Genomic DNA, 57,671 nt, shown 5'->3' with positions numbered 1-57,671 from the left:
GGCGTCATTGATTTCAGCGGGTACTGCGGTCAATGCGGCCACTTTACCGGCGATCAGTGCTGCCGCTGCCGTGGTCAGGAACCATGAACCCATGATGAAGCCCATCAAACGCTGAGGCACTAACTGCGCAACCATCGCCAGACCCAAGCCGGAAATCATCAACTCACCGACACTTTGCAGCGCGTAGCTCAGGATCAACCAATTGACTGACATAATACCGTGTTCATTCGCCATGCTGGCACCCCATGGCAGTACCAGGAAGGCGGCGGAGCAGAGCACCATACCGAACGCAAACTTATGTGGCATGGGCAGACGGTCACCCATCTTGTTATAGACTGCCGCCAAAATGGGGCTAGCAACCATGATCCAGAATGGGTTCAGTGCCTGATACTGCTCCGGCTCGAAAGCAATACCGAAGATGGCGTGCTCAACGTTATGGATAGCAAAGAAGTTCAGTGATGTTGGCATTTGGCTGTAGAGCACGAAGAACACCACCGCTTCCAGCATCAACAGAAACGCCACAATCATTCTACGACGAGCGGTGCCGTGCAGTGAGAATGTCTCTTTGGCAAAGATACAAACAATCCCTACAGAGATCAGTGCTAATGCCCAGCGTGCAATAATTTGGTTGTGCAGCAACCAGTTAGACAGGGTGATCAGTGCGATAATCCCCACCAATACCAGCAGCAATTTTTTAAACTGCAGGGGTGCGAAGTCAGGTTTAGAACCCTGGTTTTTGACCCACTTACGGCAGAACCAGAAGTTCACCAAGGTGATCAACATACCCACAACACTCAGTGAAAACGCCACACTCCAACCATATCTAGCCGCTAACCATGGGGTTGCCAACATAGAGAAGAACGAACCGATATTGATGGACATATAGTACATGGTAAATGCACCGTCCAAACGTGGGTCGTCTTTGTTATAGCAGGTTGAGAGTAGAGAGGAGGGGTTAGCTTTAAACAAACCATTACCGACCGCAATGGTTGCCATGCCCAGATAAACCCAGAAAATATCATGTCCGGAGTAGGCAATCATGGCATAACCCACCGCCAGAATCAGTGCGCCGAGCACAATGACCCGTTTTGCCCCGAGAACTTTATCACCTAACCAGCCGCCAATGGCCACGAAGCCATAGACCAGTGCACTGAAGGAGGAGAATAAGGTGATGGAGTCGGCTTCGCTCATCCCGAGCATTTTTACCAGATAGACGGCCATGATCCCTTGCAGGCCGTAATAACCAAAGCGCTCCCAAAGCTCAATGGAGAAGATCAGGTAAAATGCTTTCGGCTGCTTGAAAGCATTCATGCTGATCTTTTCAGGTTGTTCGCTACTTGGTGGTTGTTGACTGTTGTTTGCTGTTGACACTGGGACCTCTGTGTTTTACTCCCTGCCATAAATGACAGAAGAGACAAAAGTGAATGCGTGAACCGGCATCCTTTTGCGTTGTTATAAGATGTTTAGCGGCGGTTAATGTTCACTATCTTTGTCAACGAGACAAGGCTTTTGTCATATTCTGTTACATATCTCTCTCGCAGTGCAATATCGCCATGTTACAAATGTTATGCAGTATTAACGTTTATGTTTTGGTGATTTGGCGATTTTTTGTTTTGATTAAAAGCTGAGCTTAATTTATTTAGTGATATATTCTGCTATTAATGTGATTTATGGTGAAAATGGTTATCGTAATGTGAATGACCAAATCAATATTATGCATACTGGGAGTTATCTGAAATTATCCAAATGGCGCTTAAATGTTAATCAGCCAAACACCTTGGTTATTAGATCAACTGAGAAAGGATCGGCGGGTGGTGTAAGTTTTTTTGCTTGAAAAAGGAGGGGGCTGGCATAACAGGGGCTGATTGATGGGCGATAGAGCGTCGACGCGGGATATCAATACCTTCAGGTACAGATATCCCGAAATAGTCTGCCAACAGATGATTTGCCCGCTTATTTGTTCTCCAGCGCGACTCATTGGCAGTGGCCCTTAAACTGTCTGCCCCAAAGCTTGGCGTAAACGGTTGGTCCAGCCAGCGCTGGCGGTGGTGATGATAATCCCCAGTAATTGGTGATAATTGACCCCCAGAGCGAGTAGCGGATGAATAGATTGATGGCTAAAACATTCCGGTGACCGGGTTAATTGAGCGGAGAGATCAATCAGCGAGTGGGTCATCTGCTCAGTTGGCTCAATTGCCAGTGCGCTATCCACCCCAGTGATTAATGCGCTGATTATCAATGAGTCATTGATTGATGCATAGATGGCTAACTGCTGCTTATGCTGAGCCTGGCAGTAAATGCTGCCATTGATGCGCGCTGAAACCAGCGCCACCAGTGCGAGCCAATCTGCGGGTATCTGCGGCGGCGCTGACTGCTGAGTTATCTCTCGGTAGGCGGGCAAACTTTGGGAGTTGCGTTCCAGCAGATCATGTAAGGTGATCGGCGTTTCATCTGACGATGACTCAGTGGCGCTGTCATCATTTGCGGTCAACGACGGCAGCCAGCCTTGCCATTGCGGTACTGTTGCCGGAATTAAATCTGCACTGGCATCTTCCATCCGTGGGAAACCAGGAAGCATAACGGTGGGATAACCGGCTAAGGCAGAAAGTCCGGCCACCACTCGGGCTTGATAGCCAACAAAACCAATAATCTGTGATAAAACAATGATATCGGCTGTGGTTAACCCAACCTCAGACAGTTGCTGTAGTGCATGTTGGTCGATCAACGTCGGCTGACTGGCGAGCTGGCGAGCATATTGGGTTATCTGGGTCAGCCGCATATTGCTTTCCCGCGAGGCATCCGGGCTGGAGAGTGGGGTAAGCCGCTCGGCATAGTGGCTGCATAGCCGCTGAACCCCCGTCACCTGTGCGACAGTTAATGCGCTACTTAAGCGGTCATACAGTGAAAGGCGATTTTCGTGGTTTAGCTCGACAATTGGCGGGAAGAGCAGCTGATAGAGGGCATCTGAGGCAGATAAAACGCCGGCATGGCGCTGTAAGCTCTCCGCGAGTGCGGCGGGAATTCCGTCGTCTACCCCGAGCAGGAAAATACCTGGTTCAGCATGGTGTTCGCTGTTGTGCGAGTGACTCATATCAGCTTTTGTGACGCCGTCACTTCTATCACTCACTTGCGTCACAACCCTCTCCAGAGTGCCGCTACGTTGAGTTTCGTGATACCAATGAGCATTATCCGGTTGGCGAGTGTGCACCATAATGACCTCCGTTAGAGACAGCAACGTGCCAGCATTAAGGATGAGTGGGGGTTAAACAGCGCCGGTTGAGCTAGCGGGATCAAATAAATGGCGGCAAGGGCGGTAGCGGATCGGCAGCAGAGCAAAGGGGTAGGTATCCACATCGGCAAAATATCCTGTTGTTTTATGGCATGAGCACAGTGGATATCATTGCTGATTGAGTTGGCGAGATAAAATAATGTTAAGCCATAATCCATAACTAAAAGTAATAACATATTATTATATATAACAAAAATGATATTACGTTAGTCAATAATTGGCTAAAGAGATAAGGCGGCTAGCAATAGCAGGCGGCTGGATGCCGATATCCAGCCGCCTGGGGGTATTAAAACTGGGGGATACTAAAACTGGCAATATTAAAAATGACCCACATCCCGCCGCCAGGCATCCGCGGTTAATGCCTCACCAAAATGGCTAGAGATCAGGCGCTTAGTCAGATCATGCAGCGGGGACGCCAGCACTTCAGCCGTACTACCGCGCTCCACCACTTCGCCCTCATGCATCACAATCACCTGATCACTGATATGTTTCATCATGCCTAAGTGCTGGGTAACATAGATATAAGCTATGCCGTGCTTGTCCTGAAGTTCCAGCATCAGATTAATAATCTGTGAGCGCATGGACATATCCAGTGCGGCCAGTGCTTCATCGGCAACAATCACTTTCGGCTGCAAAATAAGCGCGCGCGCCAGGGCAATACGCTGCTTCTGACCAGAGGCCAACATATGAGGGTAGTAGTTCGCGTGATCAGGCAGTAGCCCCACCTGCCGCAGAGTCTGATAGATGCGCTGCTCGCGGGCGACGGCATCCAAATCGGTGTTCAGTTTTAGCGGCGCATCCAGCAGTTGCCCGACGCGCTGACGCGGGTTCAGTGAGGTGCTCGGGTCCTGGAAAATCATGCGGATACGTTGACTGCGGTAACCATAGTCACCATAGACCAAACGGTGGTCGTCAATCAGCAGCTCACCCTCCGTAGGCTCAATCATGCCCGATAGCATTTTCGCTAAGGTGGATTTACCTGAGCCATTTTCACCAATGACCGCCAGTGTCTGACCTTCACGTAAGGTAAAGCTGACTGACTTCACCGCCTCGACATGCTGACGGCGAAATAGCCCGGTACGATAGCGGAAGGTCTTGCTCAGGTTACGGACTTCGAGCAGTGTCTCGGCCATTATTGCTCCTCCAGATTTAAGGGGAAGTGGCAGGCAAAGGCGTGGTTTTTGACCAAGCGCAGGCGCGGAGTTTCAATGCAGGTTTTCTGCGCATAAGGGCAGCGCGGCCCGAGGCGGCAGCCGATGGGCAAATGTTCCAGCGACGGAATGGCTCCCGGTAATGTATTCAGGCGGCTTTTGTGTGGCAGCGAACGACCAAAGTCGGGCATCGAGCGAATGAGCGCCTGAGTATAAGGGTGGTGGGGGGTCGCCAGCAGATCCTCACAAACGGCACTCTCCACGGTTTGACCGCAATAGAGCACGTTAACCCGATTGGCCCACTTACTCATCATTTGTAAATCATGGCTGATCAGCAAAATTGTGGTGTTGTTATTCTGATTCAACCGCGCCAGTAGGCGGAAAATCTGCGCCTGAGTGGTAGGCTCCATCGCATTGGTCGGCTCATCGGCAATCAGCAGCCGTGGCTGATTCGCCAGAGCGATAGCAATCATCACCTTCTGGCATTCGCCCTCTGTCAGCTCATAGGGGTAGCTGCGCATAATGTCTTTGTGGTCTTTGATCCCCACGCGGTGCAGTAGCTCTATCGCCCGCCGTTTGCGCCAATGAAAACGCTGCCACCAGCGGCCTTTGTAAGTCCAGCCGGGAATGGCCTGGATCAGCTGTTGGCCAATGCTTTCTGAGGGGTCGAGACAAGATTGCGGCTCCTGGAAAATCATCGAAATATTATGGCCGATCACCTTACGTCGCTGACGTGGCGTCAGTTGCAGTAGATCGATATCATCGAAGCGAAAACGGTCAGCGGTGATCCGCCAGTTATCTTTACTGACGCCGCAGATAGCCTTGGCAATCAAACTCTTGCCCGAGCCAGACTCTCCCACCAGACCCCGCACTTCACCTTCGGTCAGGGTAATACTGATGCGGTCAACCGCTTTCACCATCCCCTCGGAGGTCATAAACTCGATGGTGAGGTTACGAATATCAAGTAACGGCATTACTCCACCCCTGCATTAATTGCACGACGCATACCATCACCTAATAGATTCACCAGCAGCACGCTAATGAGAATGGCCGCACCCGGTAGCATCACAGTCCAGGGGGCGACATAGACCAGATCCAGCGAGTCCCCCAGCATAGCTCCCCACTCTGGCGAGGGCAGTTGCGCCCCCAAATCCAGAAAACCTAATGCCGCAATATCCAAAATTGCCATCGACAGGGCGCGGGTAAACTCCGTGACTAACACCGCCGCAATATTGGGGAGGATGGCATAAGCCAGAATATGGGGGGTGGATGCGCCATCCAGACGGGCGGCAATCACATACTCTTTATCCAACTCATCATGCACGGCGCTATAAATGGTGCGAACCATTCGGGGCAACAGGGCCAGCCAGACCGCGAACATTGCATGTTCTAAACTGGGGCCAACAAAGGCGACCACAATAATCGCCAACAGCAGTGATGGAATAGAGAGCAAGGTATCCAGCACATGATTAAGAATGGCTGAGCGAAAACCATGGGTGATACCCGCAAAGACCCCGAGAACCACACCACACAGTGCTGCCGCCAGTGTCACCAACAACGCGGAGCCATAGGTGGAGGCAGCACCGGCCAATAAGCGGCTTAAAATATCGCGGCCCAGATCGTCGGTGCCGAGGAAGAATGAGACGTTGCCGTAGCGTGACCAGGAGGGCGGGAGCAATTGGTAGCCGAGAAACTGTTGGTCAAGGGCATAGGGGGCGAGGGTGCTGCCCAGCAGGCAGAGTAGCAGTAAGGCCAGCACACCGTAGAAACCGACCATTGCCAAGGCATCCCCATAGAAAAGCCGCCAGGTATACAGCAACGGGCTGGGCATTTTCTTTTCGCGGTAGACATTATCGAAGGGCATACCACTCCTTATGCTTTAACGGCGTCATCATCGCGCCGACAATATCGGACAGCACGTTAATGACGATGACCAGCGAACCGACGACCATTACACCTGCGGATATTGCGGCGTAATCTTGCTGACGAATGGCATTAATCAGCCAACGACCCAATCCCGGCCAGTTAAACACCACCTCGGTGATCATCGCCAGCGTCAGCATGGTTGAGAACTGCAACCCCAGTTTTGGAATGATCGGCGGCAAGGCATTATGCAGCACATGGCGACGAATAATAGTGAAACGGGATAAGCCACGGGTCGCCGCCGCCTTAATGTAGTTTTGCCCGATCACATCATCGGTACTGGTGCGCATCAGGCGAATAACCTCGGTGGTCGGGGCAACCGCCAGCGCGGTGATGGGCAAGATCATATGCTGAATTGCACTGAGCATCATCTCTTCACGATATGGCGAGGGCGAGAGCCAGGCATCGACCAAGGCCAGCCCGGTGACCGGTTTCACCTGATACAATAGATCATAACGGCCGGAAACCGGCAGCCAGCCTAAATGCAGCGAAAAGAACAGCATAAGCAGCAGCGCCAGCCAGAACACCGGGATTGAAAAACCCACCAAGGCGACGGAGCTGATGGCGATATCGGCCCATTTACCGCGCATCACGCCAGCAATTATCCCCAGCGGAATGCCGATAAATAGCGCCAGTGAAAAGGCCAGAACACATAGCTCCATGGTGGCGGGGAAGGCCTCGCGTAACTGCTCGCTAATCGGTTGACCGTTAATGCTGGAGACGCCGAAATCCCACTGAATCAGGCTGCTGAAGTAGAAACGATAGGCATCCAGCAGTGCCACACCATTTAACGGCGCATGAGGGGTGAAATAGCTCAGGCTAAAACTGACCAGTGATAACATAAACAGGGTTATCACTAGCAGTAATAGTCGCCGTAAGGTGAAGATAATCATGGTTTTTTGCCCTCTTCGCTCTCACGGAACACGCCAGCAAAAGATGAATTGCCAAACGGGCTTAATACCAACCCTTTGATATCATGACGGTAAGCCTGTAGCCGCAGCGATGAAGCTAACGGCAGCAGCGGCAGTTGCTGCTCCAGAATACGCTGAGCCTGCTGATAATATTCAATACGCGACGACAGTTGCTGAGAGCGTAGTGCTTTTTGCAGTAATTCATCAAACTGTGGGTCACACCAGTGAGCATAGTTTGTTTGCGAACGAATTGCTGCACAGCTCAACAGTGGGCGGAAGAAACTGTCCGGGTCGTTACTGTCGGTTGACCAGCCGGAGAGGGTCAGATCGTGGTTCATCTCCATTAGGCGGGCTTCCTGAAAGCGGCCTTCAACCGGCACGATATTGACCGTGATGCCCACTTGCGCCAGATCCGCCTGAATCAGCTCTGCGGTCTTCAACGGGCTGGGATTATAGGATTGCGATGCCGTCGGCACCCACAAATTGAGCTGCAATTTGCTTAACCCTAACTCTTTTAGGATCGTTTTGGCTTTTTCCGGATTATATTCGGTCACCTGCGCCTGATTATCATAAGCCCATGATGCACGAGGCAAAATAGAGGCGGCAGTTTCTGCGGTGCCGTAATAAATTGATTGCATCAATCGTTGGTTGTTAATCGATAAAGCAATCGCCTGCCGCACCCGCTGATCATTGAGCGGCGGTTTACGGGTATTGAACGCCAAATAGGCCACATTCATCCCTGGGCGCAGGGTCAGGCGCAGGCGAGGGTCATCGCGCAGAATGGACAGTTGACTGGCGGCGGGATAGGCCAACACATCACACTCACCGGTCAGCAACTTGGATAAGCGGCCAGTGCCACCGGCCCCCAGATCGATAACCACCTGCGGCATACGCGGTAAGCCTTTCCAGTAGTCACTGTTACGGAACAGGCGGATATATTGCCCAGACCGATATTCGTTTAACAAGAAGGGGCCTGTTCCCACGGGTTCGCGGTCGATCTGCTCCTGGCGACCTTTTTGGGTCAGCACATCGGCATACTCGGCAGAGAGCACCGGTGCATAGTGGGTCGCCAAATGCCAGAGGAATGAGGCATCCGGGGCTTTTAGCTTAAATTCAACGGTGTAGTCATCCAGCTTTTTGACACTCTGCACCGCGTCAGCAAATTGCAGGCTATCGAAATAGGGATATTCGCCGCCATTAACGCCATGGTAGGGGTGCTGGGAGTCAAGTACCCGCTGGAAACTGAATATCACGTCATCGGCGTTCATCATCCGAGTGGGGGTAAACCAATCAGTGGTCTGGAACGGCACATCTTTACGTAAATGAAAGCGGTAAGTTGCTCCGTTATCCAGCACTTGCCAGCTTTCGGCTAACTCAGGGATCAGCCGATAGGTGTAGGGGTCGACATCCAACAGGCGGTCATAGAGTTGTGCCGCCAGTGTATCGATGGTTAATCCGCTACTGGCCATCTGCGGATTAAAGGTATTTAGTATCCCACTGACGCAATAGACAAATCCACGCTGGCGGATATCTGGCAGCGGTTGATCAGCTAAGGCCGCCGGAGCAGACTGCGCCAGCGCTGGGGTCGCAAGGCAGGCCAGCGACAACATCCAAATGAGTAAAGCACGCATAAACGCTTCGCAGTAAGTAAGCAATACTCTCAGTGTACCGTAATCTGGCACCGCTCCCAATCCATTGAGCAAAACAACTGCGCCGTCTGCTGGTTGTTGCAGCAATTGATGATAATTCCATCATAATCAGTGTGGTAATGAGAAAAATTCTCAATAAACCATTTGCAACTGCTATTGATAACTATTATCATTCGTTTGCTCTTCGGGATAAAGCCAATAGTTTTAGGCTTTTGACAGGAAAGCACGACATTGCTCACATTGCTTCCAGTGTTTTTAAGCCAGCTCGGGTGCTGGCTTTTTTTTTACCCTGCGTTCTTGGCGCGGCAGCGGTGTTAGCGGCACTCGCGCCCACAAGTCACTCCCCAACTCACTCTCCAGTTAAGATCGCGTGTTTTTTCAACATGCCGCGTAACTGATGATAAGTTAGCCCCAGTAAACTCGCCGCCTTGCGCTGATTAAATCGCGCCTGCTCTAATGCGTGCTTTAACATCTGCTGCTCACGGTTATGCAGCCACTGCTTAAGGTCGATGGGGAGTGCCGGGAGGGGGCTTGAGGTTTCGCTATCAGGAGCCACGGCAATACCACTATCAGCACTCTGCCGGGCGGCGAAGGGGTTGATAATAATATTATCCAGCGGCTGAATGCTGTCGCCATGGCGATACACCGAGCGCTCCACCACATTCTTCAGTTCACGCACATTGCCCGGCCAGTGATAGGCCAGCAATTGCGCTTGCGCCAGCGGCGTAAAACCGGGAAAAAGCGGTAAACCCAGCTCTCGGCACATCTGGATAGCAAAATGCTCAGCCAATAGCATAATATCTTGCTGGCGCTCACGTAACGGCGGCAGTTGCACCACATCAAAAGCCAGACGATCCAGCAAGTCGGCGCGAAATTTACCGGCCGCGGCTAACGCGGGTAAATTGTCATTGGTGGCACACACCAGCCGCACATCCACCTGCAACGGCTGGCTCCCGCCAACCCGCTCCAGATGCCCATACTCAATGACCCGCAATAATTTCTCCTGCACCAGCATGGGCGCGGTTGCCAGTTCGTCCAAAAACAGTGTCCCGCCGTCAGCCCGCTCAAAGCGGCCCAGATGGCGTTTTTGCGCACCGGTAAAGGCACCAGCCTCATGGCCAAATAGTTCCGAATCAAGTAGATTTTCATTCAGCGCCGCGCAGTTCAGGGAGATGAACGGCCCTTGCCAGCGCTCAGATAGATAGTGGAGGCGATGGGCAATCAGCTCTTTGCCGGTTCCGCGCTCACCAATCACCAATACGGGCTTATTCAGTTTTGCCAGCCCAGAAACTTGCTCCAGCACTTCAACAAAAGAGTTGGCTTCGCCCAACAGGTTATCTAATTGCTCACTCATGATGAAATTCGCCAATAGTTGGTTAATATAATCACTCTACATTTTATGTCAAAATAGGCAAAAATTTTTTTTGTTATTTTTCAGTAGATTAACTTTTACAAAAAGTTGGCACGACTCTTGATATTGTCTTGGTGAATGAATATTTCTCTGAGGGTCGCATTGAGCACCATTAAGTCAGAGAGCTAACAAGTGAAAGAGGAGTTCTATTATGGGTATTTTTTCGCGCTTTGCCGATATCGTAAACGCAAACATCAATACATTGCTGGATAAAGCGGAAGACCCGCAAAAATTAGTCCGCCTGATGATTCAGGAGATGGAAGATACGCTGGTTGAAATTCGCTCAACATCTGCCCGTGCTTTAGCGGAGAAAAAGCAGTTGCTGCGCCGTATTGATCACAGCGAAAGCCAGCAGCAGGAGTGGCAGGATAAAGCTGAGCTGGCGCTGCGCAAAGATAAGGAAGATTTGGCCCGGGCGGCACTGATTGAAAAGCAAAAAGTCGCGGCGCTCATTGAGACGCTGACACGGGAAGTGGCCACAGTGGACGAAACACTGAGCCGCATGAAACATGAGATCACGGAGCTGGAAAGTAAGCTGACCGAAACCCGAGCCAGACAGCAAGCATTGACTCTGCGCCATCAGGCGGCAGCATCATCCCGTGATGTGCGTCGTCAACTGGACAGCGGGAAACTGGATGAGGCGATGGCGCGTTTTGAGCAGTTTGAACGCCGCATTGACCACATGGAAGCGGAAGCTGAAACCGTGGGCGTTGGCAAACAGAAGTCGCTGGATCAGCAATTTGCTGAACTGAAAGTCGATGATGAAATCAATAACCAGTTGGCTGCGTTGAAAGCGAAAATGAATTCAGCCGAGTAATGTGTCGTGCGACTCTACTACGCTAAACGGGCCATCAGAACTCAGATGGCCTGTCATAATGAAAATGCGGCTATCCGCGCAGATGATTAAGGGGAACCAATGAGTATCCTGTTTCTTGCCATACCACTGACCATCTTTGTGCTATTTGTGGCACCGATCTGGTTATGGCTGCACTACAGCAATCGCCAGCAAAGTGGCGCTCAACTCAGCCAGCAGGATATGCAGCGCCTGTCACAGTTGACCGACGATGCTCGCCGGATGCGTGAGCGGATCCAGACACTGGAAGAGATCCTTGATGCACAACATCCAAACTGGAGGCAGTCATAATGGGCGACACTTTTAAAAACAGTGGCTTAGGCAGCAAAAAACTCTATCGGGTGCCCGAAGAGGGCATGATCAAAGGGGTGTGTGCCGGATTGGCGCACTATTTTGATATTCCGGTGCGATTGATTCGGGTGATGGTGGTGTTATCCCTGTTTTTTGGCCTGTTCGTCTTCACTATCGCGGCCTATATCGTGCTGACATTTATGCTGGAACCGGCACCTGCCGCCAGTTTTAGTGAAGGTCGTGCAGCGACACCCCGGCAACTACTGGATCAGCTCGAGTATGAACTGGGTGCAGGAGAGCAGCGCTTACGGCAGGTGGAGCGCTATGTGACCTCGGAAACCTTCGTGGTCGAGAGCCGTTTCCGCCAGTTGTAATACTGGCCTGCTGTGCAATATCCATCCCTGCCGGAGGGCAATAGATGAACAATAATTCCGCCCGTAGACGTGCAGGTGTAGTATTAACCAGATTGATTAAGATTGTTTTTACTGTCGCATTGACCTATGGTCCGGCCGGTGCCGCTGGCTTGATAGTCAAAAATGTCAGCCGTAAGCCGCTGCGCTGGTTGCTGCTACTGCTGCTGGAACCGATGTTAAAACGTGCCATGACGGCAACTGCGGGCCAATTTGCCAAGGAGAAGCATGAAACGACTGCAAAATGAGATCAGCTCATTGGTTAACCGTGGGATGGATCGCCATCTCCGATTAGCAGTAACCGGCCTAAGCCGCAGCGGTAAAACCGCCTTTATCACCTCTTTGGTGAATCAATTACTTCATATTCACAGTGGTGCGCGTTTGCCGCTGTTTTCTGCGGTGCGTGAAGAGCGGCTACTGGGTGTAAAGCGCGTGCCACAGCGTGATCTGGGGATCCAGCGCTTTACCTATGATGAAGGGCTGGCTTCGTTGTACGGCACCCCACCGAACTGGCCGACGCCGACACGCGGTGTCAGTGAGATCCGTTTAGCACTGCGTTTTCGTTCCGGCGATTCGCTGTTGCGCCATTTTAAAGAGACCTCGACGCTGTATTTGGAAATTGTCGATTATCCGGGTGAATGGTTGCTTGATTTACCTATGCTGGAGCAGGATTACCTCAGCTGGTCGCGCCAAATGGCGGGCTTATTACAGGGGGATCGTGCCGAGTGGGCCAAGCCCTGGCTGACACTGTGCCAACAGTGTGATCCGCTGGCACCCGCTGATGAAAATCAGCTGGCGGCGATTGCGCAGGCGTATACCGATTATCTGATTCGCTGTAAGAGTGAGGGGCTGCACTTTATTCAGCCGGGGCGCTTTGTATTGCCCGGTGACATGGCGGGTGCGCCCGCATTGCAGTTTTTCCCGTGGCCAGATGTCAATGGAGCTGGCGAGTCGCGGCTGGCTCAGGCGGATAAGCACTCCAATCTTGGCATGTTGCGCACCCGTTTTAACTACTACTGCAACTCGGTGGTCAAAGGTTTTTACAAAGAGCACTTTGTTCGTTTTGATCGGCAAATCGTGTTGGTCGATTGTCTGCAACCGTTGAACAGCGGGCCACAGGCGTTTAACGATATGCGTTTGGCGCTGACACAATTAATGCAGAGTTTCCATTACGGAAAGCGCACGCTATTTCGTCGCCTATTCTCGCCGTGTATTGATAAGCTGATGTTTGCGGCCACCAAAGCAGACCATGTCACGGCAGATCAGCACGCAAATCTGGTCTCGTTGCTACAGCAACTGGTGCAGGAGGCGTGGCAAAATGCCGCTTTTGAAGGGATCAGCATGGATTGTGTCGGCCTGGCCTCGGTACAGGCAACCGAAAGCGGGATTGTCGATCATCATGGGCAAAAAATACCGGCATTGCGCGGTCATCGCCTGATTGATGGTACACCACTGACGGTCTTTCCCGGCGATGTACCTGCCCGTTTGCCGGGGCCTGCATTCTGGCAGCAGCAGGGGTTCCATTTTGATGAGTTCCGCCCGCAAGCGGTGAATGTCGATAGCCCACTACCCCATATTCGGCTGGATGCTGTGATGGAGTTCTTATTGGGAGATAAATTGCGATGAGCGAGCCTTTAAAGCCACGGATCGATTTTGAACAGCCCTTGCAGCCACTGGATGAGCCAGTATTAAAAGCGGCGCAGGCTTTTGATCCGCAAACCGCTGAGAACTTCTATCCTGCGGCACCGGAATTGGATGCTGAAGATGAAGAGGGGCGAGTGGAGGGGTTGGTCAATGCGGCGCTGAAACCAAGACGCAGCCTGTGGCGAAAAATGGTGACCGCCGGTTTGGCGCTGTTTGGTGTCAGTGTGATTGCCCAGTCAGTGCAGTGGGTCAATCAGGCATGGCAACAGCAAGATTGGATAGCACTGGGGGCCACCACTGCCGGTGGGCTGATTGTGCTGGCGGGGGTCGGTTCGGTGCTGAGCGAGTGGCGGCGCTTATATCGCCTACGCCAACGGGCGGAAGAGCGCGATATTGCGCGCGAACTGTTGCTCAGTCACGGTATCGGTCAGGGACGGGCTTTTTGTGAAAAACTGGCACGTCAGGCGGGGCTGGATCAAGGGCATCCGGCACTCCAGCGCTGGCAAGCTTCGCTACATGAAACCCATAACGATCGGGAAGTGGTTGAGTTATATGCAAAATTAGTACAACCGGCGCTGGATAATCAGGCGCGGGCGGAGATCAGCCGCTATGCTGCCGAATCGGCGCTTATGATCGCCGTCAGCCCATTGGCGCTGGTGGATATGGCGTTTATCGCCTGGCGTAATATTCGACTGATCAATCGTATTGCCGCTCTGTATGGCATTGAGTTGGGCTATTTCAGCCGCATCCGCTTGTTCCGGTTAGTGCTGCTGAACATCGCCTTTGCCGGTGCCTCTGAGCTGGTGCGGGAAGTTGGCATGGATTGGTTATCGCAGGATCTGGCAGCGCGGTTATCAGCCCGTGCGGCGCAAGGGATTGGCGCCGGTTTACTGACTGCGCGGCTGGGTATCAAAGCTATGGAGCTGTGCCGCCCCTTGCCGTGGATGGCGGGGGATAAACCTAAGTTAGGTGATTTCCGCCGTCAGTTGATTAGTCAGCTGAAAAATACGCTGCCGAAAAAAGATAAATCTAACCAATAGTGGTGCGCCATTGATTCGCAGCAGTGACTATTTTAACCGTGGATCAAAGGAGAACGACAGGGGTTTGACGCTGTTCAAGCAGAGTGGGAACTCTTTGTGGCGCGGATTGACTAACATGTTGTTTTCCGACGGCACTAATGTGGATGGAACCAGTAATCCAACTGAGGATGCTGATTCCAGCCACTCAGTGCCAAGATCCATGGTGGTGGCCGGTGCGGGGTCGCTACGCCAGTCAGTGGGCCAATCTGGGCGCTGCAACAGCATGATATGGCTGTCATCAATCTCGATTTGAAATAGTTCAAATTCGCTGAGGGTTGAGCTGTCCTGAATATGCACCAGTGTTTCCAGCATGGCTAACGACACACTGCTGGCCAGATAGAGAGCCGCGTGGCCTTTATGATTCCAGCGCCCACCATAGATTTCAGCGCCATAGCCGGTCCAGGTTGATGCAAGATAACGGCGCATCACAATGCGATAGAGCATCATAAATATCGGCCCATGGGGTTGAACTTCATTGCGTCACTATCCCTCAATTAAACTTATCCCTGTCCCGCTGGCCGTGAGCTTAGGAAAATACGCCGTGCTCCAACCGCCCAATGAGGTCACAAACTTCCAATGCGCCGGTTTCTGTCTCGAGTAAAGAGTCTGGGCTGTGATGCCCCAACCCCTTAATTGGCGTTGACATCCAGGTGATGGCCTTGCCCTTATCGCCGCCAAAAAGATCGACTGCCGCATCCATCACGCGGACGAAACGTGCAATTCGCTCACTCTCTTCCGGCGTAAAACGGCCATCATGGGTACGTCTACGCGTCAAACTACGGCTGGGGATCCCCGTTGCTCGTAATATTTCAGCTTTAGGCATGGAGGCCCAAAGGTGAATACTGTCGATGACATCAACAGAAAACCCCAACTTAATGCTGTCAACCAAAACGGTGCCACGGCTGGCGGGCAAACCAATCTCACGCCATAGTGCGCCAGTTTTGCTCGCAGGTGTTGGGTGATATGCTCTCATATAACCTCCTCGGTCATGTGGCTACATCTACTATAGCCAACTGGCCGAGATAAAGCAAAGTGTCACTTGACCTTGACGAGGGAAGTTGACACATCCAGCCATTATATTATTCTGAATTATTCATATAAATAATAATATGACGTTATATATGGCGGCGTTAAGGGTTGATGATCTTTCCTTAGTGTGCTGAGGGCGTAAAAAAAAACAGCAAAAAGCCGATTTCTGTCAACTTTTGCTGACAGACTGCTTCATCAGCAAGGGGGGACAGGGTATTATCATAGCCAGAATTCCGCACCTGCCATATATAAGGTCGATACTGATGCGCTTGGAAGTTTTTTGCGAAGACCGAATCGGTCTTACCAGAGAGTTACTTGATCTCTTGGTTTTACGCAGCATTGATTTACGGGGGATCGAAATTGATCCAATTGGTCGCATCTACCTGAACTTCTCTCAACTAGATTTCAGCGTATTTAGCGCATTAATGATGGATATTCGCCGCATTGATGGTGTAACTGATGTCCGCACCGTCTCCTTTATGCCATCAGAGCGAGAGCACCGCTCACTGCGCGCACTGCTCGAGTCGATGCCTGAGCCGGTCTTCTCTATCGATTTAAAGGGCAATCTTGAGCTAGCCAACCCGGCGGCCCGTGATCTGTTCTCCCTCAATGAGGAGAAAATCCGCCACAAAACTGCGGGCAGCCTCCTGGGTGGCTATAACTTTGCCCGCTGGTTTGAGGGGGGAGAAACAGCACCTCATACCGAACGTGTGTTGATCAATAATCAGGATTATCTGATGGAGATCACCCCCATCCAGCTCGAAGACGAGAATCAGAAAAATCAGACTGTTGGCGCGGTAGTGATGCTAAAATCTACCGCCCGCATGGGGCAGCAACTGCAAATCCTATCGGTTAACGACGATACTGAATTTAAGCAGATAGTCGCGACCAGCACTAAAATGCGTCAGGTGCTTGATCAAGCTCGCAAGTTAGCCATGTTGGATGCGCCACTGTTGTTGGTGGGGGATACCGGCACCGGGAAGGATCTCTTGGCGCGCGCCTGTCATCTGCGCAGTCCACGCGGAAAAATGCCTTTTCTCGGGCTTAACTGCGCTTCATTGCCAGACGACGTGGTGGAAAGCGAACTGTTCGGTTATGCCGCCGGGGCTTACCCCAATGCCATTGAAGGCAAAAAAGGCTTTTTTGAGCAGGCAAATGGTGGCTCGGTGCTGCTGGACGAAATCGGCGAAATGTCGCCTCGCATGCAGATCAAACTGTTGCGCTTCCTCAATGATGGCACTTTCCGCCGGGTTGGTGAGGAGCATGAGGTGCATGTCGATGTGCGGGTGATTTGCGCCACGCAAAAGAATTTAGTGGAGTTGGTACAGCGCGGTGAGTTCCGTGAGGATCTCTATTATCGCCTCAATGTGCTGACTATCACTTTGCCGCCATTACGTGAGCGTCAGGCCGATATCATGCCGCTGACGGCGCTATTTGTTGCTCGTTTCTCCGATGAACAGGGTGTTCCTCGGCCAAAACTGGCCCCGGAGCTCAGCAGTTTCCTGACCAACTATGGCTGGCCGGGTAATGTGCGGCAACTGAAAAATGCCATCTATCGCGCCTTGACCCAGTTAGAGGGTTCAGAGCTGCGACCACAAGATATTACTCTGCCGGAATTTGAAGTTGAAGCCGCGCTGGGGGATGAAGTGCTGGATGGTTCGCTGGATGATATCAGCAAACGGTTCGAACGTTCGGTGCTGACCCGGCTTTATCGCAACTATCCGAGCACGCGGAAACTGGCTAAGCGGCTGGGTGTTTCCCACACCGCGATTGCCAATAAGTTACGCGAATATGGCTTAAGCAGTAAACGGCCGGTGAGTGATGAGAGTGAAGAGGAGTAAGTCACAGATAAGTTGTCTGTGATGAGATTTTCATAAAAAAACGGCTGAACCCCAAAGGGACAGCCGTTTTGAATCCACACTCCGGTTTGATTCAAACCGAGAGTTATCGACTTATTTCAGTGCTGCCAGTGCGGCATCATAGTTTGGTTCAGTGGTGATCTCATTAACCAACTCACTGTAGATAACGTTGTCCTGACCATCCAGAACCACCACAGCACGGGCAGTCAAACCTGCCAATGGGCCTTCAGTAATAGCCACACCGTAAGCTTGTTTGAAGTCAGCGCCACGCAAAGTTGACAGTGTAGTGACGTTGCTCAGACCTTCAGCACCGCAAAAACGTGATTGGGCAAATGGCAAGTCTGAGGAGATGCAAAGAACTACAGTGTTCTCAAGTTCGCCTGCCAGTTGATTGAATTTACGTACCGATGCAGCACAAACACCAGTATCAATGCTTGGGAAGATATTCAGGACTTTACGTTTGCCAACGAAGTTGCTCAGGGCCACGTCAGATAAATCTTTCGCTACCAAAGTAAAGTCTTTCGCTTTATCGCCCACTTGCGGCAATTGACCGGCGACGGTCACTGGATTGCCTTGAAAATGTACGGTTTGTGTCATTATTTGCTCCCTTTTACAGATGTGTAACACGAAGTTCAGTTTAAGGTAACAATGGCAGCTTGGATATGAGAAATTTGCCAAATACCGGAGATTTTGTTTAGGTTAGATTCTAACATCGGTCGCCAAAGTCCGAATATTGCCAAGGAGCCATAATTGAGAACGATGCGTTTCTACCCTGAGGCCTGGCCTCTACACTCTGCGTTTGTTATTTCCCGTGGCAGTCGTACAGAGGCGAAAGTGGTGGTGGTCGAAATTGAAGAGAATGGCATCCTAGCCTTTGGCGAATGTACGCCATATCCCCATTATGGCGAAAGTGAATCTTCGGTGATGGCCCAGCTTGCCTTGGTGGTAAGCGCCATAGAAGAGGGGGCTTCACGAGGCGCGTTACAGCAGCTTTTACCTGCTGGGGCGGCCAGGAACGCGGTGGATTGTGCGCTATGGCAACTGGAGTGTTTGCAGCAGCAACAAAGTTTATGGCACCTAAGCCAGATAGCGCCGGTTGCTCATATTGCGATGGCCCAGACGGTGAGCATTGGTGCGCCAGAAACCATGGCGTACAGTGCCAGCGCATTGGCGCGCCAGGGGGCCAACCTACTGAAAATCAAACTTGATGACCATCTCATTGCCGAGCGGTTGGTGGCGATCCGCAGTGCTGCGCCTGAAGTGACGTTAATCGTCGATGCTAATGAGTCGTGGCAAACAGAAGGGTTGGCGGCCCGTTGCCAGCTACTGGCTGATTTAGGCGTCGCCATGCTTGAGCAGCCATTGCCTGCGGGCCAGGATGACTGTTTGCAGAATTTTATTCATCCGTTACCCATTTGCGCTGATGAGAGCTGCCACACGCGAGCCGATTTAGCCAGTCTGGTTGGCCGCTATGATATGGTCAATATTAAGCTGGATAAAAGTGGTGGGTTAACCGAGGCATTGCTGTTAGCCGAGCAGGCGAAATCACTGGGATTTGCCATTATGCTCGGTTGCATGCTGTGCACTTCCCGCGCCATTCGGGCCGCATTGCCTTTGGCACCGGGCGCCCGCTTTGTTGATTTGGACGGCCCCACGTGGTTGGCGCAGGATGTTGAGGGCGGGCTGCGCTTCTCAACCGGGGCGATTGATCTGTCGGCCTAATCAGCCAGCGTCAATAGATCAATTAATGCCGCCAGATAACACTCACTGGCGGCATCCGCTGAGATTGGCGGTAATTCTGCGGTGATACAAGGCAAGTGGCGATCTGCGCACCAACTGCCAAAAGAGCCGGGTGTGGCGTAACCCACACTGGTAACCAGCGGCAAGTTAAAATTGGCCGCCAGCCGCGCACCCAGCGCAGAGCTATCAGGATCCTCAATGCAGGCCAGCGGTTCATGGAATGAAACGACCCAACGCGGTGCCAACTGGGTAATTAATGCACATAAAGCCTGGGTTTCCGGCTCAGATCCCGCCTGTTCGCCTGCCGATAACAGCACATCTCGCGCATCAGCCACACTGTTCCAGCGATAGACCGTCTCCCCTGTCTGCCAGTTTTCGGCGGGAAAATTACGATTCAGATCAACCCCATTGGCATTCGCCCGGAGTCCCAATTGACAACCATCCGGATTGACTGCCAGCACCACGTGGTGACGCTGCTGTTCCGGCGAGATAGTGCGTAGCGCACAGGAGAGCGCAACAATAGCGGCGCTCTCATCACCATGGGTTCCGGCGATAATCAGCCCAGGCTTTTCGGCTGAGTGGGGGGCGGGGAAGTAGTGCAGCGGTGCGCCCAGCAGAGATTTGCCATAGGGCTGGCCTAAGGTGACCAGATTTCCGCGCGCTGAGCGAGGCCGATGTTGACTCATAATACTTCCTGTTATCGCGAAACATAAATATTGCCGTTAAACATAGCATCTAACATTATTACTTTGAATCAATAAGATAAGTTATTTTCTGCCAGATAAAACAGCGATTAGGTAAAAAGCGGGCGAAATGCAGTTGCTGATAGCGCTGTTGGGGTCAGGTGGTATTCCAGGCCTCTTTGCACGCACTATTTTTTATTTTCCCATGGTTACTCTGGCATCTAATCTGCTAGTTTATGTTTATTCGGCTTTTTTTTTCGCTGGCAAAGAACGAATCGCTGACAAAGAACGAATCGCTGACAAAGAACAACAACTCGCTGACATGGAACAACAACGAAAAGGTTATCAATTATGCGCTATTTCCGTTATGCATTGTGTGCCGCATGGGTTGGCTCAATATTGGGCACGGCAAGTGCCGCTGACCTCCCTGCCGGCACGGTACTGGCCGAGAAACAAGAAATTGTTCGTCACCTTAAAGATGAACCGGCGTCCCTTGACCCAATGAAAGCCGTCGGGTTGATAGAGGCGCAGGTCGATCGGGATCTGTTCGAAGGGTTGGTTAACCAGAATGCGCAGGGTGAAATTATTCCAGGCGTCGCCACCAACTGGCAAACCACCGATAATCAAACTTACATCTTTACGCTCCGTAAAGACGCGAAATGGTCTAATGGCGATCCGGTGACGGCGCAAGACTTTGTCTATAGCTGGCGTCGTTTAGTTGACCCTAAAAGTTTATCTCCTTTTGCCTGGTTTGCTGAACTGGCTGGCGTAGAAAATGCCCAACAAATCATTGCCGGAAAAATGCCACCAAAAAGTTTAGGGGTGAGTGCCGTGAATGATCACACCTTAAAAGTTAAGCTTATCCGGCCGGTACCTTATTTCCCCAGTTTGACGGCTAATTTTAGTCTATTCCCAGTACCGCAAACCATTGTTGAGAAGTACGGCAGTGACTGGACGAAAGTCGGTAATCTGGTTGGAAACGGCGCATTTAAATTACAAGACCGCGTGGTCAATGAGAAATTAGTTTTGGTGCCGAATGAACACTATTGGGACCATGCTCATACTGTCTTGACTAAAGTGACCTTTATTCCAATCAATCAGGAAGCGAATGCCACTAAACGTTATCAGGCGGGGGATATCGATATTACAGAGTCTTTCCCGAAGAATTTATATCAGAAACTGTTAAAAGATATTCCGGGTCAAGTTTATACGCCGGATCAGCTAGGGACTTATTATTACGCCTTTAATACCCAGCGTGCGCCGACCAATGATGTTCGGGTACGCAAAGCATTATCTTACGCCATCGATCGTAAGATTATCGCTGAAAAGGTTCTGGGCACCGGTGAGAAGCCCGCTTATCACTTTACCCCTGATGTCACCGCCAATTACCACCCGGTGGCGAATATATTGCAGCAACAAGATCAGGATGAATTGGATGCGCAAGCCAAGGCGCTGCTCCATGCTGCGGGTTATGGCCCGGATAAACCGCTAAAATTATCATTGCTGTACAATACATCTGACAACAATCAGAAATTAGCCATTGCCATAGCGTCGATGTGGAAGAAAACATTGGGTGTGGATGTGCAGATGATTAACCAGGAGTGGAAGACTTATATTGATAGTCGCAATACCGGTAATTTTGATGTGGTGCGAGCATCATGGGTGGGCGACTACAATGAACCATCAACCTTCCTGTCACTACTGACGTCAATGCACAGTGGGAATATTGCCAAATTTAAGAGTGCGGATTATGACCGCCTGCTAAATGAAGCGGGCCGCGAGACGAATCCCAAATTATTAAATGATGATTATAATAAGGCCGAGCAGATTATTGCGGAGCAGGTGCCGATAGCGCCAATATATCAATTTACCAATGGGCGCTTAATTAAGCCATGGGTGAAAGGTTACCCCATTACCAACCCGGAAGATGTTGCATATAGCCACAGCCTGTACATTATCAAGCACTAAATATCATTTTGTTGATCTGCTGTGATGTGAAAATAAGTCAGCCGCCGGTATCTATCGGCGGTTTAGCATTTTAACTACATTAAATAATTAATAGATGAAATTTATTTCGCAGTTTTATGTTCGGATTGCTTAGGTACAATGGCTGCTATGGAGATCATAAATCCTGTAAGAGACGCGATGATCAAAGGAAAGATAAATGCATCTGAAGATCTCAATGGATTTTGTATATCGAAAAGCATCAAAAAGAAAAATGCGCTGGTCGCAAAAGTCGATGATGCATATAATTCGTTCAGTTTATATTGCAGGTTCTCTAATGCGAATGGTGGTGTCTTTTTTGAAAGACAATCCCAAACAATATGAACTGCCATATAAGAGATACAGATGATGCAGTAGAACCTTGTTAGCTCATCGGTGGTTTGCGGCGAGTACCAGTGAGAAGAGAACTGACCCAAATCAGGTTACCAAGCCATTTTTCAGATAAATCCCTGCAGTTATTGCGCTCCCCAGAGCGGCAAATGTGAGTGCAAAGGATGCTGTAACAGTTAATGCGGGTATGAAGAAAGATAAGCAACCCGTCATAGCAAACCCCGCACCCGCGCCACCAATCAATGCTTTCATTAATGTTATGATACTGATTTCCATAATCAATATTCCTTTAATCTATGACTGTCATCCGTTGGGGCGAATTGTACATCAAAATATCTACTCTCTCGTGATCTTTAACATTACATATTCTTAGTCATTCGTTATCCGAGTACATCACCTTTAAAGATCAGGTAGCTAGCGCTACACTGAGCTAATTGCATGATAAATGCCGAATTGAGGATAGTGTTGTGGATGTAGTCGAAGGGAAAGCACTGCAAATCTCTGATGCAGTTTATGCTTATCAGTTGGACGGTAAGGGGGGTGTGACGTCAATTAGCCCTGATGCGCTCGCTACTGCGGAGCAACCTTGCTGGTTGCATCTGGATTACACTCACCCGGCAAGTGCCGCCTGGCTGCAAAACACCCCACTGCTGCCAGAGGTGGTGCGTGACGGACTGGCCGGTGAGAGTGTGCGCCCCAAGGTTACCCGCTTAGGCGATGGCACTATGGTAACCCTGCGGGGTATCAATTTTAATAATGATGCTCGCCCCGATCAGCTAGTCACTATCCGCGTCTATATGACGGATAAATTGATTGTCTCAACCCGTCATCGCAAAGTTTACTCCATTGATGATGTGTTGAATGATTTGCAAAGTGGCACAGGCCCGACAAACAGTGGCAATTGGCTGGTGGAGATTGTGGATGGTCTGACTGACCATACCAGCGAATTTATTGAAGATTTGCACGATAAAATTATTGATCTTGAAGATGATTTACTGGAACAGAAAATCCCGCAGCGTGGGCAAATGGCCCTGTTGCGTAAGCAGTTGATTGTCTTGCGTCGCTACATGGCACCCCAGCGGGATGTCTTCTCACGGCTCGCCAGTGAGCGGCTGCCGTGGATGAATGATGATGATCGGCGTCGTATGCAGGAGATCTCAGAGCGCTTGGGGCGTGGTCTAGAGGATTTAGACTCTAGCATCGCGAGGACTGCGGTGCTGTCCGATGAAATTAGTTCATTAATGGCGGATGCAATGAATCGGCGAACTTACACTATGTCGCTGCTGGCTATGGTATTTTTACCAACCACTTTCTTAACCGGCTTGTTTGGGGTCAACCTGGGGGGGATCCCCGGTAACACCGACGCTTTTGGTTTTGCGACATTTTGCATGATGTTGGTGCTTTTAGTCTTGGCTGTTGCCTGGTGGTTAAAGCACAGTAAATGGCTCTAAGTAGCAGTGATAGGTGGCGTAAAAGAGTGGCGCAGGCAGGGGTTAATCACTGCAAAATTGAGCCATATCAAGATTTGAGGGTGATGACTCAGGCATTATCACTTTGCAGGTGAATGCAACGTCAAGCGATGGGCGTTGCGCTCCATATTTGTAATACTTTTATTTTTGAATTACTGCATAGCACATAATTGTTACGATGCCGATGTTGTCTCAACATCGGCATTTTTTTTATGTTTTTTTGAGCTAAAACAGTCGACTGACTCAGACAAACAAAACTCGCCTCATCCCAAACACGAAACTGAATAAGGCGATTGTTGCTGGAGTTTATTTGATTTCTACCACGTCGAGGCGTACCAGCGGCTGATTTTCATTTTCTTCATCACTTTCCGGTTGCCAGCCTACCGGTTGCAGTGGTAGCTCCTCGCGATCAAACGCCAGATCACCGCCATCAACCACTTCGCTGTCGTGGGTAATAGCTTTAAAATCAAACAATTTATGGTCATTCAAGTGTGATGGCACCACATTTTGCATGGCGCTAAACATCGTTTCGATCCGACCCGGATACTGCTTATCCCAGTCACGTAACATATCTTTGATCACCTGACGTTGCAGGTTAGGCTGCGAACCACATAAGTTACAAGGAATAATCGGATACTCTCTTGCCACGGCAAACCGCTCAATATCTTTCTCACGGCAGTAGGCCAGTGGGCGAATGACGATATGTTTACCGTCGTCGCTCATCAATTTAGGTGGCATACCTTTCAGCTTCCCGCCATAGAACATATTCAGGAACAGCGTTTGCAGAATATCATCACGATGATGACCCAAAGCTATCTTGGTCGCCCCTAACTCAGTGGCGGTGCGGTACAAAATTCCACGGCGCAGGCGAGAGCAGAGTGAGCAGGTGGTTTTTCCTTCGGGAATAATCTCTTTCACAATCCCGTAGGTATTCTCTTCCACAATCTTATATTCCACCCCCTGTTTATCCAGATAAGCCGGCAGGATATCTTCCGGGAAGCCCGGCTGTTTCTGATCCAGATTAACGGCGATCAAGGTGAAGTTGATTGGTGCGCTTTTTTGCAGGCTTTGCAAAATATCCAGCATGGTATAGCTGTCTTTGCCCCCAGAAAGGCAGACCATCACCCGGTCACCCTCTTCAATCATATTAAAATCAGCAATCGCCTGACCGACATTACGGCGCAAACGTTTTTGTAATTTGTTCAAATCGTATTGAATTTTTTGATTAACCACTTGTTTATCTTGCATTTGTTCGTGACTCATATTCAGTTAGGGGCATGGCAGGGCATTGTTGCTATGGCATAAGTTTATCATTCAACAGGCATATATATTACTGTTTTCATCTAGGGCGCAGTGCTGCGGTTGTTTGCGCCGGTGGCGAGTTCTGCCATATGGGTTGTGAAATGGCTCACAAAAGAGGGACGAATTATTATCGTAACTTGCCACAACTCACTCTTTATGATGTAGTGCATTCAACGGATTGTTACTGTGTCAGAGCAGGCAAAACCTAAAAGAGAATGAACTCTTTTAAGTTTTGCCTTTTTTTTTGGGTGGAATATGCGAATACAAAGAGTTCTGAATAACAATGTTGTTGTCGCGCACGATTTTAGTGGGAAAGAGTGCGTTGTTATTGGCAAAGGTGTCGGATTCAATAAAAAGAGCAGTGACCTTGTCGATGATGCCTGCATTCAAAAGATATTTCGTCTTGATGAAGAAAATAGCTTTGGTAAGGCAAATGATGCTTTTCAGGATGTTCCTGAGGCGTTGTTTGATATCGTGCTGGAAATTGTCAAACAAGCCACGACTCGGTTAGATAGAAAAATTCATAAAAGTGTTTATGCCTCCTTGCTTGATCATATAAGTTTTGCTATTGAACGGACAAAGCAGGGCGTTCATGTCAGAAATATGCTGCTTTGGGATATCAAGCGCCTTTACCGCAATGAGTTTATTATTGGCGTATCTGCATTGGCTAATATTAAGCAGAAACTCAATATCGAGTTGGCAGAGGATGAAGCGGGGTTTATTGCTCTACACCTATTAAACTCGCAAAAAGATGGCACCATGCCTGACATAGAAAATGTGTCAAAAGTTATTCAGGATATTTTAAATATCGTCAAATATCACTTCAATATTGAATATGAAGAAGAGTCAATTAACTTTCAGCGTTTTGTAACTCACTTAAAATTCTTTTCACATCGATTATTAAGCAACACCTATGTTGCCACCAATGATAACTCGCTACATGATATTGTGGCAGAAAAGTATGCTGTCTCTTATGCTTGTGCGAAAAAGATAGATAAATTTATTGAGCATGACTATGGGCGAGCATTAACAGATGACGAAATGATGTTTCTCTCTATCCATATTGAGCATGTGAGAAAATCAATCTAAACAATTTATTAGTAGAAAACTAATTTAAACACTTTATCCATAGAAATAAATGGATTCAATCGGTTATTAATTTAATTGAGGTTATCCCATGAGTGCATATAAGCAGCTGGCTGGGGAAATAATTGAGCATGTAGGTGGGAAAGACAATATTGTTTCTCTAACTCACTGCATTACACGTTTAAGATTTTCACTCAGAGATGCAAAGAAATTCAATAAATCCGTATTGGATAAGCTGGATGGTGTCATTTTAGCGGTTGAAAGTAATGGTCAATACCAGGTTGTTATTGGTAATGATGTGACCAAAGTCTACAATGTGATTATTGATGAGTTTGGCATTAAAGGCGACACCTCCTCTGCCGATGCTCACCCAACTGAAAGAAAAGGCAATATAGTTGGCCGAGTCTTTAATAAGATGTCCTCAATTTTGGTGCCCATCGTGCCGGCATTAGCCGGGGCCGGTATGTTAAAGGCATTGCTGGTTATCTTATCTACCTACCATTTTATTGATCCGACAGGGAGTACATATAAAATTCTGGCGGCGGCCAGTAACAGTGTATTTTATTTCCTGCCACTACTATTGGCCTTCTCATGTGCAAAATCGTTTAATGCTCACCCCTTTGTGTCAGTGGCAATTGTCGGAGCGCTACTCGAACCTACATTTACCGGATTGATGAAAAATCCAGGTGATATTGTTGATTTTATGGGTATTCCGGTGGTTCTGATGAAGTACTCATCAACCCTTATTCCGGCCATACTCGCCGTCTGGGCTTACTCCTATCTCGAACGATTTTTAAAACGCTTCATCCATCAAAGTATTGAAATGATTGCGGTGCCGATGCTGGGCTTATTAATTATGGTGCCGGTGATTGTCATTGCTGTCGGGCCGATTGGGGTCTATCTAGGGGATGGTATTGGTGCCGGCATTGCATATATGAACAATGTCAGCGGTATGCTAACGGGGGCTATTATTGGTGGCGGCTGGACACTGTTGGTTATGTTCGGTTTACACTGGGGCTTAGTGCCGGTAATGCTAAATAATCTGGCACTACATGGTTTCGATACTATTAAGCCCGCTGCGGCCACCGCCACATTTGCTTCGGCTGGTGCGGCATTCGGTGTATTCCTTAAAACCAAAGATAAGAAATTAAAATCCTTTGCTCTGTCCACCATGGTTCCGGCGCTTTTTGCTGGGGTGACTGAGCCGATTGTTTACGGTATTTCGATAAAATATAAACGTCCATTGATTGCGTCTCTTATTGCCGGAACCATTGCTGGTGGATTTGTTGGCGCCATGGGCACCACAGTAATGGCGTATGTTTTCCCGGCACTGACTACGCTGCCTGCATTTATGACGAATACCTTCGCTTATTATGTTATTGGCATTTCAATGGCTTTTGCGCTCTCTACGATATTGACTTATCTCTTGGGTTTTGATGAGCAAATAGATGAAGCCGTCGTAGCGCCTATATCAAACAGTACATCAAACAGCCCGGCCATACATGATAACCCTCCCGCAGGGCTGGCTGGGATTTTATTATCAGCGCCGCTTAATGGAAAAATAGTTCCCTTAACAGATGTTAAAGATGGTGTTTTCGCCAGCGAAATAATGGGTAAGGGTATTGCTATTTACCCCTCGGAAGGGGCGGTATATTCACCGGTGAATGGTGTTGTATCAAAACTATTTCACACCAATCATGCCATTGGTATTGTTTCTGAGGAGGGGGTGGAGATTTTAATTCATGTCGGCATAGATACCGTTAAATTAAATGGTGAGCTTTTCAATAGTCATATTAATGAGGGTGACTTTATCACCAAAGGGCAATTGCTTTTGACATTCGACCTTGATGAGTTAATCACCAGGGATTTTGATATGACCACGCCGATTGTCATTGCTAATACTGACGATTATAGAAATATTCTGGCAACTGAAAATGAGTGTGCTGATCGTAGCAATACATTAATTACTGTGCTTCCTGCTTTAGCTTAAATAGACGTTGGAGAGATAAAATGACAGATTCAGTGATCAAAGGTTTCCCGAAGGGTTTTCTGTGGGGTGGTGCGGTTGCCGCGAATCAGGTTGAGGGGGGCTGGAATGTCGGTGGCAAAGGATTATCTACTGCTGACATGGCAATTCATAAAAAAGATCTTAAACGCGAAGAGTATGAGAAACATTATAAAATCAGTAACCAGCAAATAGAAGAAGCTATTGCCACTCAGGATGCCAGCAACTATCCAAAACGCCGGGGTATCGATTTTTATCATCGTTATAAGCAAGATATTGCTCTGTTTGCCGAGATGAACTTCAAAGTATTGCGAGTCTCCATTGCCTGGACGCGTATTTATCCTAATGGTATTGAAGAGCAGCCCAATGAAGAGGGCTTGCGTTTTTACGATGAACTGTTTGATGAAATGCGCAACAATGGGATTGAACCCTTAGTCACGCTTTCACATTATGAAATGCCTATCTATCTGGTTAATCATTATGGCGGCTGGAGTAATCGGATCACGGTCGATCTATTTGAGAAGTTCGCTATAACAGTTTTAGAGCGCTATCAAGAGAAAGTAAAATATTGGCTAACCTTTAATGAAATCGACAGCTTAATTCGCCATCCATTTACCTCTGGTGGGATTGTCACTGAGCGTTTCCCAGCAGATGAAGTTGAATCAATTATTTATCAAGCGTTGCACCACCAATTCGTTGCCAGCGCATTAGCAGTTAAACACTGTAAGCGAATTTCGCCTGATGCCAAAATAGGTTGTATGCTGACTCGTTTACTGACTTATCCGGAAAGTTGTGCGCCAGAAGATGTATTACTGGCTTATCAGGAAAACCAGCTAAACTATTTCTTCTCTGATGTGCAAATCCGCGGTCGCTATCCACGCCACATGACGCGCCGCTTTGCAGAAAAAGGCATTAATATCGTCATGCAACCGGGTGATGAGGAGATCCTGCAACAACATACTGTTGATTTCCTCTCATTCAGCTACTACATGTCACTGGTCACCAGTGTTAATGCTGACAAGATGGATAAAGTGGGGGGGAATATTGCCGGTGGCGTTAAAAACCCCTACTTGAAAACGACCGACTGGGACTGGCAAATTGACCCCATTGGCTTGCGTATTGCATTAAATGATATGTACGACCGCTATCAGATCCCACTATTTGTGGTGGAGAATGGCATGGGTGCTGTCGATCAGATTGATGAAAACCATCAAATCAATGATGATTATCGTATTGAGTTCTTCCGTTCTCATTTAAAAGAGATGAAAGAGGCGGTTAAGGATGGGGTCGAATTGATGGGCTACACCTCATGGGCTCCTATTGATCTTATTAGCGCATCAACGTCAGAAATGAATAAACGTTACGGTTTCATTTATGTTGATCAGGATAATGACGGCAATGGCACCCTGGAGCGCTACCGCAAAAAAAGCTTCTATTGGTATCAAGATGTTATTAGCACCAATGGCGAAAATTTATAGTCTTTAATTAGTAATAGTTTTCCGTCACTAAAAAGCCAGTCAGTGAAAGCTGACTGGCTGGTTATTTTTGCGGATTAACTTATCACTCGGTTGGCGCTATCTCTGCTTTGCCAGCCAGCAAGCTCAGGAAATCATAGCGTCTTTTTAGGTCTTCCTCGGCGGCGGCATACAGCTGCGCGGCAACCTCTGGCTCTTGGGTATTGAGTCGGCGGAAGCGTTGCTCCTTAAGCAGCGTGGTAGTCAGGTCGCTGCTCGGTGGGCGAGAGTCCAGCGCCAGGGCGGCTTTACCCTCTGCTGTGCGGCGCGGATCGAAACGATATAGCGGCCAGAAACCGGTGGCGGTTAATTGTTTCATCTGATCATGGCTGTAGGCCAGATCGTAGCCGTGCTCCTCACAAGGACTGTAGGCGATAATCAGTGATGGGCCGGGGTAGGCTTCCGCTTCCTGAATGGCTTTCACCGTTTGATTGAGCTGTGCGCCGAGGGAGATCTGTGCCACATAAACATGGCCGTACATCATCATGCTGACGCCTAAATCTTTGCGCGCCTTGCGTTTTCCATGCTCACCAAATTTAGTGACAGCGCCCAGTGGCGTGGCTTTGGATTGCTGACCGCCGGTGTTGGAGTAGCATTGGGTGTCCAGCACCAGCACATTGACGTTTTCTGTCAGGCTCAGCACGTGGTCAAGGCCGCCAAAACCGATGTCATAGGCCCAGCCGTCGCCGCCAATTAGCCAGATAGATTTATCCACCAGATAATCGGCGTCGGTGGCTAATTGCTGCGCATCACTGCCGGGAATATCCACTAACAACTGGCGCAGTTGCATCACCTGCTGGCGGCGAACTTCAGGAGGGGCCTCCTCATGGAGCAATTGCGTGACCAACTCCGGCGGCAGTTGGCGGGCCAGCTCATTGATCAAGCGAGTGACACGTTGGCGATGTTGATCAACCGTCAGGCGGAAGCCCAAACCAAACTCGGCGTTATCTTCAAACAGCGAGTTAGCCCATGCCGGCCCTCGGCCCTCGGCATTGGTGGTATAGGGGGTGGTCGGCAAGTTGCCGCCATAAATGGAGGAGCAACCGGTGGCATTGGCAATCAACAGGCGGTCGCCATATAACTGCGTCAGCAACTTAATGTAGGGGGTTTCACCGCAACCGGAACAGGCGCCGGAGTACTCAAACAGCGGCGAAATCAGCTGTGAGGTGCGGATATCAATGCGCTCCATTTGCGTTTTATCGATCTCCGGCAACTGGAGGAAGAAGTCATAGTGGCCTCTCTCTGCCACCAGATGCTCCAGCCGTGGTTTCATGTTGATGGCTCTGATTTCAGGGTTTTGGCGATCTTTCGCCGGGCAGACTTCGTAGCACAGGTTGCATCCGGTGCAATCCTCTGGCGCGACTTGCAGCACATATTTTTGTCCGCGCATATCGCGCGCTTTAACATCCAATGATTGTAGGCTCTCTGGTGCACCAGCCATTGCATCCGGTGGTATCACTTTGGCGCGGATTGCCGAGTGCGGGCAGGCGGCGACACAATGGTTACATTGGGTACAGAGGTCGGGCTGCCAGATAGGGATATTTTCCGCGATATTACGTTTTTCCCAGGCTGTGGTGCCCAGCGGCCAAGTGCCATCGGGCGGGAAGGCGGAGACCGGCAGCGCATCACCCAGACCTGCCAACATGGTTGCGGTGACGGTTTTGACAAAATCGGGCGCCTGATCGGAGACAATAGGCGGGCGCATCGGGCTGTGCTCATTAATAGGTTGCAGCGGAATTTCCACCAGTGCTGCCAGCGTGGCATCCAGCGCCTGCCAGTTGCGGGTGACAATTTCTGGCCCCTTATTGCTGTAGCTGCGTTCAATGGCGGTGCGTAACTGCTCTTGCGCCATCGCGCTGGGCAGGATTTGTGTCAGATGGAAGAACGCCATCTGCATCACGGTATTGATGCGCGCACCCAGCTTGCATTCACGGGCGATTTTCGCGGCATTAATCACAAACAGACGCGCATTGCGCTGATGCAGCACCGCCTGAACTTCCTGCGGCAGTCGCGGCCACATTTCATCGGCGCTAAAAGGCGTATTAATCAGAAAAATACCGCCGGGCTTCAGTCGTTCAGCCATTTGGTAGATATCGATAAACTGCAATTGGTGGCAGCCGACAAAATCGGCGTGACTGACCAAATATGCGGAGTTGATCGGCGTTTCGCTGACGCGCAAGTGTGAGACCGTCAGGCCGCCGGCCTTTTTCGAGTCGTAAACAAAATAGCCCTGCGCATAGAGCGGGGTGCTGTTGCCGATAATTTTGATACTGTTTTTGGTCGCCGAGACAGAGCCGTCACTGCCGAGGCCATAAAATAGCGCTTCCAGTGTGGCCCGCTGTTCGATTGTCTCATCACTCAGTGGCAGTGACAGACCGGTCACGTCATCAAAAATCCCTACCGTGAAGCGCGGACGCGGTAGATCCAGGCACAGCTCTTGGAAAATGGCGAGTGCACAATCGGGGCCAAACTCTTTGGAGGATAGACCATAGCGGCCACCAATCACCTTCGGCAAGGTGGCGCGTTCACCACGGCTATAAGCCTCCGCCAATGCCGTCATGACATCAAGATAGAGCGGCTCCGCTAAGGCTCCCGGCTCTTTGGTGCGATCCAGCACTGCAATTTTTGTCGCCGATGGCGGCAATACACTCAGCAAATGTTCAGCAGAGAAGGGGCGGAATAAGCGCACCTTCAACACGCCGACTCTCTCGCCACGGGTCAGCAAACTATCAATCACCTCTTCACAGGTGCCGATAGCGGAACCCATCAGAATAATCACACGATCAGCTTGTGGGTGGCCGTAATATTCAAATGGCTGATATTCGCGCCCGGTTGCTTCAGCAAACGCCTGCATGGCATCGGCAACATGCTGATATGTCTGGTTATACCAGGGGTTAGTGGCCTCACGGGATTGGAAATAGGTGTCAGGGTTGGCTGACGTGCCGCGCACCACTGGATGATCCGGCGAAAGCGCGCGGCTGCGGTGAGCGTCGATCCCTTTTTGCGGCAGTAGCTGGCGCAGGGTGTCATCACTGAGAGGGACAATTTTATTGATTTCATGGGAGGTGCGAAAACCATCAAAGAAATGAATAAAAGGAATGCGGCTATTAAGTGTCGCCACTTGAGAAATTAGAGCAAAATCCTGCGCTTCCTGCACGCTGCTGGCACACAGCAGGGCGCAACCGGTCTGGCGCACCGCCATGACATCGGAGTGGTCACCAAAAATTGACAGCGCGTGGGTTGCAATGGTGCGGGCGGCCACATGGAGCACAAAGGGGGTCAGCTCGCCGGCCAATTTGTACAGTGTGGGGATCATCAACAGCAATCCCTGCGAGGAGGTAAAGGAGGTCGACAGTGCGCCGGTTTGCAGTGCGCCATGTACGGTGGCGATGGCCCCACCTTCCGACTGCATCTCCACTACGCGGGGCACATCCCCCCAGATATTCACTTTGCCGTCACCCGACCAGGCATCAGCTTGTTCGGCCATGGTGGAACTTGGCGTAATAGGGTAGATAGCAATCACTTCACTGGCACGATAGGCTACAGAAGCGACGGCACTGTTACCATCAGTTGTAATCATTAATTTGTACCTTCACATTGCTTATTATGCAGAGAACAGGTGTCATGCATAGAAAATGGATATTGGGCGTATCTGACCGTTAACGGATTATTTGAACTAATAGCAAAATTCTAGCAGAGCGCATTTTTGCCAGTTATCGCATTTGTGTGGCGATAAGCTGGCAAGGAATAAGCGGGGGCGGCTGAATGGGGATATTTGTGAAATAATTGTGAAGCAGAGCGGGAGTTAATGACCATTTACACCTGGGTGGGCATAATGTCAGCTCAATAGTGAAATGAGAGAGTAGCCATGAACGGTTTCATGTATTTATTGATGGCAATTGTGGCCGAGGTGGTGGCAACCACGATGTTGAAAGCCTCCGAGGGTTTTACCCGCCTGGTGCCCTCGGTGGTGGTGGTGATTGGCTATGGTATTGCTTTTTGGGGGCTTTCGCAGGTGGTAAAAACTATGCCATTGGGCATTGCTTATGCCATTTGGTCAGGATTGGGGATTGTTTTGGTGTCAGTTGCCGCCACTTTTCTCTATCAGCAAAAACTGGATTGGGCGGCGATTGCGGGTATGACGCTGATTATTGCCGGCGTGCTGGTGATTAATTTATTATCCAAAACACCGATGCATTAATAAGAGAGGGTGGAGACGGGGAGCACATATCCACTTTATATCTCTGCGCTATCGCGGGTTAGCGGTAACGCAGAGATCAATAAACTGGGTTATCGATTAATAGATCAATTATCTGATATCTAATTTATGTATTCCCTCGATAGCCAATAATTTTTCATAAATCTCGTGCAGGTTCTTTTTCGGTGACAGCATCACTTCCATGGTGAGTTCACAGTCAATTTCCCCTTTTTCATGTTTTTGAGTGACTGACAGATTAATGGGTTGTAGCTGTAGTTTTTGCAGAGCCACCAAAATACGCGGGACACTCTCCGACAGCAGCTTAATAGAGACAAAATGGTGCTGACCGATCAGTCGGTTACTTAATTGGCGGAAGATCTCCAGCACCACCAGTGTCACTAGCGTGCCATAAATCCCAATTTCATAAAGTCCGCTACCAATCACCAGACCGATAGCGGCAGTGACCCACATTCCGGCGGCGGTGGTTAGCCCTTTTACCATCTGCTTTTGAATCATGATGGTCCCGGCACCAAGGAACCCCATGCCGCTGACGACTTGTGCTGCTACACGGCTGGGGTCAAAGCTGACGTGTTCCAGTGTCAATAGATCCTCAAAACCATATTTTGACACGATCATAAACATGGCACTGCCAATACCCACCAGAATATGGGTGCGTAACCCGGCCTCTTTAGCCCGCAATTGACGTTCAAAACCAATTAACCCACCTAGCGCTCCCGCCAGGGTAATTCGTAGCAGTAGATCAGTAATCATCATTATTCCCTTTTATTTTGTATCAACTCTAGGTCGCTGATTCTCTATCTGATTAATATCAATTTAATCACTTTCTCAACATTTAGGCGGCAAGATACCCTGATAATTAGGCTATTCGCTTTATGCTAAGCTAAATTAAATGAGGGTATTTATGCTTATTTGTGTTGTGTTTTAATGATAACAGATATTATATAAGCCAATTATAGCGCTATATATCTCTTATGCCGGAGCAAAAGAATGAATTTATTATCTTGGTTTGTCGGTGGCGCCGTGTTTTTTTTAGCCGCTTGCAGCAGCAATGATCCTACCGATACCGTATCAAACAACAATGCTTATGAGCCAGTGCAGCAGGCCACCAGTGCCCACACTAATGTCAGCATGGCTAATCCCGCGTCACTCAATTGTGCCAATGCCGGGGGTGTATTAACCCTGGCTAAGCAACTAAATGGCAGTAGTGTCGGGATGTGTCAGTTGCCCGATGGTAAGCGGTGCGAGGAGTGGGCGTTGATGCGTGGTGCTTGCCCAAGTCGCTAACGGATGCCAGCTCATCGGGATGCCACTATTAGGCCCCTCCATGGGCCGCGCCGCTATAGTTAATCAGGCGGTAATGATATCAAACGGTAATGATATTCGGGCAAGGTTCACCCTTTTTTAACTGAGCAATATTCTGCATGGTGGTGGCAGAAATACTGGTCAGCGCTTCTTCGGTTAAAAATGCCTGATGGCCAGTAAATAACACGTTATGACATGAAGAGAGGCGGCGGAAAACGTCATCCTGAATCACGTCATTGGATTTGTCTTCAAAGAACAGATCGCGTTCATTTTCATACACATCCATACCGAGTGCGCCAATTTTTTGCTGTTTCAGCGCTTCAATGGCGGCCACCGAATCGATCAAACCCCCACGGCTGGTATTGATGATCATCACGCCATCTTTCATTTGGTCAAATGATTGCTTATTCAGCAGATGGTGGTTCTCTGGGGTCATCGGGCAGTGTAGCGAGATAACATCAGATTCGGCATATAAGGTTTTGAGATCCACATACTCCGCGCCCAACTCCAGCGCTTGTGCACTTGGGTAGGGATCGAAGGCCAGCAGACGCATACCAAACCCTTTCAGGATACGCATGGTGGCGACACCAATTTTACCGGTGCCGATAATCCCCGCCGTGCGATTGTGCATATTGAAGCCAATCAAACCCTCCAGCGAGAAGTTAGCATCACGGGTGCGCTGATAGGCGCGGTGAATGCGGCGGTTGAGGCTCAACATCATGCCGACGGTATGTTCAGCAACGGCTTCCGGTGAGTAGGCGGGAACCCGCACCACCTGAATGCCCAGCTCCTTCGCCGCTTCCAGATCGACGTTATTGAAGCCCGCGCAGCGCAGTGCCAGAATCTCGACCCCGACACTCTTCAGCTCTTCCAGGGTAGCGCGACAAGCATCATCATTGACGAAGAGACAGACTGCGTCACAGCCCGCCGCCATCTTTGCGGTTTTCGGCGATAACAGAAAATCGAAAAACTCTAATTCAAAGCCAAAATCTTTGTTGACCAACTCGAGGTATTTGCGGTCATACTGTTTAGTACTGTAAACGGCTAATTTCATCGTGATTTCTCCGCCAAAATAGTGTGATCAATCTAACAGATTTGAATAAATCATACAATTTGCCGCAACAATAAGCTAAGGAGAGCAGTTGTCACTTTTTCATGCCAAAAAAGTCAGGTTTTTATTCCAGTTTTCAATGGCAACAGTGATATTCGAGCTACAAGGGTATCACGCTATATTGTGGTATCTTGCAGCAGCTTAGATTATCGAGATTGCAGTTTAGATTAGTGAGATTAAAGCACACCGTGAGTCAGCGCGGTGATAAAACAGGGCAAGTCATGACTAAATGCGCAAAAATAGTGGGTTGGTTGTTATTGATCAGCGCAATTTCTCTGATCGCGTTATGGAAAACCCTGCCGCAGTGGTTACCGAAAATCGCCCAATACTGGTTGCCGGAAGGGAGCCAACTCACCTTAGCTAGCCCGCCGGTGTGGCAAGATGGCGCATTGCAGCTCCCGCAACTGCGCTATCGGGTACAAGATTGCACACTCGCCAATATCGATGCCCTGAGGCTGGGTTACCACCAAGGCCGCTGGCAAGTGGCGGCCAGTCAGGTGGCGCTGGATACCGCCTGCCTGAGTCAATTACCGAGCAGTGGCGAGCGCGCACCGCAAGATTTAGCCTACTGGCAGCAGCAGCTTTCGGTGCTGGATCTCGATATCGCCAATTTACAGATTACGCCGTGGCAGCAATATGCCGGTAAATTGACCCTCACCTCATCGAGCCAAGATAGCGCTCGCCCACAGCAGAAGTTTAGTCAAGAGTTGCGCTATCAGGGCCAACAATTGAGCTTTGCCGCGATACTGGATGAAAATCAGCAGCTTAGCCTGCATCAATTCTCAATTGCGGTGCCCGGCACTCCGCAGCCGTTTGAACTTAGCGGCAAGATTAAAATTCCACTGTCGCTGGATGATTGGCCTGAGCAGGGGGCGCTTGACGGCGTATTGACCACCGGCTATCTCTCCAAACCGCTGTTACTGAACCTGAGTTGGCAACAGCAGCAAGGGGTGCTAACCCTCACTGAGCGCGGTGACGACGCCCCGCTGGCGCGGTTGCCGTGGCGTGTATCAGCCAATCAAATTCAAATTGCTGGTGGACAGTGGCAGTGGCCCTATGCCCAGCAACCGCTGAGTGGTGGTATTAATCTGACGCTACATGACTGGGATCAGGGGTTGGATCAAACCTCGGTGGATGCGCGCATCAATGTTGTCACCTCCGGCCAAAGTGGTAAGGGCAATGCGGTACTGACCCTCGGGCCAGGCAATTTGAGTCTAACCAACAGCGACTTAATCTTCCAGCTCAGCGGGCAGGCCAATCTGGAGACTATGGTGCTGAATGCCACTATCCCCGGTGTTCTCAGCGGTTCGGTGCTCAATCCAACCTGGGTATTGCACCCCGGCGCTTTGCTGCGCGCCCACGGTAATGTCACACCAGAATTGCGGATAAGGGATGCCCGTTGGCCTCTGGCGGGGGTAAAAGTGACCTCCGCCGGTGTCACGGGGCGTCTACAGGCCATTGTCGATGCACAGGATAGCTACTGGGGCAGTTTCAATTTGCATTTGGATGGTCAGGCGCAGGATTTCTGGCCAGATAAAGGCCAGTGGCAGTGGCGCTATTGGGGCAGTGGTCAACTACCGCCGCTGGCGGCGCGTTGGGATGTCAGCGGCAAAGGGCGCTGGCAGGATACATTGATCACTCTGGATAAACTCTCGACCGGATTTGACCGCTTACAGTATGGATTGGTGAAAGTTGAAGCCCCACGGCTGACCTTGGTCAAACCTCTGAGCTGGCAGCGGGATCATCACCACCCCGCCTTTATTGCCGGTTTTGAGTTGGGGGCGAAAAAAGTTGCATTCAGTGACGGCGGCGGTTATCTGCCCCCGGCGGTATTGTCGCTGCAACTCAATGGTCGTGACCCGGAGAGCTTCTTGTGGCAGGGGAAACTACAGGCGCAGGCGATTGGCCCGATCCCGCTAAGTGGTCGCTGGGATGGCGAGCGCTTACGTGGTGAAGCTTGGTGGCCGAAACAGTCGTTAAAGGTATTCCAGCCGCTGATATCACAAGAGCTAGGCATTAAGCTGCGTGATGGGGAGTTCTATGCTCAAGCGGCTTTCTCGGCAGCCCGTGAGCAAGGTTTTACCGCCGGTGGCCACTGGGTAGTCAAGCGGGGCGGGATGTGGTTAAAAGATGGTGAGCTAAGTGGGCTGGATTTTGTGATGTCCTACCGCTTGCAAGATCACCGCTGGCAGTTGGGGGCCAAACAGCCGGTGATGCTGCGCATTGCCTCGCTCACCAATCTGTTTGACATGCGCAATATTACCGCCGATTTACAGGGTAGTTACCCCTATTCAGAGGAGGCCCCATTGACGCTAAGCAATGTGGGCATGGATATTCTGCAGGGGCATATGAGTTTGTCTGCTTTGCGCTTGCCGCAACATGATGCCGCGGTGCTGAAATTAACCGCCATCGATCTTAGCGAACTCTTTACCGTACTAAAGCCAAAACAGTTTGCGATGTCAGGTAGAGTGAATGGTGAGCTGCCACTGTATCTCAACAATCCACAATGGCTGGTGCGCCATGGCTGGATGGCGAACGACGGCATGGTGACACTGCGTCTGGATCAGGATCTGGCTAACCAAATCGGTGACAGCAATATTGCCGCTGGCGCGGCGATCGACTGGCTACGCTATATGGAGATTTATCAATCGTATGCCAAAGTGGATCTTGATAATCTAGGTCAATTAACGCTAAGTTCGAAAATTCATGGTGTGAATACGCAGAAAAATGCCAAACGTGCGGTCATCTTGAACTATCAACATCAGGAAAATGTCTTCCAACTCTGGCGCAGCTTGCGTTTTGGTGACAATTTACAAGAGTGGTTACAACAAACGCTTTCAATACAACCAACAGCCACACCGGCGAGGACGAAGGAATGAAGATCTTGACAGGGGAACGTATGGCGATGGCTCTGGGTATTTTGCTACTCAGTGGCTGTGTGCGCCTCGAGGTAGCGACTCCGGAAAAACCTATCACTATCAATATGAACGTCAAGATTGAGCATGAAATCCAGATCAGAGTCGATAAAGATGTGGAAAACCTGCTTAAAAATCAATCCAACTTATTCTAAGGAGCCATGATGAACAAGCAAACCTCAGGCTGGATTGGTGGCACTGGCGGGCTGATTCGGCTGATCTTGAGTAGCATGATATTGAGCGGCACTCTACTGTTTAGCTCAATGGCGTTTGCGCTGACATTAGAGCAGGCCAAGCAGCAGGGGCGGGTGGGCGAAACTCTCAGCGGATACCTAGCGCCGGTAAAAAAAGATCCTGAAACACTGGCGCTGGTGGAGCAGATCAATATCGCGCGCACTGAAAAATATGAAGAAGTGGCGCAGAAGAACCACATCTCAACCGAAGATGTAGCTAAGCTGGCGGGGCAGAAACTGGTTAACCGCGCTGCTGCGGGGGAGTATGTGCGCGGCATTAATGGTCAATGGATGAAACGTTGAATATCGCCATCAGCCTATTTCGATCAAACGCCCGGTTTTAATCTGGGCGTTTGATGTTAGCGCTAGCTAATCGTTATTTAATCTTTTCATTCTTTTTCTTATAACGTGATGGCCATATTACCGCAGCATCTATTTCGAGAAAATCCGCTATAATCTTCTCACCTTTTGGCCATTGACGATTAAGGGCATTACTCAGTGTGGATGCGCTTAATCCTGCGCGCCGTGATAACTCTGAAAGAGTCGACCCCTTATTTCGTATCGCTGAGGTGATCTCGGTAGGATTCCAGTCCTTCTTCATAATATATTCACTCCCTTTTTAAAATAACAATCAGATTAATAATGATTGAAATGACAATAAGTCACTCTCATTATTAAATTAGATTTCTGATTGGCTTGGCATGCTAAAGTTATATTGATCTTAAATTAAAGAGTAGCATTATAATATACTTGTTTGAATTGATGTTATTGTGTGTTATAGGACGACGTGTTAATGTTTAATATGTGTTTGGATGGCATTCTTGAGGGTGATAATATTAAGTGGGGGTAATTATGGATGTGAAAAATAATACTATTGAGAAGAGTAGTTCAAATTTAAGACAAGTGTTTTCACATGTGTTTGATTGGAATAAAATGGATGTTAATTACTCGAAAATAGATCTTGGTGGTAAATGTATATTCGCGATGCCAAGTAGTTATGAATGGCATCTAATCTATTTTTATAATGATCTGGATTTGTTAATTAGTGAGCGAGTTGTACCTGGGATTCAATATTGGCATGATTACTCTTCTAAATACTCTGATGTGTTTTTAAAAAACAATAAGATAGGTTTGAAAGTGGATATTTGTACACAGTATAAAAATGTATTCGAACTTCTCTCTATAAATTCTAAGATAAATCTATCACATGCCGATATGATGACTATATTCAAATGGAAACCAATTATTGCCTATTATGCACATCGTATATGGAATCAAGAGCAGGATATTATATTGCCGTTACGGGAAGATATACCTGTTCCTGAGAGTATTCTTGAAAGTTATAATAGCTATTCTGATGAATCATTGGACAGATATCCATATATGCGATTTGGTAATATTTGTTTTACACGCAAAGAAATTATCACCATTCGATTGCTACTTTCTAATCGAAAAGCAAAAGAAATATCTGCAATTCAGCGATGCTCACTTACAACTGAAAATGCGCGTATTCAGCGAATTAAAGAAAAATTAAGTTGTAAACATGATTCATTAATAGAGTTAATTAAGACGCTAAAGGAACATGATATTACTTTATCTTGTTTGGATAGACTTACCGTTTACCCTTGATTTTACATGGCTTTTTTATTTTTTAGATGAAGAGAAAAGGTCGTTTCCTAATAAGGGATCTAATAATTCCAGGAGGTGGTCATGGATGGAAAGAATAATACCATTGAAAAAAACAGTATAAATCTAAGAAGAGTTTTTTCACATAATTTTGACTGGGATAATATGGATATAACTTATGGTGAGGTAGATCTGATTAATAAGCGCATGTTAACAATGCCAAGTAATTATGAGTGGTATTTGATATATTTTGATAATGATTTAGATTTACTCACTAGTGAACGCATCGTACCTGGCATTCAATATTGGCATGATTACTCATCTAAGTTTATGGAGGTGTTATCAAAAAACAGCAAAAGAGAAGCCAAAATTGATATTTGTACGCAATATGACAATGTATTTGAACTTTTATCCATTAATTCCAAGAGTAAACTATCTTTTAATGATGTAATGACTCTCTATAAATGGAAACCAATCATTGCTGATTATGCTCATCGCGTATGGCATCAAGAACGCGATACTATATTACCGTTACGGGAGGAGATACCTACTTATAAAGAGCTTACCAATAAAAAACAGGATTCAACTAACGATCTGCTGGATGTTCACCCTTATATGCGATTTGGCAATGTCCGCTTTACCCGTAAGGAGATGATTACCATTCGATTGCTACTGGCTCATCGTAAAGTCAAAGAGATTGCAGCCATTCAGGGATGCTTAATTACTACTGAACATGCGCGTATTCAGCGAATAAAGAAGAAGTTGAATTGTGAACACCACTCACTAGGTGGCTTATTTAATGCGCTAAAGGAGCATGGCATTACTATCTCCTGCCTGGAGACACTTATTACTTATCCTTAGAAAGGTAATGCATGTCGTCGCTATGGTGATTAAATCAATTAAAGGTAAGGAAAAGCGTGGCCCAGTAAGCAGAGGATATAAGAGCAAAGTACAAATAATAGAAAGGAGATTAAATGAAATGGAAATTTAGATTGGGTGCAGTGGCAGGCAATGCACTGGAATATTATGACATTGCGGTATTTGCTGCCATATCGGTATATTTAACCGCAGAGTTAGAACGTCAGGGGTATTCGCAGGCGACGCAGATGGTGTGGGGGATATTTGCTTTGCGGTTTATTATCCGGCCGGTCGGCGGTTATATTATTGGTCGTTATGCGGATAGAGCAGGGCGAAAATCTGCCCTGATCCTCACCAGTTTTATCAGCGGCAGCGCCACACTGTGTATGGCACTGTTGCCAATTGGTCTGCTAGGCCCTTATACACCATTGGCTATTTTAGTACTGCAGATGGCACTCTCTTTTAGTTATGCCGGCGAGTGGCCAACACTTACTACTTACCTATTTAATGATGCCGCAAATAATGAACGCGCCAGAATATCGGTGCTGATTACGAGTAGTGCGGTGATGGGGGTTATCGCCTCATTACTGCTGGTATTCGTGCTGGAACGATCCCTTGATCCTGTGACAATGCAGACTGTTGGGTGGCGGATCCCATTATTGTTAGGCGTAGTCAATATTGCGGTTAGTTTCTGGTTTCGGGCCAGATTACCGATTCAACCACTAGCTTCCGGGCGTTATCGTCGTGTCAACTGGCGCAAGTCCTTGCAAATATTGCTAATTAATGTTCCAGGTTCCGTGGTGTTTTATGCTCAAAATATGTCAAGTTCCCTTATTCGTGATAATTTGCAACTGGGTGATTTTAAAAGTCTGTATGCCATTCTATCCTCAACACTAATACTCTTTTTTATGCTGATCTGCGGTTGGTTAACCGATAAATATAGCTCATCAGCCAGGGTACTTAATGCTGGGGTGATAGGGCTAATTCTGCTTTCAGTGCCGCTATATTATGTGATATGCAGTAATGTGATTGAGTTAATCTTGTTTGCTCAGCTTATTATCATAATAAATACTGCCATGATATCGAGCACGATGCCGTCGGTATTAGCAGAGGTTGCCGAGGGGCAAACAACCACACTCAGCATGGGTTACAATATCTCATCGACGCTAGCGGGGGGATTAACACCTCTTATTATTAGCTATTTGGTCTCTTATGATCTGGTCTATGCAGGCGGTTATATTGCGTTGTCCGGTTTCTCACTATTACTCTCATATTGGTTATTTAAACCTGATCGCTATCAGAGAAAAACCGAACATGCAGATTAAATAAAACTTATCCTGCTCCCGCCACCGGAGGCAGGATAAAGCTGAGAGGGCGGTTCCGTGTAATTATCGGGTAAACTGAGCAGATAAGAAGCGGGTTTACCTCGCCTCGCAAACAAAAAAATGCCAGTCCGCTATTGAACAGACTGGCATTAGTGATACGACTTCATTTAATAGTACTACTGGGTAAAACGAGGGTAATACAAGGTCACTTCCCCTCGCGCATCAACGGAGACACCCACCGATACGCGAAAGTCATCAATTAAGCGCTAATAACCTGTGCCAGTAACTCTTTCGCATCTGCCTGTGCTTTGGTGGCAACTTCAGGGCCATAAGCAATACCTTCTGCGAACACGAACTCAACATCAGTAATACCGATAAAGCCCAGGAACAGACGCAGGTAAGGGACAACCAGGTCAGTTGGGGTATCTTTATGAATACCGCCACGGCTAGTCAGAATGATGGCACGTTTGCCGGTTATCAGACCTTCAGGGCCTTTTTCGGTGTAACGGAAGGTCACACCTGCACGGGCAATCAGGTCAAAATAGTTTTTCAGTTGAGTTGGAATGCTGAAGTTGTACATAGGTGCAGCCATCACAATCACGTCATTAGCTTGCAACTCTGCAATCAACTCATCAGACAGTGCCAGCGCTTCTTGCTGACGTGGTGTCAATGCCGCATCTGAAGGGCGCAGAGCACCCACCAATTCGCCATCTAACACTGGAATCGGTTGAGCGGCCAGATCACGTACCGTGATTTCGTCACCTGCGTGGGCAGCTTGCCATTGTTCAACAAAAAAGTCAGCCAATTGGTTGGACTGAGAATAAGTTGCCAGAATGCTTGATTTCAGAACCAGAACTTTACTCATCGTAATTCCTTAACAGGTAACAGAGACTTAGGCTATTCACCCTTTCAATGAGATATACTTTATGCATATTCCCATGCAATGGATAGCGCAATATTTTGCGTTCTTTGTTCGATTTTATTGAACAATGATAATCGCCAAGTGATGCTGGCTGGGTTACGGCGTAAACCCTGGCTGTGTTACCATATCAGGTAAAGATTTATAGAGTAAAAGCGCTGGATTGCTAACCGCATCTCGACGGACAAAAGATGGATACCAATTAATAAAAAATATCCGCGAATCAAATTCATAGCATAAAATCATTGGGCTGACGCCGTGGGTAGCAGCCGCATCGTAACAAGGAATACTGAACGTGAAATCTTCGCTCACAGCATTATCCTCCCAACTTGGTGAGTTGATGCTCCGTGACCAACAACGTATGCGGCGTCGGTTACAAGGCGCACGAAAAGTCAATAATCCAGCGGCCGTAGAGGCCATTACTCGCGAAATCGAAGCTGAAATCGCCACTGCTATGCAGCGGGTTACTGGTCGTCGCGCGGCTTGTCCGACTATCACCTATCCTGAAAATCTGCCGGTCAGCCAGAAGAAACAAGACATTTTTAATGCCATTCGCGATCATCAGGTGGTGATTGTTGCGGGTGAAACGGGTTCCGGTAAAACGACCCAGTTGCCAAAAATTTGTCTGGAGCTGGGCCGTGGCGTGAAAGGGGTGATCGGGCATACCCAACCTCGGCGGCTGGCCGCGCGAACCGTGGCTAATCGTATTGCTGATGAGCTGGAGACCTCGCTCGGTGGTTGTGTCGGCTATAAAGTGCGCTTTAACGATCAAGTGGGTGAAAACACGCTAGTTAAGCTCATGACCGACGGCATCTTGCTGGCTGAAATTCAGCAGGATCGTCTGCTGATGCAGTATGACACTTTGATTATTGATGAGGCCCATGAACGCAGCCTAAATATCGATTTTATCCTGGGCTATTTGCGTGAGTTATTGCCAAAACGCCCTGATCTAAAAGTGATTATTACTTCAGCGACTATTGATCCACAGCGCTTCTCTAAGCACTTCAATAATGCGCCTATTATTGAGGTGTCAGGCCGCACCTATCCGGTGGAGGTGCGCTATCGGCCCATTGTGGATGATGCGGATGATGTTGAGCGCGATCAGCTACAGGCGATTTTTGATGCGGTGGATGAGCTGAGCCATGAGAGTCCCGGCGACATTTTGATCTTTATGAGCGGCGAACGTGAGATTCGTGACACCGCTGATGCGCTGATGAAGCAAAATCTGCCCCATACCGAAGTGCTGCCACTCTATGCGCGTTTATCAAATAGCGAGCAGAATAGGGTATTCCAATCCCACCATGGGCGGCGGATTGTGCTGGCAACTAACGTGGCAGAGACCTCGCTGACTGTCCCCGGTATCAAGTATGTTATTGATCCCGGCACCGCACGTATCAGTCGTTACAGTTTCCGCACTAAGGTGCAGCGGCTGCCGATTGAGCCGGTGTCGCAAGCTTCAGCCAATCAGCGTAAAGGCCGCTGCGGCCGGGTGTCGGATGGTATCTGCATCCGCTTGTATTCCGAGCAGGATTTCCTCTCGCGCCCTGAATTTACCGATCCGGAAATTCTGCGCACCAATTTGGCGTCTGTTATTCTGCAAATGACCTCACTGGGTCTGGGGGATATCGCGGCATTCCCCTTTGTGGAAGCGCCCGATAAACGCAATATTCAAGATGGTGTCCGGCTGCTAGAGGAGTTGGGCGCGATACAAACTGCCGAAAATGGCCATCAGCAACTGACACCGCTAGGCCGCCAGTTGGCGCAATTGCCGGTCGATCCCCGTCTGGCGCGGATGGTTTTGGAAGCGCAGAGAAGTGGTAGTGTGCGGGAATTGATGATTATCACCTCGGCATTATCGATTCAAGATCCCCGCGAAAGACCCATGGATAAACAGCAGGCAGCGGATGAAAAACACCGCCGTTTTGCGGATAAAGATTCTGATTTTCTTGCCTTTGTTAACCTATGGGACTATCTGAAAGAGCAGCAAAAAGAGCTGTCATCGGCGCAGTTTCGCAAATTATGCCGCAGCGACTTCCTAAACTACCTACGGGTGCGCGAATGGCAGGATATTTACACTCAACTGCGTCAGGTGGTGAAAGAGCTGGGGATCCCGGTCAATAGTGTGGCCGCGGATTATCGTAGCATCCATACCGCGATATTGACCGGGTTGCTATCACACATCGGCCAGAAAGATGTTGATAAACAAGAGTATACTGGCGCGCGAAATGCGCGTTTCGCCATCTTTCCAGGCTCAGGTCTATTCAAAAAACCGCCTAAATGGAGCATGGTTGCCGAACTGGTCGAAACCAGCCGTTTATGGGGCCGCATTGCTGCCCGCATCGAACCGGAGTGGATTGAACCTTTGGCGCAGCATTTGGTGAAACACCACTACAGCGATCCGCATTGGGAGAAGGCGCAGGGGGCGGTGATGGCGAGCGAAAAAGTCACCCTATTCGGCTTGCCAATAGTGACTGAGCGCAAAATCAATTACGGCCCGATTGATCCGCCACTGTGCCGTGAGCTATTTATCCGCCACGGCTTGGTGGAGGGCGATTGGCAAACGCGCCATGCTTTCTTTCGCGCCAATCTAAAATTGCTGGCTGAAGTGGAGGAGTTAGAGCATAAGTCCCGCCGCCGCGACATTTTGGTGGATGATGAGACGCTGTTTAACTTCTATGACCAGCGTATAGGTCGTGAGGTTATCTCTGCCCGCCATTTTGATAATTGGTGGAAGAAAACCAGTCACACTCAGCCGGAGTTGCTGAACTTTGAAAAAACCATGCTGATCAAGGATGGTGCGAACAAAGTTAATCCGCTGGATTACCCCAATTTTTGGTATCAGGGGCAGCTTAAACTGCGGCTCTCCTATCAATTTGAACCGGGTACTGATGCCGATGGGGTGACGGTTCATATTCCGTTGCCGATTTTGAATCAGGTTCAGGAGCAGGGGTTTGATTGGCAGATCCCGGGAATACGTCGTGAACTGGTGATTGCGCTGATCAAGTCATTGCCGAAACCGATAAGGCGCAATTTTGTCCCCGCCCCCAATTATGCCGAGGCTTTCCTCGCGCGGGTCACGCCACTGGAAACTGATCTGCTAGAGGCACTGGAGCGCGAACTGCGGCGCATGACAGGTGTGACAGTGTCACGTGATAGTTGGCAATGGGAACAGGTGCCTGATCATCTCAAAATGACCTTTCGGGTGCTCGATGATAAAAATCGCACGCTGCGCGAAGGTAAAGATCTTGCGGCCCTGAAGTTACAGTTACATGCGAAAGTGCAAGAAACACTCTCCGCAGTTGCCGATGACGGTATTGAGCAAAATGACTTACATATCTGGAGCTTTGGTGATCTGCCGATTTGCTATCAGCAGCGCCGTGGCGGATACGAAGTCAAAGCTTACCCGGCACTGGTGGATGAAAAAGAGAGTGTCGCGATCCGCTTATTTGATACTGAAGCCCAGCAGCAACAGGCGATGTGGCAGGGAACCCGGCGGCTATTACTGCTGAATATTCCCTCACCGATTAAGTACTTGCATGAGAAATTGCCGAACAAATCCAAGCTCGGTCTCTATTTCAATACTTATGGCAAAGTGATGGATCTAATTGATGATTGCATTGCTTGTGGCGTGGATAAATTAGTTGCGCAATATGGTGGCCCGGTATGGCAGGAGGCCGATTTTGCCCGGCTACAGGAGAAGGTGCGCGCTGAACTGAATGAAACGGTAGTAGAGATCGCCAAACAAGTTGAACAGATCTTGACCACGGTATTCAGTATTAATAAGCGATTGAAAGGGCGGGTAGATATCTCGCAAGCATTGGCGCTTTCGGACATCAAAGCCCAGCTAGGTGGTCTGATTTATCGCGGTTTCGTCACCAATAATGGTTGGAAACGTCTACCGGATACTTTGCGCTACTTGCAAGCTATTGAACGTCGGATGGAAAAACTGGCGATAGACCCGCATCGTGATCGCGCGAATATGCAGCGCATAGAGCACGTGCAACAGAAGTGGCAGCAGTGGCTCCATAAGCTGCCGCCAAAGCGCCAGCAGGATGACGATGTGAAAGAGGTCCGCTGGATGATTGAGGAGTTGCGGGTCAGCCTATTTGCCCAGCAGCTAGGGACGTTGTACCCCATTTCTGAAAAACGTATTTTACAAACCATCGAACAGCTTTCTGCCTGATTGATGATGAGTACCATCCCGCGCTTGGGTCATTACTGATTTGAGCGCGGGATTTTTTATGCATTAAGCACTTAGCTCCCCGTTGACAGAACTATATTAAATTAGTGCAGAAATAATAAAAAGTTGACAAACAACATCACCATGCTGCATAAAAACAATTCCAAACAACGTTAGTATATGCCCAAGGTATCATCATGCAACTACTTAAATGTATTAGGTTACCTTTACTCCTTTAAAGAATATTAACACTGACTGGTAAAGAAGATTACGATCTTCGCTTATTTAGTACACAACATTGTGTGTTACCCGGAAATCGTTTAATGGACAGGGCTAAAAAGGAACAGTTATAATGTTTTTCTCCAAAAAAATATCATCGACTAATACACAAAATAACGGGATTAACTCTCCTGATTACTTCGGTAGTAAGACTCTCACAGCCATTTTGGATAAAGGATTTGCGCAAAAATTTTCAATAGCAATTAATAATCTTATTGTCAATGAGACATCAATAGACACTCGAGGTTTGATGAGTGGTTCTATGCAAGCTGATTTGTCGCGGATGGATTATTATATAGATGACTATAGGGTTAGCACTCCAGGGGACTTTGAGAGCAGTTACCAAAACTTCATTAATCACGGTGGAGAACAATGGACACATGATTATGTGGATTCTATCTCTGCATTTTTACATCAAGGTGTTTTTGTTGATATATTTGAGTCAATCCCATATTGGGAGGATAGCAGTGGATGTCGATGGGATATCAGTATGGCTTCTCTGCATAGGAGCAATTGCAGTAATGTATTTAATATTAATAAAAGCGGCATTATAGAAATAAGATCACAAAGTCAGGTCAATAATGTTATTTTAAAAAACCATGACATTGTTGCTACAAATAATTTAAAAAGTACTCTTTCATTACACATATCTTTAATTATTATGAAAATCATTGGTAGCCATTGTTTGGTTATAGCTGATGATAATTTAGCGAATAGGGCCACTCTGCAACTAGACTTCAAGGTATAACCATGACTTGATAGCTTCGCTATTTACAGTAATAAATAAATTATCGTGGTGAAACTTGAGTTCTATGAGTTTTGGCGGTCACGACGTAACCTACTAATTAAAATACAGTATATTTTTTGATGAGTACTTAATCTAATGGCTATAATACTAGATGTATTTGACGATGGTTATATATTCCAAGACAACTTTTACAACAAACAGTTAGAACAACCGGCATTTACAAATCGGCTCAATATTTCGGCTCATGGGACAAGGGATGGCTGTATCATTATTAATGGTAATCGACTCAATGCACACCAACTTTTGATTTTTATCAGGCAACGAATTGTAAATATAAACCAATATAATTACATAAGGCTGGCTTGTTGCTTCTCAGCTTATGGTGGAGAAAATGCTCTTGCATTTCGCTTATCTCAAATATTTCCAGTTGCTCATATCAAGGGGTATATGGGAGGTGTTGATACTTTATGTCAACCAGACATTATTAACAGAGAGCTACATCAATATGGAATAGATCAAGCGAGCATTTTTCTAACAAACGCTATGCTGATGGAGTCGTTTGTAGAAAAAAATAGTGCTGACTTCCACTCGATAGTGTTCTTGAATGGGGCATGTAAGCATGAAAAGATATTTAATCTTTACGGGGGAGGAGTTATTCATGAGTAAGTGCAAGGACTCGCATTTGAAAACATAATCCCTTGCGGTAATCTATTGTTCTGCATGGGTAGCGCTGTTTGTCAGAATTTTAGAATCCAGCTATTTCTAATAGTGATATTTATAAACAAACAATAAATAAGAATAATATTTTTATTATATTTTTAGCAAGAGTAAGTATGATTGATTTTTTTTGGGATAAATCAACATGAAGAAAATAATTACTTTTTGCGTACTAACATTTTCTGCATCATCGTTAGCGACTGTCTCCGTAGTAAAAAACAAAAGTGCAGGAAAAGAGGTTGTTGCGGCTGCAAAGATTTATTATATCGGCGATGTCACGGAAAAAAGCGTTACTGAGTTAATTTCATCTATTGATGAGATAAATGCTAATTACCCTACTTTGAAACATCTGTATCTCTATATTAATAGCAATGGAGGCGATATGGATAGCGGCTACATGGCTTATGAAGCGGTAAGAAGCTCACGTGCGCCAATAACAACAATAAATTCAGCAATGGTCGCCTCTGCAGCAACAATGTTTTACTGCGCGGCCAAAGAGAGGTTGGCTATGCCATTGTCTAGCTTTTTACTTCATCCGGCCTCAGCGAGTAACGATACTAGAAAAGGCTATCTGCAGCCAAATCATATCGATCAAATAAAACAATATGTTGATAGCTCTAATAATGTATTTAAAAACATTTATAAACAATGCACCTCCTATAACGACGAGGATCTAAGCAAAATTCTTTTTAGCGAAGATAGCCATAAGTTGATTGATGCTAATGTTGCCATAGAGAAAAAAATATCAACAGCCAAGGCGATTGAAATAGAAAGAACACCTGTTTCTTATTATATTTTGAATGAGGAAAAGAGTGAGTAATTATATTATTAATAATTAAGTTAATCTAAGTCATCAAGCCCTGTAGCGCCTCACAAAGGGCTTGGTAATGCCGCTCTGACGGGCGAAGAACCTTAGCCTGTCAGTAAAAGATAATAACCAGAGCATCAATTTTTTAGTCAATTCCCAGCACTATTAATTACCTCTCTTGGTTGCCTTATCAATTATTGTTTTTAACCGCCCCTTAATGGCCGTGACTGCCAATGCCCGATTATCGGCAAGGTAGCGATCTTTAGCGGCGGGGGCAGAACTTTGAATTGCAATCAAAGACCAATCTTCGCCGTTTTTTAATATCAGTGGCGAGCCGCTGTCACCGGGCAATGTATCGCATTGATGTGAAAGCACACCTTGCTGCGCCCAACCGGTGATCAGACAATCTTCATGACTATAGAGCGTTTCCAGATGATCGAGGGGGTAACCGGCCTGAGTTATTTTGCGGTTCACTTGCTTAAGCGCTTGTGTCAGTTCATTGGCGGTTCCACTCCATAGGGGTAATGGCTTAATTGGAACCGACTTCTTGTTGGTTAACCGAATGAGTGCAAAATCATAGGCTGCCGCCGCCGGGGGGACAATCCAGCCGTCACCATCAGGCTTGAGTTTTTTCCCCAATTTAGTATCAACCAGGGTTTCCAGTTTAGTTAATTGATACTTCCACTGGCCATTACTGGAGATAAATCGCAAGGCAATCGCGGGGTCCAGCTTACCCGGCGGGGCCAGAACACAATGGCCTGCGGTGAGTGCCAGGTGAGGGGAGATTAATGTTGCGGTACACAGGTTGCCACTGGCTGTTTCGATCTGTCCAATGGCTTGCCATGGCCATTGAGAACTACGGGTTATGGCGGTGCGCTCATCTTTATCGAAGAACAGGGTGGTTTGCTCGACAATAGTGTGGTCACTATCTGACTTATCCGTTGGCGGCAGGGCTAAAGCTACAGAGGTAGAGAGAGGTAATAAGCTCAACAGTAGCAACGAAGATAAACGCATAAATTATTAGCCTGCCTCTATTCCTAAGGGGGTATCCATTACCACAGCTGATACGCTGCTGATTAAGCGGGCATCGCAAGTTACTGCTACCGCTAACTATAGACATAATTAGCGTAGCTGTGTGTTGTCAGTAATTGATTTTTCGATAATTTTAGAACGGGCCGGGCCGTTTTACTATAAATAAAAAAACAGTGCGACCAGCCCGCATATAACTAATGTCGCCAAAGTGATTTCGAATAAATAACGGCGCAGCATGATCAGCACTCCTGATAAAAAACACCCGGTAAAACGGGTGTCAGACTGCTGACAAGCCCCGATGATGCGATCTTGACCGGCAAGAATAGGCAGAGGAGTAGAGCATCTGCGCCCCGGATGATGCTAGCTATCGGGGATGATATTTGTCTATCGGCCCGGTTGGGTCGTTGAAAGAAGAGTAGAGGAAATCATTAATCGCTTCCGTGAGTCATTGGTTTCGGCTTGTAACCGATTGTACAGGAGGCAAAACCACAACAAGCAGTCCATTTTTCAGCTGTTTTAGTTACAACATACAGTGTGGTTTTCTTAATAAATAGGCACTCTCATGCAACAAAATAGTGGTTGGCTAGTAAGGTGAAATTTATGTTTTGCAGAGGAGGAACACCCGGCCTTTAGGCAAAGGTCGGGCGAGCGAGCGTTTGAGTTGGTCGATTATAAGTAGCGACGCTCTAAATGTTGGCGGAAAAATCGTGGGTTAAGTGGCTCGCCAGTGGCTTTAGTGATCAATTCTGCTGTTGGGTAACGGCTACCATGTTGCCAGATATTCTGTTGCAACCAGTTGAACAGGGTGCTGATATCGCCATTGGCAATACTCTGATCCAATCCAGGGATGGCGTCACGGGCGGTTTGGAATAGTTGTGCGGCATACATTGCACCCAAGGTATAAGTTGGGAAGTAGCCAAAAGCACCATCGGTCCAGTGAATATCTTGCATACAACCATTACGATAGTTACCGTCGGTATTAATCCCGAGGTATTGCTGCATCTTCTCACTCCACAGCGCAGGAATATCATCGACTTCGATTTCACCACTGATCAGCGCTTTTTCAATTTCATAGCGCAAGATGACATGGGCAGGGTAGCTCACTTCATCGGCATCAACGCGGATAAAGCCAGTTTTGACGCGCTGGTTCAAAGCAATGAAGTTTTGCTCAGCTAAAGCGGGTTGCTCACCAAATTGCTGTACCACCAGTGGGCGAATCAGTTGCAGGAACTCGTTACTGCGCGCTAATTGCATCTCAAACAGTAAACTTTGAGATTCGTGGATCGCGGTTGAACGGGCATGGGAGATTGGCTGGTCCAACCATTCACGTGGCAAATTTTGCTCGTAACGGGCATGACCTGTTTCATGGACAATCCCCATCAATGCGCTGAGGAACTCTGGCTCATTATAACGGGTGGTGATGCGAACATCTTGGGGTACACCACCGCAAAATGGGTGGACGCTGACATCAACCCGCCCGCCATCAAAGTCAAAACCCAGCACTTTCATCACACTCAGCCCCAGTTGCCGCTGTTTTTGCAGGTCAAATGGCCCCTGCGGTATCAAGCAGGGTTCATTGGCTTGTTTGGCGGTCACTTTTTGCAATAGCGCCGGTAACCATTGTTTAAGATCACCGAATATACGCTCAAGATCGGCGCTGTTCGTCCCCGGTTCATACAAATTCAGCAAGGCGTCATAACCGGATGTTCCGGCCGCCTGGCCACGAATTGAGGCCTCTTCGCGACTCAGTTTGACTACTTCACGCAGATTTTCTGCAAAACCACCCCAGTCATTGGCGATACGTTGCTGGCGCCATGCATGTTCACATTTGGCTCCGGCCAATGATTTTGCCTCCACCAGTGATTCCGGTAGCAGGACAGCATTGTGGTAATGGCGACGCATTTCGCGCAAATTCGCCTGCTCAATATCATTGAGCGCTTCATGGTCTGCTTGCTTCAACCATTCACCAACCTGCTTGGTGGTTAGAATCTGGTGTTGCAGCACATTTAACTCCGCCATGGCTTCGGAGCGAGCAAGACTCCCTTTCGGCGGCATCATGGCCTGCATATCCCATCCGGCAATGGCGGAGAGATGTTCAAAGCGGGAAAGACGAGTGAAGGTCGCACGCAGGTGCTGATAAGCAGTGGTCATAGAAAACTCCATCAATCGGATAGGCGACTTATTTTATTAGGTTAATCGTTTTACTAGGTTGATCGTTTTATTAGGGTAGATCGCTTTATTACAGTTATCGTTTTATTACAGCTATCGTTTTATTCATTTTGCTCAACGGGCAGCGGCGGGCGGGTTTTGACCGGCCAGCAAAAGCGGAAGCTCGCCCCCCCCAGTGAACTGGCATCGACGGAGATACTCCCTTGATACGCCAGTGCGATGGAGTGAACAATGGCCAACCCTAACCCACAACCGCCGGTTGCCCGATCCCGGCTTGGGTCGAGGCGAACAAAAGGCTCAAAGACCCGGGCACGCTCTTCCAGTGGAATACCCGGCCCGTCATCTTCCACTTGCAAGCAGGCGTTGTCGCCATCAAACCACAGCCCCACGCGCAGCCGCTTAGTTGAGTAACGTAGCGCATTATTGACCAGATTATCCAATACGCGCTCCATCAAACGCAGGTCAACATCGCCAAAATCGCCGCGATGAGGGATATCAAGTTCTATCTCGCGTTCACGATGGATCATGCGCATATCCAGCACTTTTGCCGTTAACCACTTGGGGAGATCTATTGGTTCCAGATTAAGGGAGACTTGCGGACGATCCAGACGAGCATAGGTTAACAGCTCATCAATCAGGGCTTCCAACTGACCAATATCATGATTTAACGCCTGTTGTTCACTCTCCGTCAGGTTATCGCTCATCGCTAAACGATAACGTAAACGTACCAGTGGGGTGCGCAGTTCATGGGCAATGCCATCAATCAGCATTTTTTTGCTGACAATCAATTTGCTGATGTTATCGGCCATTTGGTTAAAGGCTAGCCCCAGGCGGCTTAAACTGGATGTCGGGTCAAAGTGAGTTCGTTCGTCAAGATAACCCGCCCCTAACCGCTGGGCTGCGTTCTCCAATTTAAGCAAATCTTTCCAGTGGGGTCGCATCCAAAGAAAGACCGGCAGCGCTAATGACAAGCCAATCAGGATAAGCAGGGCTAAATCCAACAGCCGCATTTGATGCAGATAGAACAGATAGGGCACCGGGCCAACGGCGAGGACATAATGGCTACGGGGAATGCGTTGCAGGAAGGTATATTCATCATCCAGAGCAATAATCTCACCCGCACGCAGACGCTTATTTAATCGCTCACCCAGATCCCGCTTATCGAGAGGCTCGATATGTAATTGAAAAGAGAGATTTAAATCCAGTGTGGCGATGGTCTTATTCCAATCCTTTAGCGGGATCTCCCGCAGCTCACTGCGCATCAATGACAGTGAGCTTTTCATCAAATCATCCAATGACTGGCGACCCGCGCGTTCCGCCGTGACTTTGTAGACCAGCCCGACCAGCATTGCCATCACCATAAAGCAGACGAATAGCAGTAAGAAAAACTGAATAAATAGTTTCCTCATTGCTGCACCGACTCCCAGGCATTGGGGGCGAACAGATAGCCTTTGTTGCGCACGGTTTTTATCCGGAAAGGCTCCAGGGCGTTGTCATAGAGTTTGCGGCGCAAACGTGAGATAGCCACATCAATACTGCGATCCATGCCGTCATAACTGACACCACGTAAATTTTTCAGCAGCGCTTCACGATCCATAATGATGCCGGCATGGGTGGCCAGTTCCCATAACAAATCAAAATCAGAGGTCGACAGGGTGATCTCTTCGTCACTAAGATTGACTTGCCGATTCACCGGATCAATGCAAAGTAAGCCAAAATGAATAGCATTATGGCCGGTCAACGGTGGGCTAATCGTCTCTTTCGACTGCTGCTGATGGTGCTGACGCAGGTGTAGACGTAATCGCGCTAGCAGCACGGCGGGCGGCGTGGTTTTCAGAATATAGTCATTAGCGCCCATCTCAAGGGAGAGGATATGGTTCATATCACTGTCGAGTGAGGTCAGTAATACTATCGGGCCATCATAATGGGGCCGCAGATCACGGCAAAGTGTCATGCCATCTTTGCCGGGCAACATGATATCGAGTAGCACCAAATCAGGTTGTTGATGCTCAATGACCGCTTGTGCAGTATCGCCGCGAGGCTCGACAAACACATCAATGTCATGCTTGCCAAGATAAGCAGCAATCAGTTTTCCGACCTCCGGGTCGTCTTCGACAAAAACTATTCTGGTCATGTTTTTCAGTTTATAAGAGTGGTCGGCATTCAGCATAGCGCGTGGTTAGCCGCAATACTATGCACGTAATTTATTCAATTTGTTATTAATGCGGACGACGGATTGCTAGACAACAGGCGAATCATTTCATTATATTAATAAAAGTGATTTTATCGTCATCTCTATTTAGCTACGCCCATCGTTTATATCAATATCTATGAGTAATGAATAGCTGTACCGTTCAGCTAAGGACTGAGGGATGAGTGGCGAAAGCACCGGCGCGTCAGCGCAGAGTGAAAAAATTTGCTTCGATTACACGGATTTTCTGGCAGCGTCATGCAAAAAACGCTGGGGTTTCATTGATGCAATTTATGGTGTGATGCCGATTTTTGGGATGGTGGTCAAGTCGAAGGCAGAATTAGAGAAGACGCCACAGGAGCGACTGACGGCTTTGGCGCTACAGGTGCTCTCCACCCAGCTCAGTGACGAAACCAATATTATCCGCTTGATTCGGTTAGCAGAACAGCAAGGGATAACCCGGTTGGATATCCAACTGCCTTATCCTTTGGAAACGACACAGCTTGGCATGATTAAGCAAAAATTCCCACCTACCATGGGGTTAAGTCAGCAGGGCGAATGTCTATCTGTGGATCTCGCTGGCGCAGAAGATAGTTAGTCGTCGTTATTCGCTAGCCAAATGGACAGATCAGGCTGACAGGTCACGCTCAGTCTGCCCATTTGTGCTATCTATATTTCAACTATCTACTTTATATATCCTGTTTCATTCAGTGCATCATAAACCAGGTCGCGGGAAGGGTCGCAACCAATACCAGAGCAATCGCCACCCGTTCCACTTTGTTGAGCAGTCTAAGCCCATCATGACCTTTGCGGGCATAAATAAACACCAGCAATCCCGGAGCATAGAGCAGCGCGGATAGCAGCAGATAGAGCAATCCGGCGGCATAAATCAGCCACAAGCCATACAGACATGCACCACTGGCCACCAGAATCAGACGCCAGTCCTGACGTTGCAACGCCACTTTGAATAAGAAAGCGCCGACGAGAAAATAGGGCACCAGAATCATTTCTGATGCAATCGTCAGCAAGGTGTTGTAGTTGCTGCCGGTCAGCCAGATCAGAACCAGTGCCACCTGTACCGCACAGTTGGTGAGCCACAGTGATTTTGCCGGCGAATTATGCTGATTCTGCTGACTGAATATTTTCGGGAATGCGCCATGTTTGGCGGCCACCATTGGCACTTCAGCCGCCATAATGGTCCAGCTAAGATAAGCGCCACACACCGAAATAATCAGCCCAGTGGCAATAATCACCTCTCCCCAGGGGCCGATCATCTCGACCATAATGCCCGCCATTGAGGGGTTGCGCATACCGGCTAACTCCGCACGCGGCACCACGCCAAGAGACAGTAGGGTAATCAGCAGGTAAACACAGAGCGCAGAGATAACCGCCAGCATGGTTGCGCGG

The 57,671-nt window shown here is 48.5% G+C and carries 52 protein-coding genes (2 of these 52 cut by a window edge); 26 read left to right on the top strand and 26 right to left on the bottom strand.

Annotated elements, in window-relative coordinates; translation table 11 throughout:
- From dtpA to pspF, 8 genes are all read right to left on the bottom strand, one after another.
- A protein-coding gene (gene dtpA, locus HRK25_RS16430) for a dipeptide/tripeptide permease DtpA (protein ID WP_005270413.1) crosses the window boundary here: on the bottom strand, nucleotides 1–1,371 show its 5' portion. 150 nt of this gene lie to the left of the window's left edge; only the first 1,371 of its 1,521 coding nucleotides appear in the window; the start codon lies at nucleotides 1,369–1,371; its stop codon lies beyond the left edge, outside the window.
- Nucleotides 1,372–1,990: 619 nt separating this feature from the next.
- Nucleotides 1,991–3,211: a CMD domain-containing protein gene (locus tag HRK25_RS16425; RefSeq protein ID WP_005270415.1), complete on the bottom strand. Its 1,221-nt coding sequence runs from the start codon at nucleotides 3,209–3,211 to the stop codon at nucleotides 1,991–1,993.
- A 395-nt stretch (nucleotides 3,212–3,606) separates the two neighbouring features.
- Nucleotides 3,607–4,422 carry a putrescine export ABC transporter ATP-binding protein SapF gene (gene sapF, locus HRK25_RS16420; RefSeq protein WP_032896209.1) on the bottom strand — a complete coding sequence of 272 codons (816 nt, stop codon included), beginning with the start codon at nucleotides 4,420–4,422 and terminating at the stop codon, nucleotides 3,607–3,609.
- Nucleotides 4,422–5,414, bottom strand: coding sequence for a putrescine export ABC transporter ATP-binding protein SapD (gene sapD, locus HRK25_RS16415; protein WP_005270417.1), 993 nt, complete (start codon nucleotides 5,412–5,414; stop codon nucleotides 4,422–4,424). The genes sapF and sapD overlap by 1 nt, the downstream gene beginning before the upstream one ends.
- A complete protein-coding gene (gene sapC / locus HRK25_RS16410) occupies nucleotides 5,414–6,304 on the bottom strand; it encodes a putrescine export ABC transporter permease SapC (RefSeq protein ID WP_032896212.1) in 891 nt (296 codons plus the stop codon). Before sapC ends, sapD begins: the two co-directional genes overlap by 1 nt.
- Nucleotides 6,291–7,256, bottom strand: coding sequence for a putrescine export ABC transporter permease SapB (gene sapB, locus HRK25_RS16405; RefSeq protein WP_032896214.1), 966 nt, complete (start codon nucleotides 7,254–7,256; stop codon nucleotides 6,291–6,293). Before sapB ends, sapC begins: the two co-directional genes overlap by 14 nt.
- Nucleotides 7,253–8,905: an ABC transporter substrate-binding protein SapA gene (sapA, locus tag HRK25_RS16400; RefSeq protein ID WP_099460649.1), complete on the bottom strand. Its 1,653-nt coding sequence runs from the start codon at nucleotides 8,903–8,905 to the stop codon at nucleotides 7,253–7,255. The genes sapB and sapA overlap by 4 nt, the downstream gene beginning before the upstream one ends.
- A 367-nt stretch (nucleotides 8,906–9,272) precedes the next feature.
- A complete protein-coding gene (gene pspF / locus HRK25_RS16395; RefSeq protein WP_032896216.1) occupies nucleotides 9,273–10,277 on the bottom strand; it encodes a phage shock protein operon transcriptional activator in 1,005 nt (334 codons plus the stop codon).
- Between the two features lie 208 nt (nucleotides 10,278–10,485).
- On the opposite strand from pspF, the gene pspA reads away from it, so the two are divergent.
- From pspA to HRK25_RS16365, 6 genes are all read left to right on the top strand, one after another.
- Nucleotides 10,486–11,151 (top strand): phage shock protein PspA, encoded by a 666-nt coding sequence (gene pspA / locus HRK25_RS16390; protein ID WP_005270436.1) that lies wholly within the window; start codon nucleotides 10,486–10,488, stop codon nucleotides 11,149–11,151.
- A gap of 99 nt (nucleotides 11,152–11,250) precedes the next feature.
- Complete coding sequence (gene pspB / locus HRK25_RS16385) at nucleotides 11,251–11,478, top strand: envelope stress response membrane protein PspB (RefSeq protein ID WP_032896218.1); 228 nt, start codon at nucleotides 11,251–11,253, stop codon at nucleotides 11,476–11,478.
- Complete coding sequence (gene pspC, locus HRK25_RS16380) at nucleotides 11,478–11,852, top strand: envelope stress response membrane protein PspC (RefSeq protein WP_005270439.1); 375 nt, start codon at nucleotides 11,478–11,480, stop codon at nucleotides 11,850–11,852. The genes pspB and pspC overlap by 1 nt, the downstream gene beginning before the upstream one ends.
- 44 nt (nucleotides 11,853–11,896) lie before the next feature.
- Entirely contained in the window at nucleotides 11,897–12,136 is a 240-nt protein-coding gene (gene pspD, locus HRK25_RS16375; RefSeq protein WP_032896220.1) for a phage shock protein PspD, read from the top strand.
- Nucleotides 12,117–13,514 carry a YcjX family GTP-binding protein gene (locus HRK25_RS16370; RefSeq protein ID WP_032896223.1) on the top strand — a complete coding sequence of 466 codons (1,398 nt, stop codon included), beginning with the start codon at nucleotides 12,117–12,119 and terminating at the stop codon, nucleotides 13,512–13,514. Before pspD ends, HRK25_RS16370 begins: the two co-directional genes overlap by 20 nt.
- On the top strand, nucleotides 13,511–14,572 hold the full coding sequence (locus tag HRK25_RS16365) for a YcjF family protein (RefSeq protein ID WP_032896225.1): 1,062 nt from the start codon (nucleotides 13,511–13,513) through the stop codon (nucleotides 14,570–14,572). The genes HRK25_RS16370 and HRK25_RS16365 overlap by 4 nt, the downstream gene beginning before the upstream one ends.
- Nucleotides 14,573–14,599: 27 nt before the next feature.
- Here HRK25_RS16365 and HRK25_RS16360 read toward each other — a convergent pair whose 3' ends face one another.
- Both HRK25_RS16360 and xre read right to left on the bottom strand, forming a co-directional pair.
- Nucleotides 14,600–15,058 carry an RES family NAD+ phosphorylase gene (locus tag HRK25_RS16360; RefSeq protein ID WP_005270456.1) on the bottom strand — a complete coding sequence of 153 codons (459 nt, stop codon included), beginning with the start codon at nucleotides 15,056–15,058 and terminating at the stop codon, nucleotides 14,600–14,602.
- A gap of 79 nt (nucleotides 15,059–15,137) precedes the next feature.
- Nucleotides 15,138–15,584, bottom strand: coding sequence for a type II toxin-antitoxin system antitoxin Xre (xre, locus tag HRK25_RS16355; RefSeq protein ID WP_005270459.1), 447 nt, complete (start codon nucleotides 15,582–15,584; stop codon nucleotides 15,138–15,140).
- 319 nt (nucleotides 15,585–15,903) lie between these two features.
- Here xre and tyrR point away from each other — a divergent pair, with 319 nt between their 5' ends.
- On the top strand, nucleotides 15,904–17,481 hold the full coding sequence (tyrR, locus tag HRK25_RS16350; RefSeq protein ID WP_032896227.1) for a transcriptional regulator TyrR: 1,578 nt from the start codon (nucleotides 15,904–15,906) through the stop codon (nucleotides 17,479–17,481).
- Between the two features lie 111 nt (nucleotides 17,482–17,592).
- Here tyrR and tpx read toward each other — a convergent pair whose 3' ends face one another.
- Nucleotides 17,593–18,096 (bottom strand): thiol peroxidase, encoded by a 504-nt coding sequence (tpx, locus tag HRK25_RS16345; protein ID WP_005270467.1) that lies wholly within the window; start codon nucleotides 18,094–18,096, stop codon nucleotides 17,593–17,595.
- Nucleotides 18,097–18,249: 153 nt separating this feature from the next.
- Between tpx and ycjG the strand changes: the two genes are divergently transcribed.
- The gene (gene ycjG / locus HRK25_RS16340; RefSeq protein WP_032896230.1) at nucleotides 18,250–19,221 is read left to right on the top strand and encodes an L-Ala-D/L-Glu epimerase; all 972 of its coding nucleotides are present in this window, start codon (nucleotides 18,250–18,252) and stop codon (nucleotides 19,219–19,221) included.
- Here the strand turns inward: ycjG and mpaA are convergent.
- Nucleotides 19,218–19,925, bottom strand: coding sequence for a murein tripeptide amidase MpaA (gene mpaA, locus HRK25_RS16335; RefSeq protein ID WP_032896232.1), 708 nt, complete (start codon nucleotides 19,923–19,925; stop codon nucleotides 19,218–19,220). The two genes, ycjG and mpaA, sit on opposite strands and share 4 nt — an antisense overlap.
- Nucleotides 19,926–20,273: 348 nt before the next feature.
- Here mpaA and HRK25_RS16330 point away from each other — a divergent pair, with 348 nt between their 5' ends.
- Nucleotides 20,274–21,890, top strand: a complete 1,617-nt coding sequence (locus HRK25_RS16330) for a peptide ABC transporter substrate-binding protein (RefSeq protein ID WP_005270469.1) — start codon at nucleotides 20,274–20,276, stop codon at nucleotides 21,888–21,890.
- 453 nt (nucleotides 21,891–22,343) lie between these two features.
- Here the strand turns inward: HRK25_RS16330 and HRK25_RS16325 are convergent, their stop codons facing one another.
- Complete coding sequence (locus tag HRK25_RS16325) at nucleotides 22,344–22,532, bottom strand: hypothetical protein (RefSeq protein WP_005270473.1); 189 nt, start codon at nucleotides 22,530–22,532, stop codon at nucleotides 22,344–22,346.
- Between the two features lie 191 nt (nucleotides 22,533–22,723).
- Between HRK25_RS16325 and zntB the strand changes: the two genes are divergently transcribed.
- Nucleotides 22,724–23,707 (top strand): zinc transporter ZntB, encoded by a 984-nt coding sequence (gene zntB / locus HRK25_RS16320; RefSeq protein WP_005270474.1) that lies wholly within the window; start codon nucleotides 22,724–22,726, stop codon nucleotides 23,705–23,707.
- A 324-nt stretch (nucleotides 23,708–24,031) separates the two neighbouring features.
- Here zntB and ttcA read toward each other — a convergent pair whose 3' ends face one another.
- Nucleotides 24,032–24,973, bottom strand: coding sequence for a tRNA 2-thiocytidine(32) synthetase TtcA (ttcA, locus tag HRK25_RS16315; protein ID WP_005270476.1), 942 nt, complete (start codon nucleotides 24,971–24,973; stop codon nucleotides 24,032–24,034).
- A 309-nt stretch (nucleotides 24,974–25,282) separates the two neighbouring features.
- Here ttcA and licT point away from each other — a divergent pair, with 309 nt between their 5' ends.
- The 3 genes from licT to HRK25_RS16300 all read left to right on the top strand — a co-directional run bounded on the left by licT (nucleotide 25,283) and on the right by HRK25_RS16300 (nucleotide 29,596).
- Nucleotides 25,283–26,116 (top strand): BglG family transcription antiterminator LicT, encoded by an 834-nt coding sequence (licT, locus tag HRK25_RS16310; protein ID WP_005270478.1) that lies wholly within the window; start codon nucleotides 25,283–25,285, stop codon nucleotides 26,114–26,116.
- A gap of 88 nt (nucleotides 26,117–26,204) precedes the next feature.
- Nucleotides 26,205–28,103: a beta-glucoside-specific PTS transporter subunit IIABC gene (locus HRK25_RS16305; protein WP_005270480.1), complete on the top strand. Its 1,899-nt coding sequence runs from the start codon at nucleotides 26,205–26,207 to the stop codon at nucleotides 28,101–28,103.
- A 20-nt stretch (nucleotides 28,104–28,123) separates the two neighbouring features.
- On the top strand, nucleotides 28,124–29,596 hold the full coding sequence (locus HRK25_RS16300; RefSeq protein ID WP_005270483.1) for a glycoside hydrolase family 1 protein: 1,473 nt from the start codon (nucleotides 28,124–28,126) through the stop codon (nucleotides 29,594–29,596).
- A gap of 82 nt (nucleotides 29,597–29,678) precedes the next feature.
- On the opposite strand, the gene nifJ is transcribed toward HRK25_RS16300, so the two are convergent.
- Nucleotides 29,679–33,212: a pyruvate:ferredoxin (flavodoxin) oxidoreductase gene (gene nifJ / locus HRK25_RS16295; protein ID WP_005270490.1), complete on the bottom strand. Its 3,534-nt coding sequence runs from the start codon at nucleotides 33,210–33,212 to the stop codon at nucleotides 29,679–29,681.
- A 288-nt stretch (nucleotides 33,213–33,500) separates the two neighbouring features.
- Here nifJ and HRK25_RS16290 point away from each other — a divergent pair, with 288 nt between their 5' ends.
- Entirely contained in the window at nucleotides 33,501–33,833 is a 333-nt protein-coding gene (locus HRK25_RS16290) for a DMT family transporter (RefSeq protein ID WP_032896240.1), read from the top strand.
- A 108-nt stretch (nucleotides 33,834–33,941) separates the two neighbouring features.
- Here HRK25_RS16290 and HRK25_RS16285 read toward each other — a convergent pair whose 3' ends face one another.
- Complete coding sequence (locus HRK25_RS16285; RefSeq protein WP_032896243.1) at nucleotides 33,942–34,601, bottom strand: MgtC/SapB family protein; 660 nt, start codon at nucleotides 34,599–34,601, stop codon at nucleotides 33,942–33,944.
- 237 nt (nucleotides 34,602–34,838) lie between these two features.
- Here HRK25_RS16285 and HRK25_RS16280 point away from each other — a divergent pair, with 237 nt between their 5' ends.
- Complete coding sequence (locus tag HRK25_RS16280) at nucleotides 34,839–35,135, top strand: putative hemolysin (RefSeq protein WP_005270498.1); 297 nt, start codon at nucleotides 34,839–34,841, stop codon at nucleotides 35,133–35,135.
- Between the two features lie 79 nt (nucleotides 35,136–35,214).
- Here the strand turns inward: HRK25_RS16280 and HRK25_RS16275 are convergent, their stop codons facing one another.
- Complete coding sequence (locus HRK25_RS16275; protein ID WP_005270500.1) at nucleotides 35,215–36,207, bottom strand: 2-hydroxyacid dehydrogenase; 993 nt, start codon at nucleotides 36,205–36,207, stop codon at nucleotides 35,215–35,217.
- A gap of 278 nt (nucleotides 36,208–36,485) precedes the next feature.
- On the opposite strand from HRK25_RS16275, the gene HRK25_RS16270 reads away from it, so the two are divergent.
- Genes HRK25_RS16270 through HRK25_RS16260 form a run of 3 tightly spaced genes read left to right on the top strand, consistent with a single transcriptional unit; the run spans nucleotide 36,486 to nucleotide 39,715 of the window.
- Entirely contained in the window at nucleotides 36,486–39,143 is a 2,658-nt protein-coding gene (locus tag HRK25_RS16270) for a YdbH family protein (RefSeq protein WP_032896283.1), read from the top strand.
- Nucleotides 39,140–39,334, top strand: a complete 195-nt coding sequence (locus HRK25_RS16265; RefSeq protein WP_032896245.1) for a YnbE family lipoprotein — start codon at nucleotides 39,140–39,142, stop codon at nucleotides 39,332–39,334. The genes HRK25_RS16270 and HRK25_RS16265 overlap by 4 nt, the downstream gene beginning before the upstream one ends.
- Nucleotides 39,335–39,343: 9 nt before the next feature.
- Entirely contained in the window at nucleotides 39,344–39,715 is a 372-nt protein-coding gene (locus HRK25_RS16260; protein ID WP_032896248.1) for a YdbL family probable chaperone protein, read from the top strand.
- Between the two features lie 73 nt (nucleotides 39,716–39,788).
- On the opposite strand, the gene HRK25_RS16255 is transcribed toward HRK25_RS16260, so the two are convergent.
- On the bottom strand, nucleotides 39,789–40,013 hold the full coding sequence (locus HRK25_RS16255; RefSeq protein WP_032896250.1) for a helix-turn-helix domain-containing protein: 225 nt from the start codon (nucleotides 40,011–40,013) through the stop codon (nucleotides 39,789–39,791).
- Between the two features lie 251 nt (nucleotides 40,014–40,264).
- Between HRK25_RS16255 and HRK25_RS16250 the strand changes: the two genes are divergently transcribed.
- From HRK25_RS16250 to HRK25_RS16240, 3 genes are all read left to right on the top strand, one after another.
- A complete protein-coding gene (locus HRK25_RS16250) occupies nucleotides 40,265–41,041 on the top strand; it encodes a helix-turn-helix transcriptional regulator (protein ID WP_005270513.1) in 777 nt (258 codons plus the stop codon).
- 81 nt (nucleotides 41,042–41,122) lie between these two features.
- Entirely contained in the window at nucleotides 41,123–41,899 is a 777-nt protein-coding gene (locus HRK25_RS16245; protein WP_099460587.1) for a helix-turn-helix transcriptional regulator, read from the top strand.
- Nucleotides 41,900–42,012: 113 nt separating this feature from the next.
- The gene (locus tag HRK25_RS16240; RefSeq protein WP_005270518.1) at nucleotides 42,013–43,221 is read left to right on the top strand and encodes an MFS transporter; all 1,209 of its coding nucleotides are present in this window, start codon (nucleotides 42,013–42,015) and stop codon (nucleotides 43,219–43,221) included.
- Nucleotides 43,222–43,480: 259 nt separating this feature from the next.
- Here HRK25_RS16240 and azoR read toward each other — a convergent pair whose 3' ends face one another.
- Together azoR and HRK25_RS16230 are read right to left on the bottom strand one after the other, a co-directional pair.
- Complete coding sequence (azoR, locus tag HRK25_RS16235; protein WP_005270520.1) at nucleotides 43,481–44,086, bottom strand: FMN-dependent NADH-azoreductase; 606 nt, start codon at nucleotides 44,084–44,086, stop codon at nucleotides 43,481–43,483.
- A 153-nt stretch (nucleotides 44,087–44,239) separates the two neighbouring features.
- Entirely contained in the window at nucleotides 44,240–44,452 is a 213-nt protein-coding gene (locus HRK25_RS16230; protein ID WP_143707653.1) for a hypothetical protein, read from the bottom strand.
- Between HRK25_RS16230 and hrpA the strand changes: the two genes are divergently transcribed.
- From hrpA to HRK25_RS16210, 4 genes are all read left to right on the top strand, one after another.
- The gene (gene hrpA, locus HRK25_RS16225) at nucleotides 44,436–48,323 is read left to right on the top strand and encodes an ATP-dependent RNA helicase HrpA (RefSeq protein WP_005270522.1); all 3,888 of its coding nucleotides are present in this window, start codon (nucleotides 44,436–44,438) and stop codon (nucleotides 48,321–48,323) included. The genes HRK25_RS16230 and hrpA overlap by 17 nt on opposite strands.
- 349 nt (nucleotides 48,324–48,672) lie before the next feature.
- Nucleotides 48,673–49,347, top strand: coding sequence for a hypothetical protein (locus HRK25_RS16220; RefSeq protein WP_005270524.1), 675 nt, complete (start codon nucleotides 48,673–48,675; stop codon nucleotides 49,345–49,347).
- A 135-nt stretch (nucleotides 49,348–49,482) separates the two neighbouring features.
- Nucleotides 49,483–50,013 (top strand): hypothetical protein, encoded by a 531-nt coding sequence (locus tag HRK25_RS16215; RefSeq protein WP_032896253.1) that lies wholly within the window; start codon nucleotides 49,483–49,485, stop codon nucleotides 50,011–50,013.
- A 196-nt stretch (nucleotides 50,014–50,209) separates the two neighbouring features.
- A complete protein-coding gene (locus HRK25_RS16210) occupies nucleotides 50,210–50,884 on the top strand; it encodes an ATP-dependent Clp protease proteolytic subunit (protein ID WP_005270527.1) in 675 nt (224 codons plus the stop codon).
- Nucleotides 50,885–51,037: 153 nt separating this feature from the next.
- Here HRK25_RS16210 and HRK25_RS16205 read toward each other — a convergent pair whose 3' ends face one another.
- From HRK25_RS16205 to rstA, 5 genes are all read right to left on the bottom strand, one after another.
- Nucleotides 51,038–51,886, bottom strand: a complete 849-nt coding sequence (locus HRK25_RS16205; protein ID WP_005270528.1) for a trypsin-like serine peptidase — start codon at nucleotides 51,884–51,886, stop codon at nucleotides 51,038–51,040.
- Nucleotides 51,887–52,060: 174 nt separating this feature from the next.
- The gene (gene ydgU / locus HRK25_RS20490) at nucleotides 52,061–52,141 is read right to left on the bottom strand and encodes a small membrane protein YdgU (protein ID WP_455772807.1); all 81 of its coding nucleotides are present in this window, start codon (nucleotides 52,139–52,141) and stop codon (nucleotides 52,061–52,063) included.
- Between the two features lie 432 nt (nucleotides 52,142–52,573).
- Entirely contained in the window at nucleotides 52,574–54,055 is a 1,482-nt protein-coding gene (locus HRK25_RS16200) for a carboxypeptidase M32 (protein WP_005270530.1), read from the bottom strand.
- 119 nt (nucleotides 54,056–54,174) lie between these two features.
- The gene (gene rstB / locus HRK25_RS16195; protein ID WP_032896255.1) at nucleotides 54,175–55,482 is read right to left on the bottom strand and encodes a two-component system sensor histidine kinase RstB; all 1,308 of its coding nucleotides are present in this window, start codon (nucleotides 55,480–55,482) and stop codon (nucleotides 54,175–54,177) included.
- Nucleotides 55,479–56,207, bottom strand: coding sequence for a two-component system response regulator RstA (gene rstA, locus HRK25_RS16190; protein WP_032896293.1), 729 nt, complete (start codon nucleotides 56,205–56,207; stop codon nucleotides 55,479–55,481). The genes rstB and rstA overlap by 4 nt, the downstream gene beginning before the upstream one ends.
- A 238-nt stretch (nucleotides 56,208–56,445) precedes the next feature.
- Here rstA and HRK25_RS16185 point away from each other — a divergent pair, with 238 nt between their 5' ends.
- A complete protein-coding gene (locus HRK25_RS16185; RefSeq protein ID WP_005270535.1) occupies nucleotides 56,446–56,862 on the top strand; it encodes a hypothetical protein in 417 nt (138 codons plus the stop codon).
- 109 nt (nucleotides 56,863–56,971) lie between these two features.
- Here the strand turns inward: HRK25_RS16185 and HRK25_RS16180 are convergent, their stop codons facing one another.
- Nucleotides 56,972–57,671 carry the 3' portion of an amino acid permease gene (locus tag HRK25_RS16180; RefSeq protein ID WP_005270537.1) on the bottom strand. It continues 692 nt past the right edge of the window, so the window shows 700 of its 1,392 coding nt (coding positions 693–1,392); its start codon lies off the right edge, out of view — the gene reads right to left on this strand; it ends in the stop codon at nucleotides 56,972–56,974.

This window comes from Yersinia bercovieri ATCC 43970 (assembly GCF_013282745.1).
GTDB lineage: Bacteria > Pseudomonadota > Gammaproteobacteria > Enterobacterales > Enterobacteriaceae > Yersinia > Yersinia bercovieri.
This window is presented reverse-complemented; position numbering and strand designations above follow the sequence as displayed.

What these genes read in the sequence shown, in the direction of transcription:
- HRK25_RS16425 (WP_005270415.1), bottom strand. Translation starts at nt 3,211, where the DNA reads ATGGTGCACACTCGCCAACCGGATAATGCTCATTGGTATCACGAAACT.
- sapF (WP_032896209.1), bottom strand. Translation starts at nt 4,422, where the DNA reads ATGGCCGAGACACTGCTCGAAGTCCGTAACCTGAGCAAGACCTTCCGC.
- sapD (WP_005270417.1), bottom strand. Translation starts at nt 5,414, where the DNA reads ATGCCGTTACTTGATATTCGTAACCTCACCATCGAGTTTATGACCTCC.
- sapC (WP_032896212.1), bottom strand. Translation starts at nt 6,304, where the DNA reads ATGCCCTTCGATAATGTCTACCGCGAAAAGAAAATGCCCAGCCCGTTG.
- sapB (WP_032896214.1), bottom strand. Translation starts at nt 7,256, where the DNA reads ATGATTATCTTCACCTTACGGCGACTATTACTGCTAGTGATAACCCTG.
- sapA (WP_099460649.1), bottom strand. Translation starts at nt 8,905, where the DNA reads ATGCGTGCTTTACTCATTTGGATGTTGTCGCTGGCCTGCCTTGCGACC.
- pspF (WP_032896216.1), bottom strand. Translation starts at nt 10,277, where the DNA reads ATGAGTGAGCAATTAGATAACCTGTTGGGCGAAGCCAACTCTTTTGTT.
- pspA (WP_005270436.1), top strand. Translation starts at nt 10,486, where the DNA reads ATGGGTATTTTTTCGCGCTTTGCCGATATCGTAAACGCAAACATCAAT.
- pspB (WP_032896218.1), top strand. Translation starts at nt 11,251, where the DNA reads ATGAGTATCCTGTTTCTTGCCATACCACTGACCATCTTTGTGCTATTT.
- pspC (WP_005270439.1), top strand. Translation starts at nt 11,478, where the DNA reads ATGGGCGACACTTTTAAAAACAGTGGCTTAGGCAGCAAAAAACTCTAT.
- pspD (WP_032896220.1), top strand. Translation starts at nt 11,897, where the DNA reads ATGAACAATAATTCCGCCCGTAGACGTGCAGGTGTAGTATTAACCAGA.
- HRK25_RS16370 (WP_032896223.1), top strand. Translation starts at nt 12,117, where the DNA reads ATGAAACGACTGCAAAATGAGATCAGCTCATTGGTTAACCGTGGGATG.
- HRK25_RS16365 (WP_032896225.1), top strand. Translation starts at nt 13,511, where the DNA reads ATGAGCGAGCCTTTAAAGCCACGGATCGATTTTGAACAGCCCTTGCAG.
- HRK25_RS16360 (WP_005270456.1), bottom strand. Translation starts at nt 15,058, where the DNA reads ATGATGCTCTATCGCATTGTGATGCGCCGTTATCTTGCATCAACCTGG.
- xre (WP_005270459.1), bottom strand. Translation starts at nt 15,584, where the DNA reads ATGAGAGCATATCACCCAACACCTGCGAGCAAAACTGGCGCACTATGG.
- tyrR (WP_032896227.1), top strand. Translation starts at nt 15,904, where the DNA reads ATGCGCTTGGAAGTTTTTTGCGAAGACCGAATCGGTCTTACCAGAGAG.
- tpx (WP_005270467.1), bottom strand. Translation starts at nt 18,096, where the DNA reads ATGACACAAACCGTACATTTTCAAGGCAATCCAGTGACCGTCGCCGGT.
- mpaA (WP_032896232.1), bottom strand. Translation starts at nt 19,925, where the DNA reads ATGAGTCAACATCGGCCTCGCTCAGCGCGCGGAAATCTGGTCACCTTA.
- HRK25_RS16330 (WP_005270469.1), top strand. Translation starts at nt 20,274, where the DNA reads ATGCGCTATTTCCGTTATGCATTGTGTGCCGCATGGGTTGGCTCAATA.
- HRK25_RS16325 (WP_005270473.1), bottom strand. Translation starts at nt 22,532, where the DNA reads ATGGAAATCAGTATCATAACATTAATGAAAGCATTGATTGGTGGCGCG.
- ttcA (WP_005270476.1), bottom strand. Translation starts at nt 24,973, where the DNA reads ATGCAAGATAAACAAGTGGTTAATCAAAAAATTCAATACGATTTGAAC.
- licT (WP_005270478.1), top strand. Translation starts at nt 25,283, where the DNA reads ATGCGAATACAAAGAGTTCTGAATAACAATGTTGTTGTCGCGCACGAT.
- HRK25_RS16305 (WP_005270480.1), top strand. Translation starts at nt 26,205, where the DNA reads ATGAGTGCATATAAGCAGCTGGCTGGGGAAATAATTGAGCATGTAGGT.
- HRK25_RS16300 (WP_005270483.1), top strand. Translation starts at nt 28,124, where the DNA reads ATGACAGATTCAGTGATCAAAGGTTTCCCGAAGGGTTTTCTGTGGGGT.
- nifJ (WP_005270490.1), bottom strand. Translation starts at nt 33,212, where the DNA reads ATGATTACAACTGATGGTAACAGTGCCGTCGCTTCTGTAGCCTATCGT.
- HRK25_RS16290 (WP_032896240.1), top strand. Translation starts at nt 33,501, where the DNA reads ATGAACGGTTTCATGTATTTATTGATGGCAATTGTGGCCGAGGTGGTG.
- HRK25_RS16285 (WP_032896243.1), bottom strand. Translation starts at nt 34,601, where the DNA reads ATGATTACTGATCTACTGCTACGAATTACCCTGGCGGGAGCGCTAGGT.
- HRK25_RS16280 (WP_005270498.1), top strand. Translation starts at nt 34,839, where the DNA reads ATGAATTTATTATCTTGGTTTGTCGGTGGCGCCGTGTTTTTTTTAGCC.
- HRK25_RS16275 (WP_005270500.1), bottom strand. Translation starts at nt 36,207, where the DNA reads ATGAAATTAGCCGTTTACAGTACTAAACAGTATGACCGCAAATACCTC.
- HRK25_RS16270 (WP_032896283.1), top strand. Translation starts at nt 36,486, where the DNA reads ATGACTAAATGCGCAAAAATAGTGGGTTGGTTGTTATTGATCAGCGCA.
- HRK25_RS16265 (WP_032896245.1), top strand. Translation starts at nt 39,140, where the DNA reads ATGAAGATCTTGACAGGGGAACGTATGGCGATGGCTCTGGGTATTTTG.
- HRK25_RS16260 (WP_032896248.1), top strand. Translation starts at nt 39,344, where the DNA reads ATGAACAAGCAAACCTCAGGCTGGATTGGTGGCACTGGCGGGCTGATT.
- HRK25_RS16255 (WP_032896250.1), bottom strand. Translation starts at nt 40,013, where the DNA reads ATGAAGAAGGACTGGAATCCTACCGAGATCACCTCAGCGATACGAAAT.
- HRK25_RS16250 (WP_005270513.1), top strand. Translation starts at nt 40,265, where the DNA reads ATGGATGTGAAAAATAATACTATTGAGAAGAGTAGTTCAAATTTAAGA.
- HRK25_RS16245 (WP_099460587.1), top strand. Translation starts at nt 41,123, where the DNA reads ATGGATGGAAAGAATAATACCATTGAAAAAAACAGTATAAATCTAAGA.
- HRK25_RS16240 (WP_005270518.1), top strand. Translation starts at nt 42,013, where the DNA reads ATGAAATGGAAATTTAGATTGGGTGCAGTGGCAGGCAATGCACTGGAA.
- azoR (WP_005270520.1), bottom strand. Translation starts at nt 44,086, where the DNA reads ATGAGTAAAGTTCTGGTTCTGAAATCAAGCATTCTGGCAACTTATTCT.
- HRK25_RS16220 (WP_005270524.1), top strand. Translation starts at nt 48,673, where the DNA reads ATGTTTTTCTCCAAAAAAATATCATCGACTAATACACAAAATAACGGG.
- HRK25_RS16215 (WP_032896253.1), top strand. Translation starts at nt 49,483, where the DNA reads ATGGCTATAATACTAGATGTATTTGACGATGGTTATATATTCCAAGAC.
- HRK25_RS16210 (WP_005270527.1), top strand. Translation starts at nt 50,210, where the DNA reads ATGAAGAAAATAATTACTTTTTGCGTACTAACATTTTCTGCATCATCG.
- HRK25_RS16205 (WP_005270528.1), bottom strand. Translation starts at nt 51,886, where the DNA reads ATGCGTTTATCTTCGTTGCTACTGTTGAGCTTATTACCTCTCTCTACC.
- ydgU (WP_455772807.1), bottom strand. Translation starts at nt 52,141, where the DNA reads ATGCTGCGCCGTTATTTATTCGAAATCACTTTGGCGACATTAGTTATA.
- HRK25_RS16200 (WP_005270530.1), bottom strand. Translation starts at nt 54,055, where the DNA reads ATGACCACTGCTTATCAGCACCTGCGTGCGACCTTCACTCGTCTTTCC.
- rstB (WP_032896255.1), bottom strand. Translation starts at nt 55,482, where the DNA reads ATGAGGAAACTATTTATTCAGTTTTTCTTACTGCTATTCGTCTGCTTT.
- rstA (WP_032896293.1), bottom strand. Translation starts at nt 56,207, where the DNA reads ATGACCAGAATAGTTTTTGTCGAAGACGACCCGGAGGTCGGAAAACTG.
- HRK25_RS16185 (WP_005270535.1), top strand. Translation starts at nt 56,446, where the DNA reads ATGAGTGGCGAAAGCACCGGCGCGTCAGCGCAGAGTGAAAAAATTTGC.